The 57,671-nt window shown below is 60.0% G+C and carries 45 protein-coding genes, 1 tRNA gene and 1 pseudogene (1 of these 47 running past the window's edge); 20 read left to right on the plus strand and 27 right to left on the minus strand.

The genetic code is table 11. The features are described from left to right. Positions 1-87 precede the first annotated feature (87 nt). Entirely contained in the window at positions 88-570 is a 483-nt protein-coding gene (locus tag AB5767_RS03925; RefSeq protein WP_215692837.1) for an FHA domain-containing protein, read from the minus strand. Between the two features lie 516 nt (positions 571-1,086). Here AB5767_RS03925 and AB5767_RS03930 point away from each other — a divergent pair. The 3 genes from AB5767_RS03930 to AB5767_RS03940 all read left to right on the plus strand — a co-directional run bounded on the left by AB5767_RS03930 (position 1,087) and on the right by AB5767_RS03940 (position 3,028). Continuing rightward, positions 1,087-2,445 carry a radical SAM/SPASM domain-containing protein gene (locus tag AB5767_RS03930; protein WP_195622496.1) on the plus strand — a complete coding sequence of 453 codons (1,359 nt, stop codon included), beginning with the start codon at positions 1,087-1,089 and terminating at the stop codon, positions 2,443-2,445. 169 nt (positions 2,446-2,614) lie between these two features. Beyond that, positions 2,615-2,818 (plus strand): hypothetical protein, encoded by a 204-nt coding sequence (locus AB5767_RS03935; RefSeq protein WP_124785779.1) that lies wholly within the window; start codon positions 2,615-2,617, stop codon positions 2,816-2,818. Between the two features lie 30 nt (positions 2,819-2,848). Next, the gene (locus AB5767_RS03940) at positions 2,849-3,028 is read left to right on the plus strand and encodes a hypothetical protein (RefSeq protein WP_147324165.1); all 180 of its coding nucleotides are present in this window, start codon (positions 2,849-2,851) and stop codon (positions 3,026-3,028) included. Between the two features lie 389 nt (positions 3,029-3,417). Here AB5767_RS03940 and AB5767_RS03945 read toward each other — a convergent pair whose 3' ends face one another. From AB5767_RS03945 to AB5767_RS03985, 9 genes and pseudogenes are all read right to left on the minus strand, one after another. After that, positions 3,418-3,543, minus strand: a complete 126-nt coding sequence (locus AB5767_RS03945) for a hypothetical protein (RefSeq protein WP_346973816.1) — start codon at positions 3,541-3,543, stop codon at positions 3,418-3,420. Positions 3,544-3,914: 371 nt separating this feature from the next. Further along, positions 3,915-5,543, minus strand: a complete 1,629-nt coding sequence (locus AB5767_RS03950; protein ID WP_117564924.1) for an ATP-binding cassette domain-containing protein — start codon at positions 5,541-5,543, stop codon at positions 3,915-3,917. Positions 5,544-6,238: 695 nt separating this feature from the next. Next, positions 6,239-6,508, minus strand: a pseudogene (locus AB5767_RS03955) (methyltransferase); the annotation flags it as partial. Between the two features lie 324 nt (positions 6,509-6,832). Continuing rightward, positions 6,833-7,771 (minus strand): FHA domain-containing protein, encoded by a 939-nt coding sequence (locus AB5767_RS03960; protein WP_117648550.1) that lies wholly within the window; start codon positions 7,769-7,771, stop codon positions 6,833-6,835. Positions 7,772-7,774: 3 nt separating this feature from the next. Continuing rightward, positions 7,775-9,373, minus strand: coding sequence for a protein kinase domain-containing protein (locus AB5767_RS03965; protein WP_368132357.1), 1,599 nt, complete (start codon positions 9,371-9,373; stop codon positions 7,775-7,777). A gap of 6 nt (positions 9,374-9,379) precedes the next feature. Then, complete coding sequence (locus AB5767_RS03970) at positions 9,380-9,619, minus strand: hypothetical protein (protein ID WP_368132356.1); 240 nt, start codon at positions 9,617-9,619, stop codon at positions 9,380-9,382. Further along, a complete protein-coding gene (locus tag AB5767_RS03975) occupies positions 9,616-10,521 on the minus strand; it encodes a hypothetical protein (protein WP_368132355.1) in 906 nt (301 codons plus the stop codon). Before AB5767_RS03975 ends, AB5767_RS03970 begins: the two co-directional genes overlap by 4 nt. Positions 10,522-10,766: 245 nt before the next feature. Next, on the minus strand, positions 10,767-11,363 hold the full coding sequence (gene recR, locus AB5767_RS03980) for a recombination mediator RecR (RefSeq protein WP_006235173.1): 597 nt from the start codon (positions 11,361-11,363) through the stop codon (positions 10,767-10,769). Positions 11,364-11,376: 13 nt separating this feature from the next. After that, the gene (locus AB5767_RS03985) at positions 11,377-11,697 is read right to left on the minus strand and encodes a YbaB/EbfC family nucleoid-associated protein (protein WP_006235174.1); all 321 of its coding nucleotides are present in this window, start codon (positions 11,695-11,697) and stop codon (positions 11,377-11,379) included. A gap of 339 nt (positions 11,698-12,036) precedes the next feature. On the opposite strand from AB5767_RS03985, the gene AB5767_RS03990 reads away from it, so the two are divergent. Then, positions 12,037-12,510, plus strand: coding sequence for a hypothetical protein (locus AB5767_RS03990; protein ID WP_368132354.1), 474 nt, complete (start codon positions 12,037-12,039; stop codon positions 12,508-12,510). Between the two features lie 21 nt (positions 12,511-12,531). Here AB5767_RS03990 and dnaX read toward each other — a convergent pair whose 3' ends face one another. Then, positions 12,532-15,012 carry a DNA polymerase III subunit gamma/tau gene (gene dnaX / locus AB5767_RS03995; RefSeq protein ID WP_368132353.1) on the minus strand — a complete coding sequence of 827 codons (2,481 nt, stop codon included), beginning with the start codon at positions 15,010-15,012 and terminating at the stop codon, positions 12,532-12,534. A 115-nt stretch (positions 15,013-15,127) separates the two neighbouring features. On the opposite strand from dnaX, the gene AB5767_RS04000 reads away from it, so the two are divergent. The 8 genes from AB5767_RS04000 (at position 15,128) to AB5767_RS04035 (ending at position 27,866) form a co-directional block, all read left to right on the plus strand. Continuing rightward, positions 15,128-15,835 (plus strand): hypothetical protein, encoded by a 708-nt coding sequence (locus AB5767_RS04000; protein WP_195233879.1) that lies wholly within the window; start codon positions 15,128-15,130, stop codon positions 15,833-15,835. Between the two features lie 144 nt (positions 15,836-15,979). Then, complete coding sequence (locus tag AB5767_RS04005) at positions 15,980-17,833, plus strand: serine/threonine-protein kinase (protein ID WP_368132815.1); 1,854 nt, start codon at positions 15,980-15,982, stop codon at positions 17,831-17,833. Next, positions 17,830-18,843 carry an FhaA domain-containing protein gene (locus AB5767_RS04010; RefSeq protein ID WP_035136732.1) on the plus strand — a complete coding sequence of 338 codons (1,014 nt, stop codon included), beginning with the start codon at positions 17,830-17,832 and terminating at the stop codon, positions 18,841-18,843. The genes AB5767_RS04005 and AB5767_RS04010 overlap by 4 nt, the downstream gene beginning before the upstream one ends. A gap of 6 nt (positions 18,844-18,849) precedes the next feature. Next, positions 18,850-19,266: an FHA domain-containing protein gene (locus tag AB5767_RS04015; RefSeq protein WP_006235180.1), complete on the plus strand. Its 417-nt coding sequence runs from the start codon at positions 18,850-18,852 to the stop codon at positions 19,264-19,266. Then, positions 19,263-21,062 (plus strand): Stp1/IreP family PP2C-type Ser/Thr phosphatase, encoded by a 1,800-nt coding sequence (locus AB5767_RS04020; protein WP_368131633.1) that lies wholly within the window; start codon positions 19,263-19,265, stop codon positions 21,060-21,062. Before AB5767_RS04015 ends, AB5767_RS04020 begins: the two co-directional genes overlap by 4 nt. A gap of 16 nt (positions 21,063-21,078) precedes the next feature. Next, a complete protein-coding gene (locus tag AB5767_RS04025) occupies positions 21,079-23,949 on the plus strand; it encodes an FtsW/RodA/SpoVE family cell cycle protein (RefSeq protein WP_368131632.1) in 2,871 nt (956 codons plus the stop codon). Positions 23,950-24,081: 132 nt separating this feature from the next. Further along, entirely contained in the window at positions 24,082-26,043 is a 1,962-nt protein-coding gene (gene pknB / locus AB5767_RS04030) for a Stk1 family PASTA domain-containing Ser/Thr kinase (RefSeq protein ID WP_368131630.1), read from the plus strand. A gap of 539 nt (positions 26,044-26,582) precedes the next feature. Beyond that, positions 26,583-27,866 (plus strand): tyrosine-type recombinase/integrase, encoded by a 1,284-nt coding sequence (locus AB5767_RS04035; protein ID WP_368131628.1) that lies wholly within the window; start codon positions 26,583-26,585, stop codon positions 27,864-27,866. Between the two features lie 51 nt (positions 27,867-27,917). Here the strand turns inward: AB5767_RS04035 and AB5767_RS04040 are convergent, their stop codons facing one another. Then, positions 27,918-28,859, minus strand: coding sequence for a hypothetical protein (locus tag AB5767_RS04040; RefSeq protein WP_368131626.1), 942 nt, complete (start codon positions 28,857-28,859; stop codon positions 27,918-27,920). A gap of 62 nt (positions 28,860-28,921) precedes the next feature. On the opposite strand from AB5767_RS04040, the gene AB5767_RS04045 reads away from it, so the two are divergent. From AB5767_RS04045 to AB5767_RS04065, 5 genes are read left to right on the plus strand one after another with little or no spacing between them, the layout of a single operon-like run. Next, on the plus strand, positions 28,922-29,167 hold the full coding sequence (locus tag AB5767_RS04045) for a hypothetical protein (protein ID WP_195247073.1): 246 nt from the start codon (positions 28,922-28,924) through the stop codon (positions 29,165-29,167). Further along, the gene (locus tag AB5767_RS04050) at positions 29,155-30,039 is read left to right on the plus strand and encodes a DnaB-like helicase C-terminal domain-containing protein (protein WP_368131625.1); all 885 of its coding nucleotides are present in this window, start codon (positions 29,155-29,157) and stop codon (positions 30,037-30,039) included. The genes AB5767_RS04045 and AB5767_RS04050 overlap by 13 nt, the downstream gene beginning before the upstream one ends. Positions 30,040-30,042: 3 nt before the next feature. Further along, complete coding sequence (locus AB5767_RS04055) at positions 30,043-30,393, plus strand: plasmid mobilization protein (RefSeq protein ID WP_368131624.1); 351 nt, start codon at positions 30,043-30,045, stop codon at positions 30,391-30,393. Continuing rightward, complete coding sequence (locus tag AB5767_RS04060) at positions 30,390-32,306, plus strand: type IV secretory system conjugative DNA transfer family protein (RefSeq protein WP_368131623.1); 1,917 nt, start codon at positions 30,390-30,392, stop codon at positions 32,304-32,306. Before AB5767_RS04055 ends, AB5767_RS04060 begins: the two co-directional genes overlap by 4 nt. Positions 32,307-32,316: 10 nt before the next feature. After that, entirely contained in the window at positions 32,317-33,255 is a 939-nt protein-coding gene (locus tag AB5767_RS04065) for a relaxase/mobilization nuclease domain-containing protein (RefSeq protein WP_368131621.1), read from the plus strand. A gap of 533 nt (positions 33,256-33,788) precedes the next feature. Here AB5767_RS04065 and AB5767_RS04070 read toward each other — a convergent pair. From AB5767_RS04070 to AB5767_RS04115, 10 genes are all read right to left on the minus strand, one after another. Beyond that, a complete protein-coding gene (locus tag AB5767_RS04070; RefSeq protein ID WP_368131619.1) occupies positions 33,789-34,439 on the minus strand; it encodes a hypothetical protein in 651 nt (216 codons plus the stop codon). Positions 34,440-34,565: 126 nt separating this feature from the next. Beyond that, positions 34,566-35,558, minus strand: a complete 993-nt coding sequence (locus AB5767_RS04075; protein WP_368131618.1) for a DUF262 domain-containing protein — start codon at positions 35,556-35,558, stop codon at positions 34,566-34,568. Beyond that, complete coding sequence (locus AB5767_RS04080; RefSeq protein WP_368131616.1) at positions 35,558-38,386, minus strand: DNA methyltransferase; 2,829 nt, start codon at positions 38,384-38,386, stop codon at positions 35,558-35,560. Before AB5767_RS04080 ends, AB5767_RS04075 begins: the two co-directional genes overlap by 1 nt. 363 nt (positions 38,387-38,749) lie before the next feature. After that, a tRNA-Arg gene (locus tag AB5767_RS04085) sits at positions 38,750-38,825 on the minus strand. A 135-nt stretch (positions 38,826-38,960) separates the two neighbouring features. Next, on the minus strand, positions 38,961-39,359 hold the full coding sequence (locus AB5767_RS04090) for a DUF956 family protein (protein ID WP_006235193.1): 399 nt from the start codon (positions 39,357-39,359) through the stop codon (positions 38,961-38,963). A gap of 120 nt (positions 39,360-39,479) precedes the next feature. After that, positions 39,480-40,400: a PTS system mannose/fructose/sorbose family transporter subunit IID gene (locus AB5767_RS04095; RefSeq protein WP_055310058.1), complete on the minus strand. Its 921-nt coding sequence runs from the start codon at positions 40,398-40,400 to the stop codon at positions 39,480-39,482. 16 nt (positions 40,401-40,416) lie between these two features. After that, positions 40,417-41,235, minus strand: a complete 819-nt coding sequence (locus AB5767_RS04100; protein WP_006235195.1) for a PTS mannose/fructose/sorbose transporter subunit IIC — start codon at positions 41,233-41,235, stop codon at positions 40,417-40,419. A gap of 18 nt (positions 41,236-41,253) precedes the next feature. Next, the gene (locus AB5767_RS04105; RefSeq protein ID WP_006235196.1) at positions 41,254-42,243 is read right to left on the minus strand and encodes a PTS sugar transporter subunit IIB; all 990 of its coding nucleotides are present in this window, start codon (positions 42,241-42,243) and stop codon (positions 41,254-41,256) included. Between the two features lie 375 nt (positions 42,244-42,618). Beyond that, positions 42,619-43,047 (minus strand): hydrogenase maturation nickel metallochaperone HypA/HybF, encoded by a 429-nt coding sequence (locus AB5767_RS04110; protein WP_196022362.1) that lies wholly within the window; start codon positions 43,045-43,047, stop codon positions 42,619-42,621. Positions 43,048-43,241: 194 nt separating this feature from the next. After that, complete coding sequence (locus AB5767_RS04115) at positions 43,242-46,019, minus strand: FAD-dependent oxidoreductase (protein WP_368131614.1); 2,778 nt, start codon at positions 46,017-46,019, stop codon at positions 43,242-43,244. 189 nt (positions 46,020-46,208) lie between these two features. On the opposite strand from AB5767_RS04115, the gene AB5767_RS04120 reads away from it, so the two are divergent. From AB5767_RS04120 to AB5767_RS04130, 3 genes are all read left to right on the plus strand, one after another. Further along, positions 46,209-46,871 (plus strand): TetR/AcrR family transcriptional regulator, encoded by a 663-nt coding sequence (locus tag AB5767_RS04120; protein WP_195445876.1) that lies wholly within the window; start codon positions 46,209-46,211, stop codon positions 46,869-46,871. Between the two features lie 63 nt (positions 46,872-46,934). Then, positions 46,935-47,942, plus strand: coding sequence for a DUF5692 family protein (locus AB5767_RS04125; protein ID WP_368131613.1), 1,008 nt, complete (start codon positions 46,935-46,937; stop codon positions 47,940-47,942). 233 nt (positions 47,943-48,175) lie between these two features. Then, positions 48,176-49,672 (plus strand): hypothetical protein, encoded by a 1,497-nt coding sequence (locus tag AB5767_RS04130; protein WP_368131611.1) that lies wholly within the window; start codon positions 48,176-48,178, stop codon positions 49,670-49,672. Between the two features lie 73 nt (positions 49,673-49,745). Here AB5767_RS04130 and AB5767_RS04135 read toward each other — a convergent pair whose 3' ends face one another. The 5 genes from AB5767_RS04135 to AB5767_RS04155 all read right to left on the minus strand — a co-directional run. Further along, complete coding sequence (locus AB5767_RS04135; protein WP_368131610.1) at positions 49,746-51,098, minus strand: ATP-binding protein; 1,353 nt, start codon at positions 51,096-51,098, stop codon at positions 49,746-49,748. A 194-nt stretch (positions 51,099-51,292) separates the two neighbouring features. Further along, positions 51,293-51,475 carry a hypothetical protein gene (locus AB5767_RS04140; RefSeq protein ID WP_229065270.1) on the minus strand — a complete coding sequence of 61 codons (183 nt, stop codon included), beginning with the start codon at positions 51,473-51,475 and terminating at the stop codon, positions 51,293-51,295. Between the two features lie 135 nt (positions 51,476-51,610). Continuing rightward, positions 51,611-54,238 carry an ATP-dependent chaperone ClpB gene (gene clpB, locus AB5767_RS04145; RefSeq protein ID WP_368131608.1) on the minus strand — a complete coding sequence of 876 codons (2,628 nt, stop codon included), beginning with the start codon at positions 54,236-54,238 and terminating at the stop codon, positions 51,611-51,613. A gap of 442 nt (positions 54,239-54,680) precedes the next feature. Continuing rightward, a complete protein-coding gene (locus AB5767_RS04150; protein ID WP_368131607.1) occupies positions 54,681-55,370 on the minus strand; it encodes a hypothetical protein in 690 nt (229 codons plus the stop codon). A 249-nt stretch (positions 55,371-55,619) separates the two neighbouring features. Next, a protein-coding gene (locus AB5767_RS04155; protein WP_368131606.1) for a hydratase crosses the window boundary here: on the minus strand, positions 55,620-57,671 show its 3' portion. It continues 249 nt past the right edge of the window; 2,052 of the gene's 2,301 nt are visible here — the last part of the coding sequence; its start codon lies beyond the right edge, outside the window — the gene reads right to left on this strand; its stop codon occupies positions 55,620-55,622.

The following is a 57,671-nucleotide window of genomic DNA, read 5'->3' on the forward strand; positions in this document are numbered from 1 at the left end:
GCCTGACCCCATATCGTTGGGGCCAGGCCCGATTTTGCCTCTTGACAATGTCCTGCTCATATTAAAAGGAACGTCCCTAACTGCCGGCTAGAGGGCACCGAAGAGAATGGCGTAGGTAGTGGATTCGCCGAGCTTGAGCTCGTCGCCGGGATTGAGTTGGGCGGAACGGCCGGGCTCGACCTGAATGCAGACGCGCGTGGCCCCGTTTACCACCACGGTTCCGTTGGTGGACGACAAGTCCTCGACGTGCCAGATATTTTGAGCATCGCACCAGATATGGGCATGGCGGGCCGAGACATCGTCGCCGACGTCGGTAATATCGCCCTCACCAGTGGCCAGCGCGCCAATCTCAACACCCTGCTCACTCGGCTGAATCCAGCGCGGGACGCTCACCACGTAGCCGTTTTGCACGCACAGCAGTCCCAGCGGATGCGCCGGCGCGACCTCGTGCTCGCCCGCGACCGAAGATGTGCTCAGCGAGCGCGGCGTCGACGTGTCGCCGCCACGGGTCGCATGAGCGCGGCGGCTCGCCCGACTTGGAACTAAGGCGGGCGTGAGAGCAAACGGCATAGGGAACGAATCTTGCGGATGTACTCCTCGACGTCAGGCAGGTAAGCCCCACGAAGTCACCGGGGAGGCCCAAGCGGCCCGGCACCACTTCCAGATTCTGACCAGGGCGAGTCGTTCGCCGGTGGCTGAAGGCTCGCTCCCACCCAAAAGGGGAGATTCGCGTTGTTCCCCAATCGCTCTCGCATCTTTCATTTTGCTCGAGGTGGGCTATAAAAACTTTCCTGGTGAAAGGCGGCGATTGGTTTCCTTTCTTTCTAGAGGAGCGCGCCTGTAATCTGTTTTCATCCTAAATCAAGTTAAGATCGGACCTTCCAGAGGCAAGTCGACTCAAACTGCGAGGCTCCATGTTGGAATAAAGAGCGCTGTCGAAGTGCCAACAACACAAAGCTTGCCAGTCTCAAATAGAACCTTTTGGGAGTCCGATTGGGCCGCACACCGAATCCCCGCTGGTGGTTTTTTATAGCTGCGCAACAATAAACAAGGTTAGTGCCAGTCCAGCATGAAATTGAGGAACGTATGCATTTTTTCTCAGTAAGTGATCGTCGTTACTGCTTCGATGAGGTCACTCGCAATTGCTTTCAGGTTGACCAAGCATCAGAAGATGCGCTTCGCATATTTGAAGCATCGGGAAGAACGGTCAACTCGAAGTTGCTAACAAAGTCACTTGCTGCGAAAGGCTACGACCAAACGACCATAGCAGAACTTGAAGACGACATTGATGAGTATCAACGATTGTCTGAGCGGACTTTCTTAACAAAAGACACGCCTCGAAAACTTAGATCCATCGAACTCCACGTTTCACATGCATGCAACCTTGGTTGTAGTTACTGTTTTGCCGGTAAAGGAGATTATGGAACGTCTCCTCTGCTGATGACAGACGAGATAGCCTTCAAGGCGGTCGACTACCTCGTCGCAAGTTCATCGGAAAACGAAACGCTTGCGATCGTCTTTTTTGGTGGGGAACCCATGATTAACGAGCCGCTGATATGGAAAACGGTCGACTATTCAAAAAGAATATACCCCAATAGAAACTTTACCTATTCTATTACGACCAACGGAACGCTTTTGAGTGACACTGCTGTGAATTCTTTCAAGGAGCACGGGTTTTCTGTTCTGATTAGTCTCGATGGTACAGGATGCAAGCACGATGCATCGCGCCCGTACAAGACGGGAGGCGGCTCTTTCTCCGATATCGACAAAAACGTTCGTCGTTTTTCCGAGTCGTTCCCCTTCGGCGCAAGAGCGACCTTAACAAATAATAACTGTAACCTTGTTGAAGACTATCTTCAGTTTAAAGAGATGGGCTTCAGAAGGATTTACTTCTCGCCCGTGAGCTCATTCGATGAGAATATCAAACTCGACGAACACTCATTAAACAAAATCAGGGCGGGCCTAATAGATTTGGCGGATCAATATCTCAAACAGATTGATCAAGGGGAAAAGCCCTTGTTTAGAACATTGAAAACTGCAGTTGATTTGATTATGGGCAACAGGATCGCCTTTGTCGGATGCGGGGCTGGCAGGCGTTTTATTTCCGTGACTCCCGAAGGGGACGTATACCCCTGTCACAGGTTTGTCGGGATGATGCGATTCAAAATGGGCAACATCGTCACCGGAATTGACGAAACTAGGTATATTGAAAACTGGAGTCAGGGTGTCGAAAAAAGAATTGACTGTACGGACTGTTGGGCTCGGTCTTTCTGTGGTGGGGGCTGTAGCTGGGAGGCTGCAGACGAGCACGGCTACTTGCCCAAGAGTCTACACCCTGCATCATGTGAATATAGAAAAATGTGCTACGAGATGGCTTTTGACCTTATTTCCCGCCACTCATCTTCGCAGGAGAAAAATCAACGAGAAGCTACTGTATCGGAATAAGCGGTTCAGCGCATTGCTGTCACCATTGTGGAGGTGTTCGTTCTTCTGATTACCGTCTGCGAAGCTTATTGCTACGTTCGCCGAAACCATTCTAGAAATATGGTGAACTAGACATCTTGGTTTGTTATACACAATATTGAGGTTTTTCTGCACTCAAAGGGAGGTAGTCGTGAAGCATATTCATCCGATTAATCCAGGAAGTGGCGACGAGGCAGGCGTGAAGCCGATGTCTTTTGACTGCCTCTTGGGCATTACTGACATCTGTACTGTTTATGATAAAGCAGATGGCTGTGGTGCATACGATTACTGCGACTATGACATGGATGGCGGCAGCATCTGCGTTGTAGATCACTGTGGCATTGATCAAACGTAGTCTCTAATTGGATTAAGGTGAGGAGCTGTTATGAAGCATATCCATCCTGTTGGTTCAAATGAACATCCTCCCGTTGAGCCTTGTTGTCTTGGAGTTGATATATGCAATTTTTACGACATCGCCGAGTGCCCTGTTGCGGATTGGTGCTATGTCGATAAAGAATCAAGCTGTGTTTTGCCAGCAGATTGGTGCGATCCAGTTGACGAGTAGTTTTGTGGCTAGGAACTATTTGGTCCAATTCAGAATAAGATGGGAACAAATACCAAAATCTCGTGTCTGGGAGGAGTTATGCCATTATTGCAAGGTCTCGTTGGATTAGCCTTTATACTTGCGTTATATCTGGCACCTTTTTTAATTCTATTCTTCATTATCCGACTCTTTCTTCGGAGAAAATAGGAGTGTCACGCAAACATTAGCGTAGCTTTCTTCCAATATGAGCCGAGCATTGGCAAGTGGAATAAGAAGCCCGACCGTTCGCCACATGAAAGTGATCGGACGGGCTTCTCTATTTAACCCGGGCCGCCACCCATAGCGGCTTTCCAAGCGTATTCTCAGTGCAAAGCAATCGTCAGTTTAATCCTATGCGCTGATACCGCATTTCATTTGTTCGGCTCGAATTCTACGGCCTGGCAGCCCTCGCACTCTCCGGCAAATGGATTGAACGCGAAGGCAGAGATGATGTGTGCGTGGACATCGAGGCTGCTGTAGGCAACATACTGGGACATGGACCCCCGCTGCGCGTGGTATGCGGCCCGGCATATTCATTGCCGTCCAACCCCGTGTAGTTGCAGCAAAGGGTGGAACCTCAATGCTCAGCTCATGTTGTCCGTGGGACACGAGAATCGTAAGTACACTTTGGTGCGATTCTCACGCTGATACTGAGCCACCTGGAATAAGATACGTCGCGACAACACTTCGCTTCACCTCTGTCTCGACAAGATGACGTAGACTAAAGTTTCCTTTAGTAAGAGAACGAGAACTATATCTGAAAGCGTTGCGATGGCGTGAAGGCACCGAGTCCGAACCGCCTGAATGCTACGTGCATCTGCATCGCCTTTTTGTTATCTCTGCCAGTTGGGTAGCACTACACTTGTCATCATTTACCCTGGTACATGCTGCCTAAATCCACTACCCCTTCTACCGCGCCGACCATCTCGTCATCGTGAGAGACAACGATGATCAGCTGGCTTTGCTTGTTGCGCTTAACATAGGCCGCAAGCTCGGCGCGGCTTACAGCGTCTAACCCAGTCGTGGGCTCGTCGAGTACCAAAACTGACGACTTGCGTGAAATCGCCGACCATAAGTACACTCGGCGCAGCTCACCGCCCGAAAGCGCGGAGCAACGTTTCCCGAGCAACTCCTTCACGCTGTTTTCCAGCGAAAGTAGGCCATCTACACCCCGGTGATAGGAAGAAAAGGGCGTGTCGAAATACTCTAACAGCTCTTTCACCGTTTCGTCCGGCGCGAAGCACGACTGTGGGCAGCACGATATCTCTCTCGCACGTATGTAATCCAAGTCGCATTCTTCGATTGGCACGCCGTTGTATTTTACTTTGCCTTTCGATGAGTATAGCCCGAGCATCAAGTAAAGAAGTGACGTCTTGCCTCTTCCGTTTTCCCCAACTATGCAATATGTACCAGGACCGGAAAACTTGAAAGAAAACCCGCCGAGGACCTCTCGGACAGATCCGTCTGGAAGGGCAACCGAGAATTCCAAATCAGATACCGAAATGTCATTTATTTCATCGAGTTTAGCTAAATCGGTCCGATTCCACCCCGATCTCTCCTTTTCTCTCGTCGCGATAGCCGTCCTATCCCATGATGCTTTGGCATCTTGATAGGATTTGAACAATGACATCATACTTTTCAAAGTCTTAAAGAGAACCGCGAAGTATGTACCGATGATAGTGTACTCGCCTATTGACATAGTTCCGTTAATGATTCGTACTCCGGAAACAACAAGTATCACCGCTTGAAACAACGCTGCGAAAAGACCATCGAGCGATGTCAGAGAATATGATAGCTTTCCGGAGCGCAAAACTTTGGGAAAATAGCTCTTAAACCCAGCGTCGAGCGCTTGTTCGCTCTTGCCGTACGAAGATGTCAGTTGAATGTTGAGAATCTGATTAAGCTGCGATGCAATTGCGGCGTAAAAGGCGCTGTCCGCCTCTTTCTTCTCATACGTGACCCTATACAAAAGTTTCCTCAACCCAGTAATTACACAGAAATACACGATGAGGAGAATGATGGAAAACACCGCGAGAGTTGAATCAATTGACCATATGATAAGCAATACGATGGGAATGGCTACAATGGACAGCGGCGCACTGATAAAATTCGCCAAAACGAAGGATGAGACCACGCTGGAGTCGGAAATAATCCGTTGCGTTGTATAGGCTGGATCGATGGTCCGACTCACCAAGTAATCGTCTCTTTCAAAACGCAAGACGGCCTCCCTGAGAAGATCAAAGGAAAGTCTCGTGGTTATGCGAATGGAAAGTGTTCCTGCAAAATAAGTAAAGAGGGTGGAGAAAACTCCTATTGACGCAACCAGGAGCGCGAAGAGTACGGCGTCTCTTTCGCTGCGGTTACCGAGAAGAAAATCTAAGAATTTCCCGTTCACGTATGGCATGGCATAGGAGAGAGCGGTTCCAATCACCGTGATAGCAATGAAGACGAAAGCCCCTTTTGCTCTGATGAACCTCGAGAGAACGCATCGAATCAAGGAAGGCCCCAATCTACCCGCCACAAAACATCAATCACTGATACCTTACACCTCAACACAACAGGAGCGAAGATTTGCCAATGAGACTGCTTTAAGATTGCCTTGGGCCAATACGATCTCAAGCTCTTCCTACAAGAGAGTCGGAATCGGACATCTCCTCCGACGAACCTGGCAATCGGGCGGTTGAAATATCTTTTTCAACCGCCCGATTGTCACAATAGATTTGAGCATCCGCCCACAAACGTCCGCGTTTTATACCCATCAAATCCTTTGCCTTTTGTCGTCTAGACTAGAAAAATCGCTCGAAATAACGCAACCGGCCTGCTCGCTTGAAGAAACCTAAGCCCGTAACGTAGATGTGCAAACTTCCGAAACGCCTTGCGCGGCATAGTGCGTATAAACTTCGTCAACCGCCTCAGAAATATCTGAGTATCGCGCCGGGTCAAAAGCATACGATGTCGCAGCTATACCCTGCACCCATTCGGAACGCGGATTAATTGAATAGCCACACAGCATCATCATACATGCATCTAGACCTGATTTCCCAAGTATCCGACGTATTGATGAGAGCATCGCGGGTCGCCCCTGCACCATCGTCGTCACCCCTATTAGCAGTATTTACCGTTTTTCTCTAAATGCGTATCGCCACCCTTAAGAATACGAAGTGTTTTATCCAGACCCGATTGTCCTCCATCTCAAACGAAGGGATAAGGAATCTCATCCGGAATCGGCAGTAACGGAGGATTCACAACGACAAGCGAAAAACATGAGTCATCTCTCAGAGGGGAGTAAAGGCTCCCCTCAAGCACCCTAGTTTCGTCATCCAAAGAGTTGATGGCAGTGTTTTTCTTACAAAGGTCGACAACAAAAGGGTTGATTTCTACAGATGTTACATCCATGCCACAGTTGGTAAGTATCAGGCCCTGTATTCTGGGGCCAGAACACAAATCGAGAGCCTTCCGTGCGCTCTGCGGTGTAAGGCGCCAATCTCAGCAAATCTGTCCCACAATACTGCGCTGAAGAACAAGACGGAACCCCTGAGCCAAACTCCCCTATACCTTATTAAGGCTAAGACAGGCAAGTTCACGCACCCGGCATATTCCAGAATAACATCCTATTGTTTTAGATGCTCTACAAGCATGAACAGCCGCGAATCGGAAAGATCTTCTAGTTTCGCCCCGACTGACCGCCAAGGGCCAAAATGGCCTCTCCACCCCCAGGCGACCGGCTCTGGCGCGCCGAGGAGTGTCCCCAAGTGCCGGCAGAAAAGAAACGTCCCTATCTGCCGGCTAGAGGGCACCGAAGAGAATGGCGTAGGTAGTGGATTCGCCGAGCTTGAGCTCGTCGCCGGGATTGAGTTGGGCGGAACGGCCGGGCTCGACCTGAATGCAGACGCGCGTGGCCCCGTTTACCACCACGGTTCCGTTGGTGGACGACAAGTCCTCGACGTGCCAGATATTTTGAGCATCGCACCAGATATGGGCATGGCGGGCCGAGACATCGTCGCCGACGTCGGTAATATCGCCCTCACCAGTGGCCAGCGCGCCAATCTCAACACCCTGCTCACTCGGCTGAATCCAGCGCGGGGCGCTCACGACAAAACTGTTTTGTATGCGCAGCAAGCCCAAGGGGTGCGCCGGGGCGGGTTCGCGTTCGCCCGCGGTCATCGACATGCCAAGCGAACGAGGCGTGGATGTGCCTCCGCCACAGGTCGCGTGCGCGTAGTCGATGGCATAGTTCACCGAGGACCGCACATCCGCCGAACAACCGACGGCGACAAACAGCACCAGCACGGCCTCGGCGCGCTCGGCGGGCATGAGTTCTGCCGCCTGGGACAGGCGATCGAGCGCGTTGCGATAGAGATTCGTGTCCTGGTGACACTCTTCGAGCGCGCGTACCATCGGTTCACCTGCAGGACCGCACACCATATTGATCACAGCCGTGGAGTCCATGGGATTGCGCTGGCGCAGGGCCAGTTGCGACATAATACGCGCAGCCGAGGTACCGTATTCGGCAAAGTAGCGCTGCTGAAGCGTGCCGACCGGCGCGCGAACGATAAAGCGGGAAACCCAAGAGCGATCGGCGGCTCGGCTCTGCGGGCTGCGGCCGTCGGCGAGCGGACGGGACGAAAGCACCAAGCCGCACAGCTCGATATGGCTCAGATGCGCTGCGCGCTTAAAGATGTCAAACATGGCCCCGCATGGGGTGAGCTCAACTTGAGATGCCATGACCTAGGCCTCCTTGGTCGTAGAAATAGAATCGGACGATACTTCGACAGGTCCGCCAAAAGTACGGACAGCTGCGGCTCCACCGGCAAGCGGAGTCGCCATCTGGGCTTTTGTGCGTCGCGGTGCCGAAACGGGAAGTTCAAAGGCAAAGCCCATCGCAAGCAAAAACCACGTAAGCGTATAGGTTGCAACCAGAGCGGCAACAAGGCCGCCCATCACGGCGCGTTGGGAAAAAACGCTACATGCAGCCACAACCAGCACCGGAACCTCGCAGGCAGAAAGCGCAAGCACACCCTGCAGGAAGCCCGAGCGCCGATCGCGCGCAAGTGCCCCCGCGGCAACGCCGGCTATGCCTGGCAGCGCCAACGCCAGTGCGGCAATAATACCCGGTAGCGACCCAGACCACACGAGCGATCCCAAAGTCGCCGTCACGCGAGCGCCCGACGCCAGCAGCGCGGCCGAAACCACGACCACAGCCCAAACCACGCCACAGACGACCGTCGCGCCGACCATCAGCGCGCGACGAACCGCGCGGCCAGACGCATCCATGGGGCACGGCGTGAGCGGCTCGCCGCGAAGCGAACGACCGACATTTTGCGCATAGTGGTCACAAAACGCCGAGAGCGCCGCCTCGACCGCCGCCGGCTCGGGACGATCTTTTTGATGGCTGGACAGACAGGCCATCACCACGTCGAACAGCTGGGCATCGACAAACGCCAGCGCATCGCGTAGCTCTTCGGAATCCGGCTCAAGCCCTAGCTGCTGGGCCTGCTCGGCCGCGGCGAGCGCCACATCGGGCTCACGACGAAGCAACTGAGTCAAATCACAACCGGGCGCATGGGCACCAATGGGATAGTCGGGCCGCGTGTCCATCTTGAGACGGTAGGGGCTCGCGATGTCGCGCGTCTTTTTGCGCGAACCCGAGGCACCCGAAGTACTCGGCGCGGCTTCGTATGGCGCGACGCCGGCAATGAGCTCGTAAACCGTGCTTGCCGCGGCGTATACGTCAATCGCCGGCGACATACGCAAAGCGCGCAGGTCGGGAATATCGTCGGTGAGCATCTCGGGCGGGGCATAGGCAACCGTCGCGCGACGCAGCGTGGCATAGCGCTCCGTAAACGACGCCTTGCCGCCGGTACCGGCCACGGCCGACGCAGGCTCGAGCGCCAGCGACGAGCCAAAGTCGATCAGGCACAGGTCAAAGGTGCCCTCGGCAAGCTGCCGGTCAAGCGGTAGACGCGCCGTACGCACCATAATATTAGCGGGCGAGATATCGCGATGGACAAAGCCCTCGCCCACCAGGCTCATACGGCAGAGCAGATCGAACAGGTCGCGACCCAGACGCGCCGCCACAAGCGGCGACAGGCGTCCGGCATCGTCCACGGCGAGTCGCGAACGCAAGCGGGCAAGTGTCTCGCCCTCGACCCATTCCATGACAATTGCAGGCACACCGTCGACCTCGCCCCAGCCATAGAGGCGGGGAAAGCCCTTAAGGCCCGAAAGGGCGCGATGGCATTCGTATTCCTCGCGAAACGCCGCCTTGAACTTGGCGACCAGCGCCTCGTGAGCGGCATCGTCATCAAACTCATCGCGCGTCGGCAAGATGAGCTACTTGAGTGCCACTGCCTCGCCTTGGGCGTTGACGGCACGCGTCACGCGGCCGAAACCGCCACGGCGCATGGTGGCATCGTCGGCAAACAGCATCGTAAAACGACGCAGATAGGTAGGCAGTTCGTCCTGACCGAGCGCAATGGCCGGCTCAAACCCGTCGACACGCGCCAGGCGCAGGCCGACCATGGGATCGCGACCGAGCGATTGTGGTGTGGTGGATGCAAGATCGGTCATCATAGGGCAAGCGCCGCCACGCTATTGTTGAAGTTACCGAGCGCGACGTCATCATCGCCGTAATGGCCGACCCATTGACATAGGTTGGTGTAACAGCCCCACAGATTGGCATACTGCTGATACCACCTTGACCGGGGCGAGAATGTCTGACGACCGAACTCGGCTCGAATGACAAACATCTCCCCGACCAGGCTGTCGCACGGCCTGGGATCTCCCGTAGAGTTATAGGTCGAGACCACGTCATTGGCACGAGAAACATAGCCGTCGAGCATGTTGTACTTGGTCACAAGCCAACTGTGAATGCTCTCTTCCTCAGCAGCGGAAAGGCCGCCGGAGTTTGCATCGTTGTCAGTGTTGCCGCCCGTCGAGCCGCCGTTTCCAGGCCCTCCGGTAGAGGAACCCGACCCAGAGCCGCCGCCCGAACTCGATGAATCCGAGCCGGAGCCAGAAGTATCCGAGCTACCGGGCTTTCCGGACTGCTGGGCGTCCTGCTCCTTTTGCTGCTCGACCTTATTCACCGTTGCCGCCACGCTATTGTTGGACAATCGATCGATGATCTTGGTGTTGGTGAGCACGATGGTTTTGCCATTGGCAAGCGTGACTTCGTTGTCCGGGGCCTCGGCGCCGTCCGCATCGTCGGTGCCAAACACAATATGCCCGACCACACTTGCCCAAGCATATCCAGTCGTGGTGCCCAGATCGCTTTTGACCTCATGCCCCACGCGCGGTTCGCGTGCGGCATGCGCCTGCATCATGGACGGCACGGTCATGCCATAGGCAGAAACGCCAGCTATGACCAGCACCAGCGAGCACGATAGCAGTGCGTACGCCCGCGGCGCCAAGCCCAGTCGGCGTCGTATGCGCACCGCGGCGCCGCGCTTTGTCTGAGTGCCACCGGGCCGCATGCGTTCTCCTCCAACAAAAACACGCCGCTCGGGAGCGGCGCATTCATTCGAATCCATATTTGAGTGTATCAGCGAACCAAAAAGGCTGCGCAACGAATGGACAAATTAAGGATGCGAGCGGAAGCGTCCATGCGATAAGCGGATACGAAGCATCTTTGTTGCACAACAAACTCACAGTCGCACGGGGAAATTATGACTACCCCGTGCGTCGCGAGGAAAACATACGGCAGGAGCAGGCTCGCCACCTAAATCGCGCGGCGGGCCTCGATGGCGCGGCCAAGCGTAAGCTCGTCGGCATACTCCAAGTCGCCGCCCACGGGAAGGCCGCTTGCCAGACGCGACACCTCGACGCCCAACGGCTTGATGGTACGGGCCAGATAGCTCGCCGTGGTCTCGCCCTCAATATTGGGGTTGGTGGCGATGATGACCTCGTGGATGTCCTCGTGGCCCAAGCGTGCCAGCAGCTCTCGAATGTGCAGCTGCTCGGGGCCAATCTTGTCCATGGGACTGATCACGCCGCCCAATACGTGGTAGAGGCCGTGGTAGCTGCCCGTGCGCTCGATCGCCTGGACATCGCGCGGCTCGCCCACCACGCAAATGCGAGTGGTATCGCGCATCGGGTCCTGGCAGATGGAGCACTCGTCGGCCGTGGCGTAGTTAAAGCAGCGGCTGCAAAAGTGGACCTCCTGCTTGACCTCCAGGATGGCCTCGGCCAGGCGGCGCGCCTCCTCGGCGTCGGCCTCCAACAGGTAATAGGCGATGCGCTGGGCCGACTTGGGACCAATGCCCGGCAGACGGCCCAGCTCATCGAGCAGTTTTTGCAGACTGTGGTTGGCACTCATATATATGCGTGTCTTAGAACGGCATGCCCGGGATGTTGAGGCCGCCGGTGATGGCGCCCATCTGCTTGTTGGCGAGCTCGTTGACGCCGCGGACGGCCTCGTTGACGGCAGCCATGATCATATCCTGCAGCATATCGACGTCCTCGGGATCGAGCGCATCGGGATCGATGGTGAGGTTGACGAGCTCCATCTCGCCGTTAACGGTCACCTTGACCATGCCGCCGCCGGCAGAGGCGTCGACGGTCTGGGACTTGAGGTTCTCCTGCGCGGCGGCAAGCTGCTCCTGCATCTTGCGAGCCTGCTTCATCATCTGCTGCATGTTCATACCGGCCATGATGGCTCCTTTACGTGCGGCCGCACGCCGAGCTGCAAGGGCAGCCGGAGCACGGCGGGACTTTCAAACTCAAAAATCGTACCACGGCGCGCGGCGAGAGAGCGGGGCGGACGTGTTACCTCAGTCGATATACATGTCCTCCAATACAAACCGCACTCAAAGATTATGCAAGGTCGAATTATGCAAGGTTGCATAATATCGCACACTCAATCTAGTAGAGCCGAATCCGGCATTTCATGTGCGCCACTAAATAGCTAAATGCCGAACCGCTGCTCGAGGCGGCGCACATGGCGGCAGGGTATAATTTGATTGCCATAGATAGTAATTTGGAGGTGCCCCATGAATGCCCCCAACGCGCTCCAAAACATCCGCTCAAAACACCCCGTTGCATATGTGGTTCTCTATCTCTTTGTCGGCTGGGCATTGCTGGTTGTCATCACCCATGCCATAGCCTTTGGAGCAGAACTGCTGATAGCCAGTTCGGACCAGCCCATCGTCAAATGGGAAGCGACCGATGAGTGCACCGACGGAACTCGAACCATTTACTACAACAGCCCGTCCCTCTACCAAGAGTTCAAGGTCAAGATAAAGGACTCCAAGATTGTCGATGCCGAACTAGGCGCTTTCTTGACAATCGGAGCAACCCTCAACGCCGAGCAAGTCAAGTACACGGACAGCCATGCGACGTATCGTATCGACCTCAGCATCCTAGGGCGACCGTCACGCACCTGTCTGCTCGAATGCGATATACGCGGCACCACACTACACATGTCCGAAATACAGATGCGCCCGGACAAAGAGATCTCTTCTTGAGCAGTATACCCGCCCGTACAGCTACTCCACCGGCTTGAAGATGGTGGACTGGCCGAAGACGCTGCGGATGAGGGCTTTGGCCTCGTCCTCGGTCTGCGGGATGCTCGGGGCTGCACCCTGATGGCCGAAGGGGCTGCCCGCACCGGGGTTGGACTCCCAGGGAGCTGCAGGAGCGCCCTCCTCTTTGGGGGCAGTTGCAGCGGACTTGGGCGCGGACGCCGCACCCGGCACGTCGAACGGAGGCAGATCGTCCCCGCTCGCATCGCCGGCAAAGCCGCCGACCATGGCGTCGTCGTAGGGCACCTGCTCGGATTCCCACGGCGCGGACTGCGCGACAGACTGAGCCTTGGGGGCAGCCGAGCGCTCGGGCGCACGGGGTGCGGGCTCGGTCGGGAGCTTACCCGTGGCAGGAGCGCCGGCGGGGTTGTCGGAGCGTAGCCAGGGGGCTTTGCCTAGGTCAGACGACTTGGGCGCGGGCGAGGCGGGCTTGGACACGGGTATCGGAGCAGCCGGTTTGGGCGCCGCGGGCTTAGGCGCCGACGGGGTCGACGCCGCTACCGGTGTCGCTTGCCGCTGCGGCGCGCTGGCGCTCGAGGATGCAGGGGCCGCCGAGGACACGGGTTGCGGGTCCGCAGATGCCGCAGCCCGTGCAGATGGAGAATGCTCCTCATGTTGAGGAGCCGGCGTGCCACCCCCATCCAAGACATAGTCGACGGTACGACGACCGAAGACTGCGCAGACCGTCGGCAGGACCACCGATTGCGTATCGGCGCGACCGAGCATCTTGATGGCAAAGGTCGAGCCCGCGGGGAACGAGACGGTGAGCTTGGAGCCGTCGTCGGCCGTGGCGCGGGCGTTGAGCAAAAGCCCTGCGTAGGAAGCCTGACGCGCCTTGACACGCTCGACGACCTCGGCCCATTTGCGCTGCAGCTCTCCGGCATCCTCGACCGCGGGCGTCTCGGCAGCACCGGCGGCGGCAACCTGGGCGGCATTGTTGGACTGGGGCTTAGGTGCCGGAGCGGTGGCAGGCGCGGGGGCAGCAACGGGCTGAGGCGTCGAAGTCGGCGCAGGCTGAGGTGCAGGCGCTGCAGACTTGGAAGCTGACACGGACGCAGAACGGGGAGCAGGCTGGGCAGCCGGAACAGCAGCGCCGCGGTCCCAAGGCATGCCACCCTGATGCGCGGACGTAGCAGCGGGGGCAGCGGATGCCGCCGGAGCGGCAGCACGGGCGCCCGAAATGAGCGTCGGCTGTTGGGCAGCAGCGGGTACGGATGCTGCAGGCGCGGCGGCCTGAGCAGCGGCCACGCTCGCCGGCACGGCGCCGTTGGCAACCATGGCCTCCAGACGTGCCACGCGCTCGGCCAATGCCTCAATCGTTAAATCGGCCTCGGGACGTGCCAGGCGCGTGCAGGCGATCTCGAGCACCAGGCGCACGTCGCTCGCGCCCCTCATCTCCAGTGCGGCATCGTCGAGCACCGTCAGCACACGGGCCAGGCGGTCGGCAGGATGCTCGCCAAAGGCAGCGGCCTCGGCAGCAAGCGCCTCGGCCTGCTCGGCACCGCCCTCAAACAGCTCGGCACGGGCACCGGCAACGCAGGCAACGTACACGTCACGCACATGCGCCACCAGGTCGCGCGTCAGCTCCAGCAGGTCGTTTCCTTCCTCGACCTGCGCACGGATCAGTCCATAGAGCTCGGCAACATCGCGATCGGCAATGGCGCGGGCAAACTCGCCCAGGATCTGGTCCGAAACCTCGCCCAAAAGCGAGCGGGCATCGTCCGCATGCACGGCGCCGTTGCCAAAAACGCTCAGCTGCTCCAGCGTGGACAACGCGTCGCGCATGCCGCCCTTGGCATGGCGTGCCACGATAGCCAGCGCCTCGTCGTCGTAATCGAAGCCCTCCTGCTCGCACACGTATGCCAGGCGATGCTCAATATCCTCGTTGCCGATACGATGGAAATCGAAGCGCTGGCAGCGCGAGAGGATGGTCTCCAGAATCTTTTGCGGGTCGGTGGTGCACAGCACAAAGATCACGTGTGCCGGCGGCTCCTCAAGCGTCTTGAGCAGCGCGTTGAACGCCGCCGTCGTGAGCATGTGGACCTCGTCGATGATATAAATCTTGTACTTGCCGCGCACCGGGGCAAAGTTGACGGAGTTGATGATCTCCTCGCGCACGTTGTCCACGCCAGTACGGCTTGCGGCATCGAGCTCGTAGACATCCGGGTGGTTGCCCTCGGCGATGAGCTCGCACTCCTCGCAAGTACCGTCGGGCATGCAGCCGCTTGCACCCTCGGCGCGCGCCGCCTCGGCATTGCGGCACAGCAGCGCCTTGGCCAGAATGCGCGCCATGGTGGTCTTGCCCGTGCCGCGCGGTCCGCAGAATAGGTACGCGTGGGACAGGCGCCCCTCGGTGATGGCGTGCTCGAGCGTCGAGACGATATGCTGCTGGCCCACCACGGAGTCAAAGGTGAGCGGGCGATACTTTCGGTACAACGATTCCATGGGTGCTCCCCCGGGTATACTGAGTCTTGTTGCCGCGGCGGCCATGCGGTCGCACGGCATACTGCATTCCATAATACCCGTACGGCGAGCCCGCCGCGATAGGAGTCCAAAGAGCATGGCAGACGCAGAGAGCAACCTCGTCCCCTCCGAAGCAGCCGACCAGGTCGAGGTCGCGCTCGAGGAGCAGGCCGCAGCCGACGACGGCATCCTGTACCTCAACGAGTACCAGTACGAAAACGACCTGGTCACCGACTTCGCCCGCCTGGTCGCCTCGCCCAGGCGTCGCGGCTCGCTGTATGTCGCCGCGGCAATTGCCGCGCTCATCGGCATCGGCATGCTGGTGGCCGGCGGCAACTGGATCAAGTTTGGCGTCGTCCTGATCGTGTTCGGCGCCTTTTTGGCCTGGTGGAGCAAAAACCTGCACCACACCCTCGCCCGCGACTTTATCGACGCCGTTGAGGCCGACGAGTCCATGGGTGGCCGCTATCGCCGCGTCGCCGCCAACGAGGACGGCCTGATGGTTTGGGGCAAGAGCGGCAAGTCACAGTTCTTCCCGTTTGAAAAGCTCGACCACGTGCTCGACGGCGAGCGCATCTTTGTGGCCATGTTCGCCGACCAGGGCGTGACGATCCCTAAGGACACCTTTGTCCGCGGCGATGCCGAGCAGTTCGGTCCCTTCCTTAAGGCGCGCATCAACAAAAAACTCCGCATCGAGACCAAGAAGAAGAAAATGAAGGCCGAGAAGGCCGCCGCCGAGGCCAAGCAGGGCGACAAGCCCCAGGAGACCAAGCGCAAGCAGAAGAAGAACAAGAAGAAGCGCTAAGGCCAAGCCAGACAGGCAGCCTCGCATCCCGCTATCCTCCCCATGCACCCGAGCGTGCTACACTAGCAGCATCTATGCCACCGCGAACGGCTCGGCTCCGCGCCCGCCACTCGCAAACGAACTTTAAACGCACGAGGGTTGGCCATGCCGCTTTTCTCGCAACATACCGCCCGGTTCTCGCCGGACGTTCCCTTGGAGGGCACCAGCTCTCGCGAGCTGCTCAAGCGGTACCAGCCGCTCGAGACACTTGCGACCGGCGGTTTCGGCTCCATCGAGATCTGCCGCGACACGCACCTGCGCCGCCGCGTCGCCATTAAACGCATCCCCCTTATCAACGGTGCCGGCATGCCCGCCAGCGACATCATGGATGTCCTGCGCGAGGCGCACACTGCCGCCATGCTTCAACATCCCAATATCGTGCAGGTCATCGACTTTACGCACGACACAGCCTATGCCTACCTGGTTATGGAATATGTCGATGGCATGTCGCTGGCCGAGTTTTTGCACCGCGTGGACGGCCACTCACTTACCTTTGACGAGGCCGCGGCCATTGCCGATGCCCTGGGCCAGGCGCTCACCTTCGCCCATAGTAATGGCGTACTCCACCTGGACATTAAGCCCGCCAACGTGCTCATCGACCACTCGGGCAATGTAAAGCTCACCGACTTTGGCATGGCGCGACTGTCGTCCGCCGGTGGCTTTGGCGGCTCGCGCGGCGGCACCATCGGCTACATGCCGCCCGAGCAGCTCGATATCGAGACCGGCACGGTCGACGAGCGCGCCGATGTCTTCGCCCTCGCCTGTGTGATCTACGAGGGCCTGTGCGGCAGCGCTCCCTTTATGGCGGCCACGCCCGCCGACTCGCTCGACCGCATCATCGGCGGCGCCACCTATCCCAGCGAGCTGATACCACACTTTCCCCCGGGAGCCGAGAGCGCGCTCATGAGCGCGCTCTCCCCCATGCCGCAGAACCGCCCCAACAGCATCGAGGCATTTTGCGACCAGCTCCTTGCCGGTCTGGGCAGCGTGCGCGAGGGCCGTCGCAGCCTGGAGCAAATGGTTGGCGAGCTTTCGGATGACGAGCAGGAGCTCGACGGTATCGAGCCGTCGCACTACGAGGACGACGCCATCGAGGTCGACCCCGCACTCGGCTGGGCAGGCACGCGCTGGAGCCATGCGCGCGACTACACCATGCACATTATCTCGGCGCTAACGTGCGGCACCTTTAGCTTTTTGCTGATGCAAACGGCCGGGGTCGCGGCGCTTCCCGGCCTGGTCATTGCGGCTATCGCAATCGGAGCGGCGGCTGGCCTGGCCCCCCAGATTGGCTCGGCCATCTCGGCTGTGGGCTTTTTGGTGCTCATGGCCAACGCCACCATGCAGGCGCAGGGCATCCTGTCGATGTTGCCCGTCGCGGTGATCTTTGCCGCCGCCATGTCCGGTTGGTGGATCGCCTGGGGTCGCACCGAGGCTGCCGCGAGCGCCGCACTCACCTGTGCACTCGCGCTTGGCTGTCTGACCGGCAATACCTTCCTGGCAGCTGGGGTCGCCGCCGGCGTCGCGTCATTTTGGCTCGGCCCGGCAAGCGCCGCCGCGGCAACGGGCATGGGCGCGCTTTTTGCCCGTCTGGCCACGGTCGCGCTTTCAGCCGGAGGCGTACTGGGGCTCGGTAACGTTGCCGCAGCGCTGGGAGACCCGCTCCTTTGGGCTGCCTTTGTGCTGGTCGCGGCAACTGCCGCGGCGTCATCTGCGCTGCTCAATGCCCATGCCAAGCGTGCCAATCAGGGCTCAAACCTTGCCGCAATCGCCGCCATCGCTGTCACCGGCATCGGCTGCGCAGCGGCGTCCTGTCTTGCACACCATATGGAAATTGCCAGCCTTGCAGCCGCGGTCGTCGCCAAGGCGGCGGTTGCGGGAACCCTATCCTCTATAATCGTTGGGATATGCCTATATTTGCTCGGATACCAAAGAACCTATACGGAGAGTGATCTTTCGTGAACTTCCTGAACATCTTCGAGGACCACGTGGCCGGCATCTTCGGTGCCACCCGTGCCCCGTTCTCCTTTAAGAAGCTTGCCAAGCAGGCCGCTCGCGACATGGAGGATCAGACTCTGGTGATCAACGGCGTCAACACGGCGCCGGCACTCTATACCATCCTTATCGCCGCCGACGACGATCCCATGCTCGCCCCGTTCTACCCCGAGCTTTCGCGCGAGGTCCGCGAGTTTGTGAAGGCGCAGGCCGAAAAGCGCCGCTATGTCTTTGTCGGCGAGCCCCTCGTGCGCTTTATGATCGATCCGCAGCTGCGCGCCGGCAAGTTCTCGGTCTTTGCCGAGAACGTCGATGCCCCCACGCTCGGCCGCCTGTACGAAGAAGAGCGCGCCTATCAAAACGGCCTGGGCCAGAACAACTCCGCGGCAAGCCGTGCCGCCAGCGCCCCGCGCGCCGGCCAGCAGCAGTTTGCTGCCCCGCAGCAGCAGCGCCCCGCCGCCATGCCCCAGCAGCAGCCGACGCCTCGCGCCGCCGCTCCCGACCCGCTTGCCGTGGCAGACCCCTTCGCGCCTAGCGTCCCCGACCCCGCCGCAGCACCCATCCCGGTGCCGCAGACCGTCTCGCGCGACGCGCTTGCCGGCATGGGCGGAGCCGCCGCGACCGGTGCCGCCGTGGGCCTAGGCGCCGCAGCCGGCATCGCCTCCAACATGGCGAGCACTCGCGCCCCGCAGCGCCCGCTCGCCCAGCTCGTCGACGTCGTGAGCGGCGAGAGCCATAGCATCACCTCCGCACAGGTAACCATCGGTCGCGAGCGCTCAGTTTCCGACATTGCCCTGCGCGACCCCAACGTGTCGCGCCGCCACGCCCAGCTCACCTTTACGGGCTCGGATTGGTCGATCGAGGACCTCAATTCCACCAACGGCACGCTCGTCAACAACCGCCGCATTACGCGCTGCCCGCTGCGCAACGGCGATCTGCTGACGTTTGGCCTGAGCACCTTTGAATTTAGGGGATAGTCGCTTATGAACATCGATATCGTCCTTTTTGCAGGCCGCATCGTCCTGGTCGCCCTGCTCTATATCTTCCTGTTCGCCGTCATGAAGACCGGCGTGGGACTTGTGCGCGGGCAGCGCCGCGACTCGGCTATCTGGACGATTGATGTGGACAAGGGTCCGCGCGGTATCCGCGGCATCCACGTAGACATGCTCGGCCCCGTCATCGTCGGTCGCTCGCCATCTTCGGACATCTGCATCAACGAACCGTTCGTCTCGGCCTCGCATGCGCGCTTTTCGCTGCAGGGCCCGGCGCTCATCATCGAGGACCTCAACTCGCTTAACGGCACGCTCGTCAACGGCCGCCAGCTCGTGGAGCCCGCAACGCTGCGCGAGGGCGACGAAGTCCAGATTGGCGACGTGGTCATGAAGGTGAACCGTCGATGATCGACGAGGAGAACAAGTCCGCAACTATGACCGAGGCACCGGCTGCCGCCACAGCTGCGCCGGCCCACGCCGCTCCGGCGGGCTCCGCACCCGTGGAGCCCGAGGACACCGTGTTCTCCCTGCCTCTTTCGCATGTAACGCATGATATTTCGGATCTCGCCGATAACGAGGACGAAGAGGATGCCGCAGCGGCGCCCATCGGCGCACATGCTGCGGAACAGCCCACAGCGCCCGAAGCAACCCCGGCGCCGGCTCACTTTGCAGAGCCCGTCGCCGCGGCAATCAACGAGAGCGCTGCGGTGTTTGCGGCACCCGAGCCCGCCGCGCCGGCGTTTCCCATAGCCCCGGCATCCGAGGTTGCGCCCGCGTCTACGCCGGCGCCCGAGCCTATAGACGTCAGCCCGCAAGATGACGAGTCGACCGCCCGCGTTTCCGAGGAGCCCGACTCCCCGGACACCGGCGATTCCGAATCAAACGCCGAGACCGACACCGTCTCTCCCGGTGACACAGCAGAGATCGACGTTGCCGCCGTTGAGGCCAAGCTCAAAGACCCCGGCTCGACCATGAGCTTTGAGCCCCTGACCGAGGAGCGCATCGAGACCGACTCGACCTATGATGCCGGCACCACCACGCAACTCATGTGGGGCGCCCGCTCCGACGTTGGCTGCGTGCGCCCGCACAATGAGGATTCCTACCTGGTGCAGTCGCCGCTCTTTTGCGTATGCGACGGCATGGGTGGTCACGCTGCCGGCGAGGTAGCCTCTTCCATCGCCGTCGAGACTATTGCCAAGACGGCCCCACAGTCCGCCGACGCAGCACGCCTGGCCGCAGCCGTCGAGGCAGCCAACGCCGCCGTAATCGAGGCGGCCCTGAACGGCCTGGGCAAGCCCGGCATGGGCTGCACGGCCACTTGCGCCTATATCGAAAACGACACGCTCGCCATCGCCCACGTGGGCGACTCGCGCGCCTACCTGCTCCACGAGGGCACGCTCATCCGCGTGACCCGCGACCACTCCTACGTGGAGGAGCTCGTGGACGCCGGCGAGATCACGGCAGACGAGGCTCGCGTCCACCCCAACCGTTCGGTCATCACCCGCGCACTGGGCTCGGACCCCGCCATGTATGCCGACCACTTCACTCTGCATATCGAGGAAGGCGACCGCCTGATCCTGTGCTCCGACGGCCTCTCGAGCATGATTCCCGATAGCGATATCGAGAACATCGCCACGCAGTCCTCAACCGCGCAAATCTGCGTCGACAACCTAGTGGACGCGGCGCTTGCCGCCGGCGGCCACGACAACGTGACCGTAGTAGTCGTTGACCTGGTTGACGATGGCGTTATGCGCGAGGCGCAACGCGTGCGTCGCCGCAACGTTACTATCGCCGCCATCCTGGCCCTCGTCTTTGTGCTGGCAGCTGGCATCTGGGCCTACACGGGTGTCACCGGCTCGTACTACCTGGGTACCTACCAGGGCAATGTCGCCGTCTGGCGCGGCCTGCCCGGCAAGCCACTCGGACTCAAGCTCCACTGGCTCGAAAGCGAAACCAGCATCAAGCTGTCCGACCTGCCCGAAGACACGCAAAACCGCCTCAAGGCGGGCATTCCGCAAACAAGTGTCGACGATGCGCAGGACACGATATCCAAGTACCGCCACCAGATCGACGAGGAGCAGACCCGCCAGGTGATCGACGCGCAAACGATTCGCGACAACACCAATCAGGGATCGACCTCCGAATCAGATTCCGAGAAAACCGCCGAACAGTCCGCCGAGGCCGAAGCCTCCGATAAGAATTAGAAAGGGAGTGCCGCTTATGAGTCGCCGCAACACCGAGCTGCTCTTGCTCATCGCCTCGGCGTTCCCCGTCATCCTGCTGTATGCGATGTACGTCCTCACCGCGGGCGCTGCCATCTCCTTTGAGACGCTCGCCGTACCGATCGGCCTCTTTGCCGCCTTTGCCGCGGCCCACATTGCCGTGCGCATCTTGGCGCCCGGTGCCGACCCCGCCATCCTGCCCATCGTATTTATACTTTCGGGCATCGGCATCACGTTCGTGACGCGTCTCGCCCCCGCTCTCGCCATCTCACAGCTCATCATCCTGTTTGTCTCGGTGGCGCTCATGGTGGGAACGCTTGCACTAGTCAAAAACCTCGGCGTGGTCATGCGCTACAAGTACACCTTTGGCATCATCGGCATCATTCTGCTGATGCTGCCTATCTTTATCGGCACCACGATCTCGGGCTCCAAGCTGTGGATTCGCATCGCGGGCTTTACCATCCAGCCCGGCGAGTTCGCCAAGGTCTTTATCGTCCTGTTCCTGGCCGGCTACCTGGCCGAGAACCGCGAGCTGCTCTCCATCTCCAACCGCAAGATTCTGGGCTTTAAGATCCCTCGCCTGCGACTGCTGCTGCCGCTGTTTGCCGTGTGGGGTGTGTGCCTGCTCGTCGTCGTCTTCGAACGCGACCTAGGTTCGGCCGTGCTGTTCTACACCATCTTCTTGCTGATGCTCTACGTTGCCACGGGGCGCTTTTCGTATGTCGTTATCGGCCTTGCGCTCTTAGCCGTTGGAGCCGTGGGCGCCTACAAGTTCCTGTCGCACGTTCAGGTGCGTTTCCAGGTTTGGGTCGATCCGTTTAAGGACGCCCAGGGCCAGGGCTACCAGATCGTCCAGTCGCTCTTCTCGCTTGCCGATGGCGGTCTGGTCGGTGTTGGCATCGGCAACGGCATGGCCAACAACATCCCTGTCGTCGAGTCCGACTTTATCTTCTCGGCTATCGGCGAGGAGATGGGCCTTTTGGGCGGCGGCGCCGTGCTCATCCTGTTTATGCTCTTTGCCGTGCGTGGCCTCACCACGGCTGCCCGCGCTAAATCCGACCTCGCCGCCTTTAGCGCCACGGGCCTTACGGCCGCCATCAGCTTCCAGGCCTTCTTGATCGTGGGCGGCGTCACCCGCCTGATCCCGCTGACCGGCGTCACCCTGCCCTTTATGAGCCAGGGCGGCTCCTCTCTGCTGGCGAGCTTTATCATCGTCGCGCTCCTGCTGCGCGCCGGTGACGAGGCGACCGGACGCGAGGCCGAGCTTACCGGCACCGGCACCATGGCCGCCATCACCGATGATCAGGTCGCATCTGCCGCCGCCCCGACGGGCACGCGCTTTGCCACCTCGTCTTCCTACGGCAGCGGCAGCCATTCCATCGGCTCGCGTATGCGCCGTCGCCTGCTCGACACGCCTGAATCCGGTGTGCTCGGCCGCGTTGCGCTCGCCAACCGTCTAACCCGTGCGGTGCTCGCCTTTACGGCGCTGTTCGCCATCCTTATCGGCAACCTCACCTATGTCCAGGTCATCAAGGCCAAGGACTATCAGGACATGCCGACCAACAACCACACCATCGCCCGCTCCAAGTACATCCAGCGCGGTTCCATCATCACGTCCGACGGCGTGACGCTGGCCGAGTCGCTGCAGCAGGAGGACGGCACCTACGTACGCTCCTACCCCAACGGTAACCTGGCAGCGCACGTGGTTGGCTACGTGAGCCAGCAGTATGGCACCACCGCCATCGAGAGCGTCATGAACGACACGCTCACCGGCTCTAAGGATTACTCCAGCTGGAACAACGCCATCGCGTCGCTCGCGGGCCAGACCCAGCCGGGCAACACCGCCAAGCTCACCATCGACTCGCGCATCCAGACGGCTGCTGAGCAGGCGCTCAAGGGCTTTAAGGGCGCTGTAGTGGTCATCGACCCGCGTACCGGCGCGGTGCTCGCATGTGCCAGCTCGCCCACCTACGACAACACCAACATCGATGCCCTGCTGCAGACGGGCGGCGGCGAGGACGGCTCCATGTACAATCGCGCCATGGACGCGCTGTACACGCCGGGCTCAACGTTTAAGGTCGTTACGCTTTCCGCGGCACTCGAGACCGGTACCGCCAGCCTTACCAGCACCTACCAGGCGCCCGGCTCCATGGACATCGGCAACGCACCGGTCACCAACGATGCCAACGAGAGCTACGGCACCATCAGCCTGCAGCAGGCCTTTGCCGTGTCCTCCAACGTCGTCTTTGGCCAGGTGGCAAACGAAGTTGGCGCAAACACGCTCGTGCAGTTTGCCAACGCCTTTGGCTACGGCCAAAAGCTCGGCCAGGACCTGACCTCCGCGGCCTCCATCATGGCCGACCCGTCGCTCATGACCGAGTGGGAGACCGCCTGGGCCGGCGCCGGCCAGCCTGTCGGCATGGACCACACGCCCGGCCCGCAGACCACCGTCATGCAAAACGCCGTGATTGCCGCCGCCATCGCCAACAGTGGCGTGGTCATGGACCCGTACTTTGTAGCCCAGGTACTCGCCCCGGACGGAACCGTGGTCAAGACCACGCAGTCCCGCTCGCTTGGTCAGGCCGTCAGCTCCGCCACGGCCGACCAGGTCAAGCAGGCCATGCTTGCCGTCGTCCAGTCCGGCACCGGCACCGATGCCCAAATCCCCGGCGTCAAGGTCGCCGGCAAGACCGGCTCGGCCGAGACTGGCGGCACCAACGTCAACTCGATGTTCGTTGGCTTTGCACCTTACGATTCACCCACGGTCGCCATCTCGGTGGCCTTGGAGGATTTCGACAAGCATGACGTCAAGGCCGCCAAGATCGCCGGTATCGTCCTGACCGCGGCGCTTGCCGCACAGGGAGCGTGATGCCCATGATCGAATCGGACACCCGAGGCGCGCCGCGGCCTAAGGGTTAGCGGCAACGCGTCACACGGCCCCAGCGGCCACATCGTAGGTACTACACACATCGTTGAGCGAATAGTTATGTTAGGAGCAGGAATGGAACAGAGGGTCCTCGGGGGAAGATACCTCCTCAAGGATAAGGTGGGAACAGGCGGCATGGCGACCGTCTACCGTGCACAGGACCAGGTTCTCGACCGCACGGTAGCCGTCAAGATCATGCTGCCGCAGTATGCTGGCGACGCGACCTTCGCCGCACGCTTTAAGCAGGAGGCCCAGGCAGCAGCCGGTCTCTCCTCACCCTATATCGTGGGCGTCTACGATTGGGGCAAGGACGGCGACACCTATTACATCGTCATGGAGTACCTGCGCGGCACCGACCTTAAGAGCGGCATCAAGAGCCACGGCGCCCTCGACCCCAAGAAGGTCGCCCAGATCGGCTCGCAGATCAGCTCCGCGCTTTCGGTCGCCCACAAGCACGAGATCATCCACCGCGACATTAAGCCGCAGAACATCATGGTGCTGCCCGACGGCAACATCAAGGTGATGGACTTTGGCATCGCGCGCGCCAAGAACAGCCACCTCACGCAAGACAACAACGTGCTGGGAACCGCCCACTACGTCAGCCCCGAGCAGACCCGTGGTCAGGACCTCGGCCCCACCTCGGATATCTACTCGCTGGGCGTCGTGATGTACGAGTGCGCCACCGGCCGCGTCCCCTTTGACGGTGACGACGCTATCTCGGTCGCACTCAAGCAGGTCAACGAGCTGCCTATTCCGCCGAGCCAGATCAACTCCGGTGTCGACGCCGACCTTGAGCGCATCATCCTCAAGTGCATGGAGAAGGACCCCGCAAACCGCTTCCAGACCGCCGACGAGCTGCGTCAGGTGCTCAACAGCTACCTGTCGGGCCGTGCCGTCAACGTCTCGGAGCCCACGCGCATCATCGGTGCCCCCGGTGAGCTGGGCGCCACCAAGACTCGCGAGCTTTCCGATCAGACGCGCGCCATGGTGCGTCCCGTCTCGGGCGTGAGCGGCCAAAATACCGCCCGCAGCTCGGTTTCGGGCTCCACCGGCGCCTACGAGGTCGAAAAGCCCAAATCCAACAAGAACAAGATCATCGCCGCCGTGGTGGCAGCCGTTGCCGTCATCGGCATCGTGGTGGCCTTTGCCACAGGACTCTTTGGCGGCGAGCAGGTCACCGTGCCCGATGTGCTGGGCAAGGACCAGCAGACTGCCGTCGAGCTGATCAAGGAAGCCGGCCTCGAGGTCGGCACCATCGACCAAAGCTACAACGACGATGTCGACGAGGGCAAGGTCGCCGAGCAGACGCCCAACGGCAACACCAAGAAGACCAAGGGCACCAAGGTGAACCTGGTAATCTCCAAGGGCCCCAAGCCCTCCGAAAAGGTTGAGGTTCCCAAACTTGTCGGCCTGACCAAGGACCAAGCAGAAGCCGCACTGGCAAGCGTTGGCCTGAAGGGCAACGCCTCCGAGGAGGCCAACGAGGCTGATGAGGGCCAGGTCTTTGAGCAGGGCACCGAAGCCGGTAAGGAAGTCGCGAAGGGCACGACCATCTCGTACAAGGTCTCGAGCGGCCCGGATACCACGTCCGTCCCCGACCTGACCGACATGACCGAGGCCCAGGCGCGCAACGCCCTCGATATGGCAGGCTTTGGTGTCGACGTGAGCTACCAGGAGAACGACTCGGTTACCGAGGGCACCGTGATCAGCTGGAACCCCAGCGGCAAGCAGAAGCCCGGCGCCACGATTACCGTCGTCATCGCCAAGAAGTCCGGCAAGGCCACCGTCCCGGGCAACCTGTACGGCAAGAGCATTTCCGCCGCCGTTACCGCGCTCAACAACGCCGGTTTCTATAACATTGGCTTCTGTGACCAGAACGGCAATCCCGTAAGCGGTAACGAGGATGCCACCGTTACGGGCGTCTCCCCCACTGGAAAGCAGTCCACCGACAGCACGATTACGCTGACGGTCGCACTTTCTGGTTCGGGCTCGGGCTCGGGCACGAGCACGGGCGACGATTCCGGTACGACCAACTAGTCGCCACCCCACCGCTCATCGCGGCTTTCGCCGCAAACATATTCGCTCACAGGCGCCCGCTTGCTCCCCCCAGCAAGCGGGCGCTTCGTTTTTGACATGACATGAACCAGAAGAGCCCGGCACCATAGCGGTACCGGGCTCGATATTCCTCTGGTGCCCCCGGGTGGATTCGAAAACTCCCCCCGCGGGGAAATGAGTGACGCGGGTGCCGACGGTCCGAATCCCGCCCTTAGACCAGAAGAGCCCGGCACCACAGCGGTACCGGGCTCGATATTCCTCTGGTGCCCCCGGGCGGATTCGAACCGTCGACACCCGCTTTAGGAGGTCTTGTATTTCTATTTGAGCTGGTGTTTTATAATTTTATACAACTTCATATAACCGCATGTAAGACGGCATGTTTCATGAATCGCGAGATATAGGCTTCAAAAACTTTCTACCCTAATTCTACCCAGATACTCTTGCCTGGGTAGAATTTTGGGATTAGGCTAGGGGCAAGCCTTTAAGGGCTTGCCCCTAGCCTAATCCCAAGGAATCCCACCATGAGCACCAGACCACGAGTCGTCGGAAACGGCAGCGTATATCAAGTTAAAGAAGGGGTATTCCAATACCGCTTCAACCTCGGCAAGGACCCCAAGACGGGCAAATACGCCTACTCATCCAAGAGAACGCTACACTGCGAAGGTCTGAGCAGACGCACGCAACAGGCAATGCTCCGCAAAGCCATGGAAGAATACAAGGAGGAGTTGAACTCCGGTATCGTTCATGACAGCGGAAACCTCACCGTCGCAAAGTACGCCGAGAACTTCCACAGCCTAAGGGAAGAGGGCGGCTTCAAGTCACCGCTCGCCTATGCCCGTGAGGGCAACTATATTAGCCACATTCAAGAGATGTTCGGCCATATTCGACTTACTGACCTCCACCCTGACGATATACGGCACATCTACGCAAACGCCCGCAAAAAGGGAATGTCCGAAGCCGAGCTACACGGGACACATGTCAAACTGCGACAGATTCTCCAAGACGCCGTAGACAACGAGCTCATCCTTCGTAACCCATGCACGCCAATCAAGCTTCCCAAACCAACTTACAGGGAAAGAACTCCGCTTACGGCAGACGAGGCTTCACGATTTCTGTCTTGCCTCATGGATGAACCACTGTCGGCCAAGGCAACGGGCACCATGCTCTTGCTCCAATGTGGTCTCCGACGCGGCGAAATGCTCGGCTTGACTTGGGGCGACATCGATCTTGGGCAGCGCACGTTGAGCGTGTCGAAGCAGTTCACCAATGACAAGACTCTCCGACCGCCAAAATCGAAGATGAGCCGACGCACCATAGCAATCAACGACTCCCTGGCCTGCTATCTCAGCAAATGGGAGCTGGAACAGCGGGCGCAGCTCAACCGATACACTCTCGATCAGGACGACAAGACGCCTATCGTTAACGGCATAGAGGTCGTTACGACCGAGGATGGCATATACGCCACAGTCGTCAACGTAGACGGACACAACTTCGACCGATGGTTCCGCGACTTCTGCGTCGATAACGGCTTTGGGAGCTACAACAATATCACCAGAAGATTCCAGCGAAACGGCAAAGAGCACGTGAGGGGTACGGGATACAGTGGGCTCGTCCCCCACGCCCTGCGGCACACGCAAGCGACGCTCCTAATCGGAGAAGGCGCAGACGTGAAGACTGTCCAGGCAAGACTTGGACACGCATCTCCAAGTACGACGCTCTCCATCTACTCCCACGCCATCGAGGCAAACGATCGTAAGGCAGCAGATGCCTTCGGCGAGCTCATTTCCCAAGAGAGCAATTCATAAGGGAAGGGCCGAGATATACCCGGCCCTTCCCTTGCTTTGAACATAGATGGACTAATGGCGATAGACCATCGCTCCATATGGAGCTTTATCCTCCCAGGAAAACGATGAGGCGTCGCGAATGGGGAAGACGCCGATTATGGGTGCCTTCGTCCATTCGTCGGTATTCAGAATCGCGCCGTCCTTGTCATAGATTGGCTCAACCTGAGAAGTCTGGACATCACGAATTCCCGGCCATATATCAGCTATCGCATCAAGCACCTCATCCGTAGGGCAGACTTCCTTTGAGGAAAGATAAACATAGTGCGGAATTGCATCGCTTGCATTCCGCACTTCAAGAACGAAAGCATAGTCGCATGACGCAGCATTCGACTCATTGACCACCGGCCAATCGTCGGGGACAACGAGATACGAGCCACCTCGCAGGTCCACGCGTTTCATTGACGGCCCCTTATCAACAAGGCTGTCTTGCGGAACAAATCGCAGCATATGGTTACGAAGAGCCTTGTAATAAGAGAGCTTGTCGTTTAAATCGTCGGCAGCGAGCGACAGGGACTCAGCATCGCCATATCCACTAAGCTCATCCTGAATAGACTTGACCCGTTGCGCACAAAAAGCGCTCAGCTCTGCAGCCGCACCCTTGTTGACGCGGAGACATAGACTCGCGAGAAGGTCGACCACTTCCCCCGGAGTCTTAAACTCTTGCGGATGTTGTTCCTTGAACATGCTGATGTTGTCATCGGTCTGTTCAAGGACGGTCGTCCCAAACTTTCGTTTTTTCGGTTTCCTGGAGCGTTCCATTTCATCCTCCAATCGATTTTCATTGTAAGTATAACCCTGTTTTTCGAGGTAAAAGTGCTTATCCGAAACTTTTCGGAACTTTTTCTGAATCTTCAGCGCCTCGATTGCCAGAAGCAGTATCATCAAATTGCACAGATAAGCGAATGCCGGAATGGGGGTGCCCAAAGAAGGCCATAGAAACAAAAAGCCGCCCACCCCTCCCCTCTAGTCGCCAAACTGAGGTGGGGAGGAGTGAGCAGACCAAAGGAGATTCTACCATGGTAGATTCCGTTGTTCCCAAAGCGGGTATCGTACCCGCTCCTCCTCGCGTCGTTCTGGGACGCGAGCGTCTGCTCGGCGTCACCGAGATTCGTGAGCTGACCGGGCTTGGGGAGGTTGCCGCCGCATCGCTCATGAAAGAGAGCGGTCGCTGCCTCAAGCTTCATAGCCGCCTCTTCGTCATCGAGTCCAGCTTTTTTGAGTACCTTCACGAGTTGGAGGTGTCGGATCCGTGCAGCCTGTAGCCAATAGCTCATTCAACGTCGAAGCCGATCAGCTCAAGACCTATATCGAGGAAATGAACGGGCGTAAGCCCATGGCTCATATACGCAGCCTCCCCTCTCTCGACAAGCTCATCGGAGGCGTCGTACCCGGAATCCTGACCATAGTCGGAGCGGCACCCGCTGCCGGCAAAACGACGCTCCTCAAGGTTATCTCCGACGACCTTGCCTCCCAAGGCGTGCCCACCGTCTTCTACTCCGCGGAACTCCCCGCGTATCGCATTGCTCAGAAGGGCATCACGCGCCTCGGCAACGGAGACTTCAGCCTTTCCGAAGCGACCGGGGCTATCCCCGAGAAGAGGGAGGCATTTGAGCACGCCTGCGCCATCTACGCCGAGACCGTAGCACCTAACTCGTGCATCATGGACAGCCAAACGTCCATGGAAGATCTCGGGCGTTGCATCGGTGATTGCATTCACGAACGTGGGCAGCGCCCTGCCGTTTTTGTGGATTACCTTCAACTCATTGCAGCAACCAATTTCAATGTTCGCGCGGAAGAACGCGTTGTCATCACCGCTTGCGTCCAAGCCCTGGGCAACATCGCCCGGACGTATGACGTCCCCGTTTTCCTGATAAGCAGCGTCGCGCGCGATAAGTACAACGATGCGAACACCGAGCTCAACGTCTTCGCTGGCTCGCAGGGTATCGACTACGGCTCCGACAACGCTCTCTTCCTGCAGGTCGACGGCAGGGACAAGAAGGAGCGGAAGTACAACTCAGAGCTAGATGTTCGTCCCCTGCTCGTTCGCGTCCTTAAGGCACGCTATGGCACGCTTGGGAGCGCCAAGCTCACCTTCGACGCGCCCCATGCCACCTTCTATGACCAGGAGGGCTAGGCCATGCGCGGCAACAGCAAGACCGCGCATATCAACGTCCGCATGACCGAGGAGGAGCGTGCCGCCATCATGGCGCGCTCTTCCTCTTTTGACATGGCCCCATCGACGTTCATGCGCGAAGCTGCCCTCCGCATCGGGCAGAAGCCCGTCAAGGTCGCCGACGAGGCGACCTTGCGGCAAATCCTCCACCAGATGAAGAAGCAGGGCGGAAACCTCAACCAGGCCGTCCATGCCGCAAACGCCTATGGCGTGGATGCGCAGACGGCCCGACAGCTCACGGAGGCCGTCCGACTGGTGTCGAGCACGGCCTCGCAGCTTTCAAACCTCATCTCCAAGAATCGAGAACTATCATGAAAACCAAGATGCTCACAGCGCTCCTATCATCCCTTTTCCTAGCGATCCTCGCATGCCCCGTACTCGCCGCCCCCATCGACATGCTCGTCGCCGGGTACGGACTCGACGCATCGGCAATTCCCACAACGTTCGACGCGAAGACCGTCCTCGGCTGGTGGCTCTCGGACGGGTTCGTCACCCATCCCCTCGGGGCCTTGTTCGTCTTCCTCCTTGCACTCTGCACCTGCGCCCTCATCGCCTACTCAAGCGCCCTCAAATCACGAGCCGAGGACGGCGGCGTGCTCGGCGACGCCCACGTCAAGACAGGTCGCGAGGTCGTGAAGGGGTCCGTGACCTGGGACGGCTCGACGATCCCATCGTCGCGCGGGTTCGTCTACGGTTTCACCAAATATCGCGGTAAGCCCTGTTATCTCTACGAGCCGAAGAAAATGATTTTCGTATCAGGGGCCACTGGGTCAGGTAAGTCACGCTTCCTCTACCTCCCCTCAATCGACCTGCTCAGCTACGGCGACGCCTCCAACGGCTCCGAGCCCGCGACCCTCGTCGTCTCCGACGTGAAGAACGAGCTCATAGAGCTCACGGGCGATGAGCTTGCCCGTCGTGGCTACCGCGTCCTCCTGCTCGACACGCAGCACCCCTATCGCGGCCATAGGTTCAACCCGCTCAAGCAGGTTCTCGACCTCCATGCCGAGGAGCGCGACCAGGAGGCTGAGCAGGCAGCGGACGCCATCGCGGAGCTCGTGGTCCAGGACGACGAGAGGGGCAAGGGTTCGCACTGGACGGCATCGGCCAGGGGCCTGCTCTCGGCCCTGGTCCTGCTGGTCTCAATGTCCGACGAGTGCCCGGAGGGATCAAAGCACCTCGCGACCGTCTGCGAAGTCCTGGACCGCGGTACCGAGGCAGAGGGCGACGACCCATCCGAGCCCCTGAAGGCCGTCTTCCGCTCCCTGCCGAGCGGCCACCCCGCCAAGGGAAGGGCGTCGCAGTTCATCTCCTCGGGCGGCAACGAGCTCAGGAGCATCCTCTCGACGCTCAAGGTGGCACTCCGCCCGTTCTCGTCCGCCCCGGTCGCCTGGATGACCTCCGGCTCCGACATCGACCCGCGCACGGTACTCACGGAGAAGAGCGCCGTCTTCCTCCACGTGCTCGACGAGGGCTCACCCTACAACTGCATCGCGGCGATATTTCTCTCGCAGCTCTGGGCTTCGGTCCAGGCGGTCGCGGACGTGAACGGCGGCAGGCTCCCCCGCCCCGTGCAGATACTCGGCGACGAGTGGGGCAACCTGCCCCGCGTCGAGTGCCTGCCCGCCCTCCTCAGTCTCGGGCGCAGTTACGGGACGTTCTGGGTCGGAGCGACGCAGGACGCATCCCAGCTCAATAAGTATGGCGAGAGAGACGGCCGCAGGAAGATCCTCGCGAACTGCGGTGTGAAGGTCGCCATGAAGCTCGCAGAGGAGGAGGATCGCCGGTACTTCACCGAGCTCATCGGCAAGACCACGCGCCACACGCAGGGCACGAGCAACGGCAGGGCCGCGTCAGGCACGTCCTCCTCGACGTCCTACAGCGAGAGCGCCGACGACGTGATACACCCCTGGGAGTGGCGCGACATGGCCCCGGACCGGGACGGGATCATCGTCGTGAAGCACGCGGACAACGGTATGCCCGCATGTCGAGCCGGCGTCTTCCGCTCCCCCGTCACCGACTGCACCAACACGCCCACAAGGGAGCACTTCGACCTCGGGACCCCCGAGCACGAGGCGGAGAACCGTCGCGCCTACCAGCGCCGCCTCGACGAGTCAGCTGCTGGGAAGATGCGCGAGGAGGCCTCGACCTGGTGCCCAAAGTGGCCCGAGCCGGAGAAGAAGAACGGGAGCAAGCCGGGCGGCAAATTCAGCGGGCTCTCGCTCGACTAGGGAGGCGACCATGACGGCGATAAAGCAGACGAGCGTCTGCAGCGAGAAGCACCTCGCGAGACTCAGGGATTACCTCTCCTGGGACCGCGACAAGGCGCTCGCCCACGGCACGCAGAACATCATCGACGATGACCGCTGGTTTCAGGAGATGGCAGACACGAGGGCGGCCATGGGTCACGACAGGCCCGGCAAGGCCGGTGCCAAGTGTACCTACATGCAGCACCAGATACTCGGGTTCCTCCCAGACGAGTGCGACCTCAACGGCGGGAAGATGACGCCGGAGCTGTGCATGCGCTATGCGAGGGAGTACGTGGCCGAGCGCTACCCCAACCAGGAAGTCGTGATGGTGCTGCACCGCGAGCGCTGCCGCGCGGACGCCACCGACCGCTACGCCGTGCACCTCGGCATCAACCGCAGTGATCTGGAAACCGGCCGAAGGCTCGACGAGGGCCCCGCCCGAAAGGCGGCGGCATCACGCGTGAAGACCGTCCGTACCCTGGACGAAAGGTACGGCCTCAGGCAGCTTGAGCGCGGCAAGGCCAACTCGCGCGTCCACGCGAGGCAACCCGGCACGGAAGAGCGCGACATGGCCCGAAAGGGGCAGGCCGCGCGCTCGGAGAACGCCCGCATCCGCGTCGCGGTCGCTCGCCGAATCGAGGAGGTCGGGCGCATGCGCGACTGCCCCGACCGGATGGGCGAGCTTGAGCGGCGGCTCAAGCGGGACGGCATCGAGCTCGCCAGGTCGAAGGGCGGGAGCCTCCAGTACCGCTTCCCCTCGAAGTCTCTCGGGGGCATGAGGAAGGTCAACGGCGGAAGGCTCGGCTTTGCCGTCGACCGCTCGACTGGCATCGCCGTCCGCTTCACGCTGCGCGGGATAGCGACGGCGATGCGGGCGTTCTGGGAGCTTGAGCGCAGGGCGCTGGAGAACCAGAACGGCCGAGACGACTGAGCATTTGGGCCGGGACGCAACAGGCGTTCCGGCCCCTTCTTTTGCCCTTCGGTGAGAGCGACCTCGGAGCGGTTCGCCGTCCCGCCGCAGGCGGGCAAGATGATTCCGTGCAACGGAATCCATATCTTGCCTGCACGGAGCGAGCCGGTTGCCCAAGGCAACGCGAGCCCGGGCAGGTGAGCGCCGGTTGAACCGGCGCCGAGGAGACGCGACCCTGGGGAGCGTCGCACGACGGCGCTCGGCGACCCGGCGCGAGAGGCCCAGCCCGGCGACCACGGCGGAGCGATGGCGACTTCTGGAAGCCATCGAGCGCAGCCGTTCGGCGGGCTGGGCCGGCGTGAGCGGAGGCGGACGAAACGCGACCCTGGGGAGCGTTGCCAGGGAGCCGCAGCGAGAGCGATGCCGTGCGTCGCGGGGGTCCCGCCCATAAGCGGGACCCATCGGCCGCAAGGCCGATTGCCACGCCTCGGCCCTCTCGACCTGCGCGTCGGGGAGGAGTCGGCAGTAACCTCTCCCCGATCCACAATGGAGACCTAAAGCCGCTCGTAGGCCCTCTTCACCAGCTCGCCCATAAGCTGCCTTCGCTTGCCTAGGAACTCCTCATAATCGAGGTCCTCAAACCCAACAGGCAGGGCATGCTCCTCGCAGTTGCGGCGATACTCGTCCTCCCCCAGCGAGTCGCGGTACTTCCTGACGTACTCGCTCGGGGCGTCGTCCGAGATGTAGATGTTGTTCTGGTAGTCTACGAGGGTGAAGTTGCCCCTGTTGCTGCGCTGCGAGAGGTAGCCCCTGGACTTCAGGTAGTTGTCCGGGAACAGGTGGTGTTTGTCCAGTGCCTTCTTCGAGCCCGACGAGCCCATGAGCAGGAGCTGGGACAGCGGGGCCGTGCTGAACAGCACCTTGGCACCGAGCACGACCTGAGCCGCGACGAAGCCCCACCAGGTCGGGCCCGCCGCCTCGTTTGCGTCGAGGGAGCTGGGCAGCGTGATGGAGAAGTAATCGTCCGTCATGATGGCGGCGAGCCTACGGTCGAAGTACGCCCGGAACTCATCGGCGGTCTCAAGGCGCGAGACGTCGTTAAGCTGCTGCTCGAACTCGGATTCGAAGGACCCCACATAGAGCCCCGTTATGGCTGCGGCGAAATACCAGCGCCGCACGAGCCTGCGCACAGCCAACGGCTCCATACCGAACTCGTAGCGCCCGATAAGGTAAAACGCATAACAGAACATGAGCGCATTGCCCGACCCCACCTGGTCGGAACAGACATAGCCCGCCTCCGCCAGCGTGTTGATGAAGGCATGCCAGTTGTTCTAGTCGAGCACGAGATCGAGGGCGCGACCGAACGTGGCAAAGTTCTCGGCCCGCGTCTCGGGCGTCGTTTCCTTTGTCTTGAGATCTCGCCCGCGAAGAATCTGGTAGGCATAACGCAGGCGACCCCTCTTGAACCCCACGCCCACCGTGGCGCGAATGATATGCGTCGGCGAGACGGTCATGAGCGGGTTGTACGAGGTGCCCTTTGCGGGCGCATGACTCATGGCGCAGAACTCCTCTATGCGCTCCCTCATGGCAGGTTCGTAGACCGAAAGCAGGGTCATGATGAAGTCATCCTGCTTAAGCGCCTGCCCTTGCGAGTTCACACGCACGAAGATGTCCGATACGGTCTCCTCGTCAGCCGATTCGGAAATCTCCAGCGTCGGCAGAAGATAGCGCTCAAGCCCGAGTAATGCGTTGAGCCCGCTCTCGACGGCGTCCTCGCCGCCGTCGTCGAGTTCGGGTTCTCCCTTTTTGGCATTCGCCTCGTTAAGGCGCTTGATGAACGCCCTGCGATAGGCGCTCAGCTTGTTGTCGTGGTTCGCCGCGAAGGCCTCGGATACGTCGGGCACATAGCGCGAATCCTTCTCGGTCGAGGCATCGGCATTCTTGAATGAGCGTGCGATGGGGTCGTAGGCGATCTTCACCGTTCGCTCCCTGAAGTTCTTGTCTCGCACGGGTACGCCGTACAGAGAGCTCAAGAGGGCAGTGAGCCTCTGCTGTCCGTCGATGACAAGGGACTTGGGGACGGCATACACCTTTTGGTTCGAGCCTATGGCAGACTTCTTGCCCGCATCATCGCTCGGAGAGTCCCACAGCATCACATAGCCGATAGGGTATCCGCGAAGCATGGAATCAAGCAGATCGCGAACCTTTTCATTGCCCCACACGAAAGGCCGTTGCAGATCAGGCAGGCCAATCTTGCCCGTCTGAACATCCTTCAGGATGTTACCGACCTCCAGCGATATGGGATTGTAGATAGAGTTGGGCACTATAGTTCACCGACCTTCTTGGCGTACAGGTTGAAAAGATGGGCGACTATCTTCTCCTCGTCCCCGCCGAAGTCGACGCCATAGGCGGCTTCGACGGCGGCGTCGAGCGCCTTGTGCGCTGTCATCAGCTCGGGGAAGAACGGCTCGTTCTTGGGATCGTACATGTCCGCGAGCGTCGCACCTTCCTGGGCATCCCGGGCGTCGAGCACGGCTTGGGCGCAACGCTCGACTTCCTCGCGTTGGGATTCCGTGGGCTCGGGCCAGACGAAGTTGTTGTAATCAATAATGGCCGAATACTGGTAATCGTCCTTCAATCTTCCGGTTACGATCCCAACCCATGCATTATGGAATTGAGATTGCAGAATGCCATAGTGATAGAGAGAAGCATTGGGTATCAATCTAACCTTGTTGCTGCAAAATATCTCTGGACCAACAAAGCCCATTGGAACACGTTTCCGTCTGCTTGAAGACACCTCTGGGATGATGATGGAACTTCCCTCGGGCATGTTCTCAACGTGAAATCTCGTTGGCTTATCTGCTATTTTTCGGGTTCCAGCGCTTTTACTTGCAAGCCTGTATTCACGAACCTGTTCTACTCTCTTTCTGCACTCAGGAAGCTGCTTTAAATCCGAGAAGGTTGCCTCCCCAAGCCACAGGCACCAGCGATGATAGCCATGAATGAACTCTTTTGATCCAAGCCATGGATGGAAGAAGCCTTCGGCCTTTGGCTCTTTCTTCAGGAAATCGTCTTTCTCCTCATCGGTAAACAGGTAGAATCCCCCATCAATAGGTTTATTTCCGATGCCCATTTCCGGAACATCACAAATAGGCTTGCTGCGGCTGTAGATGAATACATCAGGGGCGTCTTTCAGATACGCATTGATTCGAGCCGTGGGAATCTGTTCTTCGTCGCTGTCCGGGGTCGCGTGGTAGAAGAGCGTCTTGGTCCCCGACTCGCGGGAGAACCCGACGATGACACAGAACACGTGCGCCTTGTCCGCAGCCTCGTTGTCCCACCTGAACGTGTTGTGCGCGAAGTCGATGTGGATACCCAGGTCGTGCAGGGGTTTCCAGAGGTTGGCGACCTGCTCGCCCTGACATATCGAGTTGGTCGAGACCAGGGCGCAGCGCGTGCGCTTCCCTTGCGTGAACCTCGCGGCCTTCATGTACCAGGCCCCGCAGTAGTCGATGTTGCCCGCGTTCTTCGCGCCGTCGAAGACCTCAAGGAGTTCGGCCTTCTGCTCCTTGGACTGGTTGCGGGCCCCAAGGAAAGGCGGATTGCCCACGAGGTACGTGAGGTCATCGGGGAACACCTCGGACCAATCGGTCTTGAGGGCGTTGCCCTCATGGAGGTTGCTGAGGCTCCTGAGCGGCAGGAAGTCGAAGTCATAACCGACGTATATCTCCTGCGTCTTTCGGAGCATCTGCTCCTCGGTGATCCAAAGGGCGGTCTTAGCGACCGAGACGGCGAAGTCGTTTATCTCGATGCCGTACAGCTGGTCCAGAGACACGCGGACAGGGCTGTCCTGCGCAACGACGAGGGATGTCTGCCCCGCGTTGCCGGTCTCCTCGCTGAGCTCGTCCTCGATGATTCGATTCTCGATGGTGCGCAGCTGCCGGTACGCCTCGGTAAGGAAGTTGCCCGAGCCGCACGCGGGGTCACCGATGGTGATGGAGGCCACCTTGTCGTGTAGCCTCGCCAGGGCCTGCTTGCGCTTGGCAGCTGTCTTCTCGCCCTCGGCCTCGTGCAGTTCATCCCACAGCTCGTCGAGGAAGAGTGGCCTGAGGCAGCGCTCGATATTCTCGACGCTCGTGTAGTGCATGCCCCCGGCGTGGCGCGTCTCGGGGTTCAGCGTGCCCTCGAACACGCCGCCGAAGATGACGCCCGAGATCTCGCGCCAGTCAAAGTCCTGGGACGCGTCAGCGATGGCCTCGAGGATCTCCGAGGTCATCTGCGGGACGATGATGGAGGAGTCGGCGAACAGACCGCCGTTCACGCAGGGGAAGGCCGCGAGGTCCTCGTCCATGTACTCATCCCTCTGCTCTAGGGGCGTGTCGATCGTCTCAAACAAATCGACCAGTTTTCGGCGGAGCTTCGCGGGGTCTCCCTCGCAGTACCTGCCGAACGCCTGGTGCGATTGCAGGAGGTCGGCGTCCTCGGCGTAGAGCAGGAAGATGATTCGGGTGATGAGCACGTTGAGGGAGCGCTGCTCCTCTTGCGCCCGCTCGTCCTTCTCCTCAATGTGGTGGTACTGCTTGGCGAGGGCATCGTAGAGCCTGGAGACGTAGGCCCCAGCCTCGATGGAAAGCTGCTGCTCCTTGTGCAGGCGGCTCGTCTCGTTGGAGGTCAGGAAGGACAGAAGATACAGGCTGTCCGGGAGCTCTTCGAGGGAGAACTCCTGCACGGTATCCTCGGGCCGCTCGTTGTCGAGGTCGTAAAGGCGAAAGGTCCCGAAGTTGCACGTCATCACCCAGCGGGGGCGCTCGGAGTATGGCAGGTGCCGCGCGTACCACATGGCCTGCTGGAGCGGCGTCTCCATGCCGCCGTTTCTGGGCTCGGGCTTGTCGAGGTCGATACCCCACGACTTCTGCTCGCACAGGAAGTTGTGGTCGGAGACGAACACGTCGATGCGGCGGCCTCTCACCTTCCGCTCGAAGTCGACGAAGCTGTCTATGGTGTTGGACGGGATGCCCAGGACGTTGATGAGCAGATCTACCCAGAACTTTTGCGTGTCCTGCTGCTCGTTGTTGGAGCCCGCGGGGATGGCGGCAAGGCGCTTCTGCCACCGCTTGACGAACTCTTTTGCCTCTTTCTTGCTGGCAGGCATACCGGACCTCCTGCGTCGTTGTCACTTTCGGACAATTTTAAGGGGTAAAAGCCCTCTTCCAAGCGGAAGGGCGAGTTTTCAACGGTCCACGGTGCCGCAGGGTCCCAGGCGAAACCCGAAGATGCCGGGGGCTGTTGGAAACTCGCCCATCTCACAGCAGCGTCACCCTAGGTTTTCAACGCTTTCCATGGCCGAAGGGCTTCTTATAAGCCCGTAGGCTGTGGGAAGGGTTGGAAACCGGACTTTGGGCATAGCCCTTCACAAAAAAACTTTCTACCCAAATTCTACCCAACTGACGTTAACGATGCCCTTATATAAGAAAGCAGGTCAGACGATTTATACCGTCTGACCTGCATTTACTTCTGGTGCCCCCGGGCGGATTCGAACCGTCGACACCCGCTTTAGGAGAGCGGTGCTCTATCCCCTGAGCTACGGAGGCATGTTGCACTAGTGTAGCAGATTTACTGCATCGCCATACACCCCATGACCAGACTTCAAAGTTGCGGTGGAATAGTTCCTGCCTAAAGCATCTAAAGCCGCATTTAGGAACTATTCCACCGCAACTTATGAGGGGCTAGTTGCCTTTGTGGAAGAGGTTTTTGATAACGGAGGGGATGCTCTTGGCGCCCTTGGCCGTCACATCGATAAAATCGGGCGAACGCACAAGCTTATCCTCGTCCACGTACTTGCGCACAGCGCGCAGCGTCTCTTTGTCGTCGCGCGTCGAAAACGTAAAGTGACCGTTGTCCTTGGTGAAGATGGCAAAACGCGTAATCTTCTTGGTGCCGCGCAAGACCTCGGCGGCAATATAGTCGACCTCGTCCCACGGGATTTGAATATAATCCTCGGGATTGCGCTCGTTATAGTACTCAAACGCCTTATTGCCCACCATCACGTTACCGTGGCTGGTAAGCCCCATCAGGCAGGTTGCCGGCGTTGCCAGATCGACCGTGCTGTTCTGAGATTGCGCCATACGCGCCTCGCCCTCCAATAAAAACAATCGGACCGCATCCAGTGTACCCACCGGGTGCGGTCCGTTTCAATGGCTCAAAAGCCCTTGCCTAGCAATTCTCGGTCTTAAGCCGAAGCGTGCTTACATGAAGCCGCAGAAGCGACCGATGATGCCGACGGCGAAGAGAGCCAGGATGATGACGATCGGGCTGACCTTCTTCTTGAGGAGCTTGCAGACCAGCAGGGTCAGGCACACGGCGGCAAGGCCGGGGATGAGCTGATCGAGGTTGGCCTGAAGCGTGGTGACCTTCATCTGATCAAGGGCGGTAGCACCGACGGAGTTGTACATCGTCAGCGCTTCCTTGATACCCTCGGAACCGGAGGGCAGGCTAGCCCAGTCGATAAAGGCGCCAGCAGACTGCTTGACCGTGGAGACGATCGGGGTGAAGGAAATGGACACCCAGCGCTCGACCAGGGCGCCGATGATGAACATACCCAGGATGGAAGCGCCCTCGGTGACCTTGCCCATCAGACCACCGGAGAGGTCCTTGGCGATGGAGGAGCCGACCTTGTAGCCAAACTCCTGCGTGTACCACAGGAAAGCGTAACGGATGATGTTCCACGCGAAGAAGAACAGCAGCGGACCGACGATGCTGCCGGACATGGCCAGGGAAGCGCCCAGAGCGCCCAGAATCGGGCGAAGGGTGAACCAGAAGACGGGGTCACCGACGCCGGCGAGCGGGCCCATCATACCGACCTTGACGCCCTGAATGGCGACGTCGTCAATCGGGGCACCGTTGGCGCGCTCCTCCTCGAGGGCGAGGGTAACGCCAATGACGGGGGCGGAAACATAGGGGTGGGTGTTATAGAACTCCAGGTGGCGCTTAAGAGCGGCAATCTGGTCATCCTTGCTGGTGTAGAGCTTCTTGATCGCAGGGATCATTGCGAAGCACCAGCCGCCGTTCTGCATACGCTCGTAGTTCCACGAGCCCTGAAGGAACTGATGACGGAAGCAAACCTTCTTGCGGTCAGCCTTGGTGAGCTGAATCTTGTTCTCTGCCATATGTATCACTCCCCTCCTACTCGTAATCGTTCAGAATGTCGCCGAGCGGGTCGCCGGAGCCACCGCCCATGCCGCCACCCTGCTTGGCCAGATCCTTAAGGCCAAGGTAGATGAGGGCAAGGGAGATGCCGATGAGACCAAGGGCGATCAGCGTGAGCTGAGGGATGGCAGCAAGGACAAAGCCGAGGACGAAGAACGGCCAGGTCTCCTTGGTGGCCATCATGTTGATGACCATGGCGTAACCGACGGAAGCGACCATGCCGCCGCCGACAGCCATGCCGCCGGACAGCCAGTCGGGCATAGCGTTAAGCGCGTTGGTAACGGCCTCGGCCGGGATGACGCACAGAAGCACTGCCGGGATGGCGATACGAAGGCCCTGCATGAGGATGGCAGCATACTGCCAGCGCTCGATGCCGGAGAAGTCGCCCTTCTCGGCGCAACCGTCCATGGCGTGAGCGATAGCGGTAGCAATGGTACGGCAGATCATGGTCAGGAACAGACCAGCGACCGACAGCGGAACGGCGACGGCGATAGCGGTGGTAACGGCCTTGGCCGAATCGGTGGCGCCACCGTTGAGGGCGAGCACCATGATGATCGAAGAAGCGACCGAGGCCAGAGCGGCGTCAGGCGCGACAGCGGCGCCGACGTTAGCCCAGCCAAGGGCCATCATCTGGAGCGAACCGCCCAGGAGGATGCCCTCCTGAAGGTGACCGGTTACGAGACCGATAAGCGTGCATGCCACGAGCGGCTGATGGAACTGGAACTCATCCAGAATGCCTTCCATACCGGCAAGCAACGCGACAATCGCAACAAGCAGAATAGTGATTGCAGACATGTATCGGACCCTCCTTTACTATGCTTGAGCGGCCAGTTCGGCCTTAGCTTTCTTCAACATGGCGTCGAGATCCTCGGAGGAATCCGAAGGAACCTTGCGGACCTCGAACTTGACGCCCTTGGCCTTGAGGGCCTCGAGAGTCTTGACGTCGTCATCGCCCATAGCGACGGCGTTGGTGACGACGACCTTGCCCTTGGAGTGAGCCATGGAACCGATGTTGACTTCCTTGATGTCGACGCCGGCCTCGATGGCCTTGAGCAGATCCTGCGGGTTCTCAAAGAGCAGCATGGCCTTGGTGTCACCAAAGCGCGTGTCCTTGACGACCTCGGCCATCTTCTTGATGGGCACGACGTTGGCATGGACTCCCGGAGGGGCAGCCTGCTCGATCATGGTCTTGCGGAGCTCGTCGTGAGCAACGCCGTCGGAAACCACGATGATGCGGTTGGGGTTGATCTGCTTGGTCCACGTGGTGGCCACCTGACCATGCAGCAGACGGGTGTCGATACGGACGTGGGCAATCTTGATGTGCCCGTCGCCGATGACCGTTCCCGGAGGGATGGCGCCTGCAGGAGCAGCGGCGGCCGCAGCCGGCTTCTTCTCCTCGGGCTCCAGAGACTCGGGCTTGACGCGCACGCCAGCCTTAGCCTCAGTCACGAGATGTTTTGCGATCGCATGTGCAGTGTTCTTTGCGTCAAAGCGCTGCGAATATGCCTCGATGAGCATAGGCAGGTTGACGCCGGTGACGATAGCCCAGGAATCGTGGCCCTCGATGAGCCCGCTGATCTGGTTGAACGGCGTGCCGCCCCACAGATCAACGAGGAAGAGCACCTGCTCCTGGTCCTCGAAGGAAGCGATTGCTTCCTCGACCTTGGCACGGAAGTCGTCGGGGCCCATGCTCGGCTCGAGCGAGACCACGGCAACAGACGGCTGATCGCCAAAGACCATCGAGCCCGTCTGCTTGATTCCAGCTGCCAAGTCCCCGTGGCTAGCAAGAACAATACTTACCATCACATAACCTCCTTTTTGTCTACGTATTCCCTACACGACATTAAGGAAGTATACCTGTTTAGTTTGTGGAATTATCGCTAAATTTGCAAAAGGTTGCATTATTTGTTTAAACGTCTAGGTTTGTTACAAGTTGATTACGTTGCTGGTTTTTCACTCATTACCCGCCAATGCGCCGCTCATCAAGCCGCGCATTTTACAGATACAAGCAGGCTGTTCATTAATATCGATTTTAGGCAAGCGCGAATGCGCTTGTACTGCCGCTATTTTGTTTAAACAGACATAACTTGACTATTAGCGTGACTTATGCTCTGCGCAAGTAGTCATTGGGGACGTTCTTGATTGACTAGTCGTTTAAGAACGTCCCCAACGACCAAGTTAGGCGATGTGGAGGGGGTTGGCGGCGTCGACGGCATCGGGGGCTTCAGAAGGGCCATCGGGGGCAGCGCCTGCCGGGTCCTCGTCGGGGGTCTCGATCTGCTTGATCATGACCTCCTGGCCCTGCAGCAGGTATGTCTCGCCGCTGCCGCAATGGGGGCAGGTCTTGCCGTGCTCGACCGTCGCGTAGTCGCAGCCGCACGCCTCGCAATGCGTCACGGCCTCGACAGGCTCCACAATAAGCTCCGCACCCTCGGTGATGGACTTTTTATCTGCCGCCCAGCGCCAAGCGTCGAGCAGCAAGTCGGGAACGACGCCCGAGACCTCACCCAGCAGCAGCGTAACGCTCGAGACGCGACGCACGCCATTGGCACGCGCCACGTTCTCAACATCGCGGATAATGTGGTAAACGATTCCGAGCTCGTGCACTTTTAATTCCTTCCGCCGTTCTACCGAACGGCGGTCGGCTTGACGCTGCGCGAGCCCCAGACGGGCGATCTGCCTTTCAATCGTCGGGCATGGGCAAAAGCCCTATGCCCTCCTCTTTCAAGGCACCTCGCCACGCCTGGGACTCGCTCGCTGTCCAACCGCTCTCTGCGCCGTTCTCCTGCTTGTTGCGTTTCTTACTTCTTCCCGAATTTGATCTTGATGGCGCGCTTGAGCGCGTACTTGCCCAGGCTTGGAAGCTTTTGCTCGTATTTGACCATCGTGGAGCACTCGGGGCGGTCGCGATCCAGATGGATGGCGTCGAACGCGCACTTGGTGGTGCACAGGCCGCAGCCGATGCACTTGTTGGGGTCGACGATCGAGGCACCGCAACCCAGGCAACGGGCGGTCTCGGCGCGCACCTGCTCCTCGGTAAAGGTCTCAACATACTCGCTAAACGGCGCAGCCTTCTCGCGTTCGCGGTCCACATGCGCAACCTCGCGGCTCGCGTTGTCATAGCTCTCGAGCACAACGTCATCGCGGTCAAGCGCGGTGTAGCGGCGCTGGTTGCGGCCGATGGTGAGCGTGGAGCCCGGCTGCACAAAGCGATGGATGGACACCGCAGCCTCGTGGCCGGCGGCGATAGCGTCGATGGCAAAGCTGGGGCCGGTGTAGACGTCGCCGCCCACAAAGATGTCTGGCTCGGCGGTCTGGTAGGTCTGGGGATCGGCAAGGGCACCCTGGCCGCGGCCGAGCTCCACCTTGGAGCCAGCCAGCAGGTCGCCCCACACAATGGACTGGCCAATCGACATGACGACACGGTCGGCATCGACACGGCGCAGATCGTTCTCGTCGTACTCGGGCGCAAAACGGCCCTCGTCGTCAAAGACACGCGTGCAGCGCTTGAAGGTGATACCGCACACACGACCGGCCTCGTCCAGGTGAATCTCCTTGGGGCCCCAGCCGCAGCTGATGTGAGCGCCGTCCTCAACGGCCTCGCGACGTTCCTCCTCGCTCGCGGGCATCTGGGCCTCGCTCTCCAGGCAGAACATCTCAACGTGCTCGGAGCCCAGGCGGCAGGCGTTGCGGGCCACGTCGATGGCCACGTTGCCGCCGCCCACCACGATGGTGCGGCCGGGCAACGCGTCGATCTTGCCACTGTTGACCTCGCGCAAGAAGTCGACGGCTACGGTCACGTCCTCGGCATCCTCGCCCGGAATACCGGCAAGGCGGCCACCCTGGCAGCCAATAGCCACATAAAAGGCCTTAAAGCCCTGCTCGCGTAGCTCGTCGAGCGTCACATCGCGACCGACCTCCACGCCATAGCGGAACACGGCACCCATCAGGCGAATAATCTCGACCTCGGCCTCGATAACATCCTTCTGCAGCTTAAAGCTGGGAATACCGTAGGTGAGCATGCCGCCCGGGCGCTCGTTCTTCTCGAACACGACGGGCTTGTAGCCCTTCTCGGCCAGATAAAAAGCGCAGGACAGACCGGCCGGTCCGGCACCGATAATGGCGATCTTCTGGTCGAAGCCGCCGGCACGCGTCGGGGTCACCACAGGTGGGACATAGCGGGTCGCGGCGTCCAGATCGCGCTGGGCGATAAACTTCTTGACCTCGTCGATGGCCACGGCGGCGTCCACGCGGCCGCGGGTGCAGGCGTCCTCGCAGCGGCGGTTGCACACACGGCCGCAGATAGCGGGCAGCGGGTTCTCGCGCTTGATGAGCGCCAGCGCCTCGTCATAGCGACCCTGCGCCGCGAGCTTCAGATAGCCCTGAACGGCAACGTGAGCGGGGCAAGCCGTCTTGCAAGGCGCGGTGCCGGACTCGTGCGTCTCGATACGGTTATCGTTGCGGTAGTTGGGCGACCACTTGGTGTGGTCCCACTTGGTGGCATCGGGCAGCTCCTGGCGCGGATACTCGGGCACCTGTCCGCCCGCCTTTTTGCTGCAGAGCTTCTGGCCGAGCTTGGCGGCACCGGCCGGACACACCTCAACGCAGCGACCACAGGCCACGCACTTATCCTTCTCGACCTTGGCGACATAGGCCGAGCGCGACAGGTTGGGCGTGTTGAACAGCTGCGAGGTGCGCAGGGCGTAGCACACGTTGACGTTGCAGTTGCAGATAGCGAAGATCTTGTTCTCGCCGTCGATGTTGGTGATCTGGTGCACAAAGCCGTTGTCCTCGGCCTGGCGCAGGATGTCGTAGACCTCGTCGCGCGTCACGTAATGGCCGCGGTCGGTCTCGACCACGTAGTCGGCCATATCGCCCACGGCGATGCACCAATCGGCCGGGTCGTCGGCGCAGCCCTCACCCATCACGCGACGGCTCGCGCGGCAGCTGCAGGTGCTAGCGGCATATTTGCCATCGTATTTGTCGAGCCAATGCTCGATATGCTCAATCGGTACCGAGGTGCTCGCGGCGTCGATAGCCTTCTCGACCGGAATGACATGCATGCCGATACCGGCGCCTCCGGGCGGCACCATCGGCGTGGCCTTCGACAGCGGTCCCTTGGACGCCTGCTCAAAGAACTTGGCATAGACCGGGTGCTCCTCGAGCTGGCTCACGCGCATGTTGAGGAACTCGGCGGAACCCGGCACCAGCATGGGCAGCACCCACTGCTTGGCGCGCTCGGGGTTTTCCCAGTTGTACTCGAGCAGACCCGTGTAGCTCATGTCGTCGAGCATCTTCTCGATATCGGCTTCGGGCATGCCGGTGAGCTTGACCATCTCGGGCAGCGTATAGGGACGGCGCATCTTCATCTTGCAGAGCACTTCGGCCTGCTCGTCGGTTGCGGCCTCGGCAAACGACCAGTACTCGTAGCCCAGCAGCTCATCGCGATGCAGCAGACGGTTGGTGCAGTGCTCGCACAGCTTGACGATGGCCTCGCGCGGATGCTCCGGCAGCGGCGGCACGAACTCCGAACCGATGTCGGGCTCGGTGTAGCTAATCCCCGGTCCGTTGAGAATCATGGTTGTCCCTTCTCTTGCCACAGCCCGGCGAGACCGCGGCACCCCTCTTTTTTGCAGGCCGGGCATGCCCCCATGCCGTTCACCCGCCATTAGTTGACATTGTGTCAAAAATAGTATTGACGAACCGTCAACAATATTCAAGACTGTTAGGCGAACGGTCAGGCAAAAGAGGATGAAAGGCGGCAAAACATGAGCAACAACACAGCAGATACCTCTGTGGTCGATGCCGTCCCCGCATCCGATAGCGCGGCAAAGCGCTTGACGGGCGACGAACGCCGTCGCGAGATCCTCGCCGCCGTGCGCACCGTGAGCTCTGAGCTAGGCGTGTCGCATCTATCCGTCTCGGCCGTGACCAAGCGAGCCGGCTGCACGCGCTCATTGTTCTACCACTACTTTGCCGACATGGACGCCGCTGTCACCGCCGTCATGGACGAGGCGATCGACGGTTTTATCTCCGAGCTCGAGCAGTGGAATGCCAACCGCACCGTCGGTGATATCGAGGGCGCACTCGACACCGTCGCCCCGCTCTTTAAGCGCCTGGTCGTCAGCGGCCACGAGCTGCCGAGTACGCTCACCTCAAGCAGCGGCGCGCTCTACGGCGGCTTTTTGCACAACGTGGTCCAGCGTGTGGCGCAGTATATCTGCGACACCACCGTGGTGGATTTTGCCGCCCATCATGAGCTACGCATCGACCATGTCTACGAGACGTTCTACACCCTCATCATGGGGTTGTTGATGTATATCCGCACGCACCCCGATGTGCCCGACGAGACGGTCAAGGAAATCATCGCCTCGACACTCCACATCGAGGGCTATACCGCCAAGTATCCGGAGCGCAAGCCCCAGAACTGACGACATTTGGCCAAACTGCCCGCGATCAGAAGAGGGGCCGCGGGCGTGTGAAAGGAGAGCAGCATGCTGTTCGATGTTTGGGGTAGCGATACCCTTATCCACTGGGCCGGCTGGGCCATGGTCTTTATTGGCCTGATCGTGCTCAACGAGGTCGGCCGCCGCACCAAGCTGGGCGCGGCAATCATCTTTGGCGTGGCTCCGCTGGCCATGACCATCTACTGCGTCGCCATCGCCGTGGGCGTTTCGCAGGGTGCTGAGTGGGCGCTCACCAACCCCACCCATGTGTACCAGAACAGCTGGTTCCACTACGCCAAGGTATACGCGGCGCTCGCCGGTTGCTGGGGCTTCATTGCCATTAAGTACCAGTGGGGAAAGATCGGCAAGGCGCATTGGTTCCGCGCATGGCCGTTTGTGATCGTCGCCATCAACATCATGATTGCCGTCGTGTCCGACTTTGAGAGCGCCTATCACTTCTTTGTCCTGGGCGAGTCCACCTGGGTCACCTCCGAAGGTGCTACGCAGCTGGCCGGCTGGAACAACGTGTTCAACGGCATCGCCGGTATCATCAACATCTTCTGCATGACCGGTTGGTGGAGCGTCTACGCCTCCGAGGACAAGACCGACATGCTGTGGCCCGATATGACCTGGGTCTACATCATCGCCTACGATATCTGGAACTTCTGCTACACCTACAACTGCCTGCCCACCCACTCCTGGTTCTGCGGCTTTGCACTGCTGCTGGCGCCCACCGTCGCCGCCTTTATCTGGAACAAGGGCGGCTGGATCCAGAACCGCGCCTTTACGCTGGCCATTTGGTGTATGTTTGCCCAGGTGTTCCCGTACTTCCAGGAGGAGTCCATCTTTGTGACCCACTCCACGCTCGACCCCGGCGCCGCTACCGCGGTCTCGATCGCCGCTCTGGTCGCCAACGTCGCCGCGATCATCTACATCGCCTACCGCGCCAAGAAGCTCGGCCGCAATCCCTACAAGCAGGATGTCTTTGAGGGCACCAGCGATTGGGAGAAGGCTACTGCTCGCCGCGGCAAGGTTGATTACGCGCACGCCGAGTAACGCGCCTGACGCAAACATCGCTTGAGCACGAAGCAGCATAGCCGGCTCCGCGTAACTCAACGCATTGCAGAGCCCCCGGAATGTGATTCGTTCGCGTTCCGGGGGCCTTTTGCTGCCGCGAGGATGCGGCCGAACGATGCGCTCGAGTTAAATCGGATCTTATATTTCGCACGCGCTTTATATGGCTCCATTTTTGGGTACAGTGTTGTCCCGATATTGAGCTTGGGGGATATATGAAAGATGAGACGATGGGCCAAGAGGATGCGGCCCAAGATGCAGAAGCTTGCGCTGAGGCCTTGGAGAGCTTAGACCGGATTTCACTCGATGAGATTGCGTTTGACGATTCGGGCGTTGATGTGCAGGATGAGCCGGAAACCGAGGCGCAATCCGATGATCAGGATGCAGGCGACGTTGAGCCTGCCGAGGATGAGGCAGATCACGAAGGCACCAAAAGCGAGGCCGACGACCAGCCCGAATCCGACACGAGCGAGGAAACCATCTTGCTCGACAGCTTGCCGGCCGAAGATTCCCTGACCCGCGAGCTTCCCGGCCTGGGCTCTGCGCCTGCCGTGGACGAGACCATCGCCATGGGCGATATCCCCCTACCGTCCGTTCCCTCAGCACGCGAGGCCGAGGTTCGCCATCGCAAGATGTCGCCCAAGCGCCGCAATCTGATGGTCGCCGGTGTCGTGGCCGTCGCGCTCGTCGCCGGCGGTGCAGGCTATGCTGCCTGGAACGGATATCAGCAAGAGCAGGCTGCCGCTGTCGCCGCCAATGCCCACACGATGATGTCGGTGCAGATTGGCGTGCATGCCGCGGGCCTCGACTGCTCAACTGGCTCCAAGATTCCCGTGCAGGTGAGCGGGCAGGATTCTGACGGCTCTTCTGTGAGCGAGACGCTCTACGTTGACGAGCATGGTCGCGGTATTAAGCTGCTGCCTGGCGATTACACGCTCTCCATCGCCGCCTCCCCCATCGCGGCCGACGGCACCGTCTACACCGTCCCGACCACCAAGGCGCAGGTCACCATTAAGAGCGATGGACAGGATTTAAGTGCCCAGGCCACCTTTAAGATCAAGGTGCCTTCGGCCGACACGGTGACTGACGACCAGATCGATGCCGCCGCCAAGTATGCCGAGGAGGGCGGTGCGAGCTCCGCCGCGGCTGCCAAAGTGCTCCAGCAGGCAGCAACCGCGCGGCGCGACGCCGCCGTCAATGCCGTGAGCGCGCAAAAGGCACAGGCGTCCCGTGATGCTGACGCTCGCCACAAGGCAACCGACCTCTACCAGCTCGATATTCCCGTCGAGTGGTACGGCAAGGTCGCAACTTGGCAAAACGGAAGCACGCTATGCATCTATCTGGGCGACGACGCCAATACGCCGCTCGTGACGCTCGTCGCGGTGCGCGAGGGCGAGAGCTTTACGCCCGATGAAGGCGATACGGTTTTGGGTGCGGCCAATCTAGGCAACGGTTATACCGTCTACGCCAGCGGCCCCGTCTATCCGTACGTGGTGCCCCAGACCATCAACGGACGGACACAGAACCCCGTGTCAACCTACCCCATGGACACGGCCATTGAGCTTGTCGAGCTTACGACCGGCAACCGCTACACCTATAGCCAGATCAAGAACGTACTGGTCGGTAAAGACGGCAAAGCCGACGCCGCGACCAAACTCGAGACCGACTACCTCGCCCAGATTCTCCTGCCGAGTATCAAAGCCCAGGACTAGCCTGGCGCAGCAAGGTGCTCCCCAACCGTGATGAAGGAGCCAGGAGGTCTTGACCCCACAGGTCCATAGATGATTAGGCAAGGAGCCACTTCCATGCGGGCATAACGTGTACCACACCGTGCTCGCATGGAATATCGGTCTGTTCATCCATGGTAACGATTGCCGACTCGCCAAGATCGAACTGGGCCATCGAGGCATCAAGCGCGGCAATTTCGCGCTCGCGCGTTTTCTCACTTGCCATATCCACACTCACCTGAATCAGGCTATAAGCCCGCATGAGAAGCGCGTCCCCAGCCACAAAGTCCACCTCATGGCTTTTGCTCTTCTCTTTGATCAGCAGGCGGCAGACCGAGCCGACCCTCACCGCGGGAGTCCTTCTTCTTAGCGCGTTGAACACTGCGGTCTCGAGCCTCTGACCCTGATCCAATGCCGATGCGGGAGAGAATGCTCCAAACATCGCAGGATCGACAGCGTAGACCTTAGACGCAGACCGCATGTTATTTGCCAGTGAACGCGTGAACTCCGGCACGGAGAACAGCAGATAGGCATCCTCGTAATACTCAAGTAAGTCGCTGAGCGAATTACGACTGACGGGTATCTGCCTGCTCTTGAACTCGTTGTACACTTTGTTCACTGACAGCTCTCGTCCCGAAGATGCCATACACCGCGTTAGGAACAGCGATGCCAGGCGAGGGTTCTTGACGTCGTAACGCTCAATGACGTCCATAGCGACCGTTCGCGAAGCATATTCCTGTAGCAGCTGAATCGCGTCTGCGGGCGTCTGCTCAAGCGTCGCGATGAATCCCCCTCGTTCAAGATATCCGATCAGATGATGTCGAAGCAGCGCTGCATCGCTTGGGGAAAGGGTCGCATCTGGCTCGGGAACGCTCCCCGTCTTATATCGAACGTATTCCGAAAAACTCAACGGAAAAAGCTCTCGCACAAGAGAACGACCCCTGAACTCGCTCTTAAGTTCTGAGGACAGCATCTTAGAAGAAGATCCCGTCACATAGACGGTCGCTTTCTCCGTATCGACTACACGCCGCAGAAACGCACCCCATTCGGGAATTTCCTGGATCTCGTCAAAGAAAATGTAAGCGCCCTCGATTCGAGCAGCAGGATACAGCGCATAGAACGTGTCGAGCACGTCCGCCAGCAACGATGGCTCATACGGGCGCAAGCGCTCATCCTCAAAATTGAAGTAAAGCATCCGGTCAAGCTCGACGCCCCGGCTCTGAAGCCGCCGCATCTCCTGATACAGGCGATACGTCTTTCCACAACGGCGGGCCCCCACAATCACATTTACGATGTTGTCGCGCTTTGGCTCCTGTGGGTTTCCTAGATCAAGGTCTCGCTCAAAGACCTGCGGAACCCCCTGCTGTTCAAAGTCCTTTATTTTCTGGGCGATCAAGTCGTTGAATGCCATGATTCTCCAATCTTGCTCTCTAGCTAATCAAGATTATACTGTTTCTTGATTAGCTAGAGAGCAAGATTTCACTTGATTAATGCTTAAGCAAGTTTTCTATCATTGTCCCGAAGGATGCCGAACAGTTGAGGGGACCTAACACGAACGCCTCGAGCCGACAGAAACGCGCGGTTCCGTCAGCTAGAGGACATTTCCTAGTTCCACGGATCGGCTTCGAACAGGGGCTCGCGCTCGGGGCGGCGATCGCTGTAGGGATCGTAGCCGTCGTCGTCCTCGTTCTCGGCACGAATGAAGGGGTCGCGCGGTTTGGGCGCCGGCTTAGGCACGGCGGGTGCAGGCTTGGGGGCCGGCGCGTTCGTCTTGTTCTCGTCTTTCATCTGCATATCTCCTTGCCATGTACTCACGTTCAACATCATCGATTGTCGCACGAAAAAGGGCGACGGACCCAATTGGATCCGTCGCCCTTGGCGTTTAGAGACGAGCTGGTAGATTTTAAGGCATGTCCCAAAAATCTACTCGGCGTCGGGGACCTCGTAGGTGGCCGACGGCGTGTTGTCGCACACGACGGTAAAGCCGCCGTCCTTGTCGACATCGACCGTCACCTGATCGCCCTCGCGCACCGTACCATCGATGATGGCGGCGGCGATGGCGTCCACGACCTCGCGCTGCACCAGGCGCTTGAGCGGACGGGCGCCAAAGACCGGGTCCAGGCCGCCCACGGCGAGCATCTGCTTGGCCGCTGGGGTGATGGCAAGCGTCATGCGCTCCTTGGCCAGGCGTGCGCGGACGTCGGCAAGCTGGATGTCGACGATCTTCTCGATCTGCGCCATGCCGAGCGGATGGAACACCACGATGTCGTCGATACGGTTGAGGAACTCGGGGCGGAAGGTCTGAGCCATGGCCGCGTCGACCTGATGGCGCATCTCCTCCTCGTCCTTACCGGACAGGTCGGCGATGGCCTTGGAGCCCACGTTGGACGTCATGATGATGATCGTGTTCTTGAAGGACACCTGACGACCCTGACCATCGGTCAGACGACCGTCATCAAGCACCTGCAGCAGCACGTTGAAGACGTCCGGATGAGCCTTCTCCATCTCGTCGAGCAAGATCACGGAGTACGGACGACGGCGCACGGCCTCGGTGAGCTGGCCGCCCTCGTCGTAGCCCACGTATCCCGGAGGCGCACCGATCAGACGCTGGACGCTGAATTTCTCCATGTACTCGGACATGTCGATACGTACGAGCGCGCGCTCGTCGTCGAACAGGCACTCGGCCAGCGCCTTGGCGAGCTCGGTCTTGCCCACGCCAGTGGGACCGAGAAAGAAGAAGCTGCCGATGGGCTTGTCCGGATCGGAGAGACCCGCGCGGCTGCGGCGCACGGCCGCGGCGACGGCGGAGACGGCCTCGTCCTGGCCGATGACACGCTTATGCAGCTCGCCTTCCAGGCCCTTGAGCTTGTCGAGCTCGCCCTGCATCATCTTGGAAACGGGCACGCCGGTCCAGGCGCTCACGACCTCGGCGATCTCATCGGAGGTCACCTGCTCGTTCAGGCCTTCGCCGTTTTGCTCCTTCTGCGCCTCGAGCGCGGCCTCGGACTCCTGAATCTGCTGCTGTAGGCCCGGAATCACAGCGTAGCGCAGCTCGGACGCACGGCCCAGATCGCCGTTACGCGTCGCCCGCTCCTCCTCGCTCTTGGCCTCGTCGAGCTGGCCCTTGAGCTCCTGCACGCGGTCGATGGCGTTCTTTTGGTTGAGCCAGCCGGCCTTTTGCACGTTGAGCTTTTCCTGGATCTCGGCAATCTCCTGGCGCAGGGCCCCCAGACGCTCCTTGGAGGCGTCGTCGGTCTCCTTCATGAGCGCCTGCTCCTCGATCTGTAGCTGGGTGAGCTGACGCGTGGTGGCGTCGATCTCGACCGGCATGCTGTCGAGCTCCATGCGCAGGCGGCTTGCGGCCTCATCGACCAGGTCGATAGCCTTGTCGGGCAGGAAGCGGTCGGCGATGTAGCGATCGGAGAGGTCTGCGGCCGCCACGAGCGCGCCGTCGGTGATGTGCACGCCGTGGAAGATCTCGTACTTCTCCTTGAGGCCACGCAGGATCGAGATGGTGTCCTCGACGGTGGGCTCGCTCACCAGAACGGTCTGGAAACGGCGTGCGAGCGCCGCGTCCTTCTCGATGTACTTGCGATACTCGTCGAGCGTGGTCGCGCCGATCGCGTGCAGGTCGCCACGGGCGAGCGCCGGCTTGAGGATGTTGCCGGCGTCCATAGAACCCTCGGTGGCACCCGCGCCCACGATGGTGTGGAGTTCGTCGATAAACAGGATGACCTTGCCTTCGGACTTCTGGACTTCCTTGAGCACGGCCTTCAAACGGTCCTCGAACTCGCCGCGGTACTTGGCGCCGGCGACCAGCGCGCTCATATCGAGCTCGATGAGGTCGCGGTCGCGCAGGGTACTCGGCACGTCGCCGGCCACGATACGCTGGGCGATACCCTCGACGATGGCCGTCTTGCCGACGCCCGGCTCGCCGATGAGCACGGGATTGTTCTTGGTGCGGCGGGACAGGACCTGGATGGTGCGGCGGATCTCGTCGGTACGGCCGATGACCGGGTCGAGTTTGCCGGCGCGGGCGAGGTCGCAGATATTGCGGCCGTACTGCTCCAGCGCCTCAAACTGGGTCTTGTCCTCGGCAGACGTCACGCGGTCATCACCGCGCAGCTCCTCGTAGACCTGCTCGATGCGCTCCTTGGTAACGCCAGCGTCGCGCAGCACGCGGCCAGCCTCGCCCTTGTCCTCGGCAAGCGCCATGAGCAGATGCTCGGTCACCACAAAGCTGTCGCCCATCTTGGTGGCCTTCTTCTCAGCCTTCTCGATGACGCGAACGAGCTCGTTGGAAAGACCCATCTGCTGGCCCTCGCCCGAAACCTTGGGCGCGTGGTCGATGGCATCCTGCGTGGAACGCGCGAGCTGAGCGGGATCGGCGCCGATGCGCTCGATGATCACGGAGATGTTACGCTCGCCGGCGCCGAGCAGGGCAGACAGCAGGTGGATCGGCTCCACCGCGCCGGCCTGCGCGTCGGCAGCCGTGCTCATGGCGGTCTGCAGCGCCTCGCGCGACGTCATTGCTAGCTTATCGATTCTCATGGAATCACCTCTCTTGGGGCGGCCGCCCTACGGGGCGGCTTCACGTTGTTCGAGAAGTATTGTTGCCAGCTTTGCGCGTTCTTATACACAAATCTAAGTCTCTATATATAAGATTTTCTGAGTGATTGAAGGATAGGGTACTGAGACGCCGACCCACTGCATCCCCGACGACCAACCGTCTCGATCTGTAACATCTAGCAGCCGTTTTTGGGTCCAGATGTTACAGATCGAGATGAAATGATCGGCAGCGCCCGTTTGTCTAAATCTGTAACAACTACTCGGCAAATAAGGGTCCACCTGTTACAGATCGAGATAAACAGAAGACACCCGAATCGATAATCTAAATCTGCAACACCAAGCCCACTTTTAACGGCCCAGATGTTACAGATCGAGACAGACTGAAAACCACCGCAAAGGGGCACCTTTGTGGTGGTCGCGTTCTCTACTCTTTTGACGAGCCCGTGCTTCCCGATTCGGCGGTCCAGGGCATCTCATCCTCGAATAGCCATGTACGAGCAGATCCACCATCGCGTGCAGTCTGCGGGTCGGGCAGGCAGGTCTGGTCGTACGCGTCCATCACGCAACGATCCAAAAAATCGATCACCTGCTGCTGGTCGCCTTCAAGAATGTAGGTCACGCCGCCATCTTGGATATAGACGCCGTCCCCACCTCCGGCTTTTGCGTATTCCGGATTGTAGTTAACGGTGCGCATCAGTTTGCCATCAGATGAATACAACTTCAGCGTTGTATAGTAGCCACCGTTCACAGAACCACGTCGGCGCTCATAGGCATCCCAACCGTCCCAGCGTTTGAACGAACGCCCGTTTAGCAAGTCCAGCGCCTGTCGGGACAACTTCTCGTCCTTGGTATAGCGAGACGAGCCAAGTTCAATCATGGGGTAGTTGCTTATGCTTAGAATGCCCGGCGTTTCCTCGATATCGAGCGTTATCTCATCGGGCTTTGTAACGTCCGAAATCATTTGCCCGGGCATCGATGCAACAAGGGACGCCATCTCAACCGTCTGCTCAACCCCACTCGGCCCATAGAAGATAAGCGAGCCAAATAGGACCACGCCCGCAGCAGCGACGACGCAAGCCACCAACAGCAACAAAACAGAAGTGCAACGCTTCATCTTCAACTCCACAAACGAGAGTGTTTTGAGCTCACTTTAAAGCGCCAACTTCATACTGTCAATTCTAGATAGCATATGAACAAAGGCGCACTCCCCCATAGAGGAGAGTTGCAACCTCGATTTTAGCGCCCTCAAGACCCAACGAGCAGCACTTAACAAGTAGCCCCGGTTATACCTTTCTCTGACGCGACCCTCGCGAAGCGCGTGAGCGGCAGGGAAAGGTATAACCGGGGCGGACAAGTATGTGCGTTACTCGGCAGCGGCCTTGAACTTGTTGTAGTTGATCAGGCAGCCGGCCTTGACGATGGCACGCTCCTCTGCCGTCATATCGGCAATATAGAGCTCAATCTGCTCGACCGTGCCGTCGGCGCGCACCACGTAGGCGGCGATGTTCTTCAGGTCACCATCGAGCGCAGCGCGGATACCCGGCACAAAGACATAGTCGCCCACCTCAAAGTTGGGCTCAGCCTCCATCTGGAAGGGCACCATGCCCCAGTTCATCACGTTGGAGCGATAGCGCTTGGTGGCGTACTCGTGAACGATATTGGCCAAGCCGCCAATCACGCGCTGGCAGCTCGCGGCCTGCTCGCGGGCAGAACCGTCACCAGGCTTCTTGGCATAGAGCATGGAGCCACACTCGGTCGCCTTGGCATCGGCCGCGACACCCGCGCCGGCCAGTGCCTCAAACACACCGGCAAGCTCGGCATCGAGCGCCGCCAGGTCGCCCGCGGCCTCACCGGCCACACGGCGCTTTTCCACCGCGTCGACCTCCTTGGAGCGGCCCACGTAGGCCGGGTCGCGGCGGCTGAGCGTAAACTCGGCCAGGCCCAGCGGGTTGGAGCGGAAGGAGCTCGTCTCGCCCGAGGGGATGAGCTCGTCGGTCGTGGTGACCGGGTCCATGATCTTGGAGCACACCTTGAGCAGGATATCGTCGCCGAGGGGCTCCATCGCGGGCCACGGCTTGATGTTGGGGCCTTCGACCAGCTCGTCGGCAGGCTCCGCCTTGCCAAAGCCCCAGTACACGCGCTTTTTGTACGGTGCGTCGTCAAAGGTGTACTCGCAGGCCTCGTCCCAAGTCTCCTCGGGCAGGTCGGTCGCCGGCGTCAGGACGCCGCCGTTGGCAGCCGTCGCCGCAATGGAGCGGGCGTCCATCAGGGCCACGGCGCTCAGCTGGCCATTACCCGGCTTGGAGCCCTCGCGGTTGGGGAAATTGCGCGTGGTGTGGCGGATGGACAGGCCGTTGTTGGCAGGCGTGTCGCCGGCGCCAAAGCACGGACCGCAGAACGCCGTGCGAACGATCGCGCCGGCCTCCATAAGGTCGTAGATGTAGCCGCGGCGTGTAAGCTCGAGTGTCACGGGCTGGCTCGTGGGATAGACCGACAGCGAGAACTCGCCGCAGCCGGTGTTGGCGCCCTTGAGCACGCGGGCAGCCTGGACCACGGAGTCGTAGTTGCCGCCCGAGCAGCCGGCGATAACGCCCTGCTGCACGTACAGCTTGCCGTCGACGATCTTGTCGAGCAGGCTAAAGTGCGTCTTGCCCTCGCCGATCTTGGCAGCCTCGAGCTCCACCTCGTGCAGGATGTCCTCGAGGCTCTCGTTGAGCTCGTCGATCTCAAAGCCGTTAGAAGGATGGAACGGCAGCGCGATCATGGGCTTGATGCTCGACAGATCGACTTCGACGCAGCCGTCGTAGTAGGCAACATCGGCGGGCTTGAGCTCGCGGTAGTCCTCGCCGCGGCCGTGCATGGTCAAAAACGCGTGCGTGTCCTCGTCGGTGGCCCAGATGCTCGACAGGCAGGTGGTCTCGGTGGTCATGACGTCAACGCCGTTGCGGTAATCGGTCGTCATGCTCGCGATGCCCGGGCCCACAAACTCCATGACCCTGTTCTTAACGTAGCCCTTGGCAAAGACGGCGCGGATGATGGCGAGCGCCACGTCGTGCGGGCCGACGCCGGGGCGCGGGGCGCCCGTGAGGTAGATGGCAACGACACCGGGATAGGCGACGTCGTAGGTGTCGCGCAGCAGCTGTTTGGCCAACTCGCCGCCGCCCTCACCCACGGCCATGGTGCCCAGGGCGCCATAGCGGGTGTGCGAGTCGGAACCCAGAATCATCTTGCCGCAACCGGCGAAGTTCTCACGCATAAAGGAGTGGATGACGGCGATATGCGGCGGGACGAAAATGCCGCCGTACTTCTTGGCAGCCGAGAGGCCAAAGACGTGGTCGTCCTCGTTGATGGTGCCGCCCACGGCGCACAGCGAGTTATGGCAGTTGGTGAGCACGTAGGGCAGCGGGAACTGCTC

The organism is Collinsella aerofaciens (assembly GCF_040926265.1).
In the GTDB taxonomy this organism is placed as follows: Bacteria; Actinomycetota; Coriobacteriia; order Coriobacteriales; family Coriobacteriaceae; genus Collinsella; species Collinsella aerofaciens_BB.

Excerpts from the sequence above, each read along its gene's own strand:
- AB5767_RS03925 (WP_215692837.1), bottom strand. The coding sequence starts at position 570 with ATGCCGTTTGCTCTCACGCCCGCCTTAGTTCCAAGTCGGGCGAGCCGC.
- AB5767_RS03930 (WP_195622496.1), top strand. The coding sequence starts at position 1,087 with ATGCATTTTTTCTCAGTAAGTGATCGTCGTTACTGCTTCGATGAGGTC.
- AB5767_RS03940 (WP_147324165.1), top strand. The coding sequence starts at position 2,849 with ATGAAGCATATCCATCCTGTTGGTTCAAATGAACATCCTCCCGTTGAG.
- AB5767_RS03945 (WP_346973816.1), bottom strand. The coding sequence starts at position 3,543 with ATGTCCCAGTATGTTGCCTACAGCAGCCTCGATGTCCACGCACACATC.
- AB5767_RS03960 (WP_117648550.1), bottom strand. The coding sequence starts at position 7,771 with ATGGCATCTCAAGTTGAGCTCACCCCATGCGGGGCCATGTTTGACATC.
- AB5767_RS03970 (WP_368132356.1), bottom strand. The coding sequence starts at position 9,619 with ATGATGACCGATCTTGCATCCACCACACCACAATCGCTCGGTCGCGAT.
- AB5767_RS03975 (WP_368132355.1), bottom strand. The coding sequence starts at position 10,521 with ATGCGGCCCGGTGGCACTCAGACAAAGCGCGGCGCCGCGGTGCGCATA.
- recR (WP_006235173.1), bottom strand. The coding sequence starts at position 11,363 with ATGAGTGCCAACCACAGTCTGCAAAAACTGCTCGATGAGCTGGGCCGT.
- AB5767_RS03985 (WP_006235174.1), bottom strand. The coding sequence starts at position 11,697 with ATGGCCGGTATGAACATGCAGCAGATGATGAAGCAGGCTCGCAAGATG.
- AB5767_RS03990 (WP_368132354.1), top strand. The coding sequence starts at position 12,037 with ATGAATGCCCCCAACGCGCTCCAAAACATCCGCTCAAAACACCCCGTT.
- dnaX (WP_368132353.1), bottom strand. The coding sequence starts at position 15,012 with ATGGAATCGTTGTACCGAAAGTATCGCCCGCTCACCTTTGACTCCGTG.
- AB5767_RS04000 (WP_195233879.1), top strand. The coding sequence starts at position 15,128 with ATGGCAGACGCAGAGAGCAACCTCGTCCCCTCCGAAGCAGCCGACCAG.
- AB5767_RS04005 (WP_368132815.1), top strand. The coding sequence starts at position 15,980 with ATGCCGCTTTTCTCGCAACATACCGCCCGGTTCTCGCCGGACGTTCCC.
- AB5767_RS04015 (WP_006235180.1), top strand. The coding sequence starts at position 18,850 with ATGAACATCGATATCGTCCTTTTTGCAGGCCGCATCGTCCTGGTCGCC.
- AB5767_RS04020 (WP_368131633.1), top strand. The coding sequence starts at position 19,263 with ATGATCGACGAGGAGAACAAGTCCGCAACTATGACCGAGGCACCGGCT.
- AB5767_RS04025 (WP_368131632.1), top strand. The coding sequence starts at position 21,079 with ATGAGTCGCCGCAACACCGAGCTGCTCTTGCTCATCGCCTCGGCGTTC.
- pknB (WP_368131630.1), top strand. The coding sequence starts at position 24,082 with ATGGAACAGAGGGTCCTCGGGGGAAGATACCTCCTCAAGGATAAGGTG.
- AB5767_RS04035 (WP_368131628.1), top strand. The coding sequence starts at position 26,583 with ATGAGCACCAGACCACGAGTCGTCGGAAACGGCAGCGTATATCAAGTT.
- AB5767_RS04045 (WP_195247073.1), top strand. The coding sequence starts at position 28,922 with ATGGTAGATTCCGTTGTTCCCAAAGCGGGTATCGTACCCGCTCCTCCT.
- AB5767_RS04055 (WP_368131624.1), top strand. The coding sequence starts at position 30,043 with ATGCGCGGCAACAGCAAGACCGCGCATATCAACGTCCGCATGACCGAG.
- AB5767_RS04060 (WP_368131623.1), top strand. The coding sequence starts at position 30,390 with ATGAAAACCAAGATGCTCACAGCGCTCCTATCATCCCTTTTCCTAGCG.
- AB5767_RS04065 (WP_368131621.1), top strand. The coding sequence starts at position 32,317 with ATGACGGCGATAAAGCAGACGAGCGTCTGCAGCGAGAAGCACCTCGCG.
- AB5767_RS04070 (WP_368131619.1), bottom strand. The coding sequence starts at position 34,439 with ATGGAGCCGTTGGCTGTGCGCAGGCTCGTGCGGCGCTGGTATTTCGCC.
- AB5767_RS04080 (WP_368131616.1), bottom strand. The coding sequence starts at position 38,386 with ATGCCTGCCAGCAAGAAAGAGGCAAAAGAGTTCGTCAAGCGGTGGCAG.
- AB5767_RS04090 (WP_006235193.1), bottom strand. The coding sequence starts at position 39,359 with ATGGCGCAATCTCAGAACAGCACGGTCGATCTGGCAACGCCGGCAACC.
- AB5767_RS04095 (WP_055310058.1), bottom strand. The coding sequence starts at position 40,400 with ATGGCAGAGAACAAGATTCAGCTCACCAAGGCTGACCGCAAGAAGGTT.
- AB5767_RS04100 (WP_006235195.1), bottom strand. The coding sequence starts at position 41,235 with ATGTCTGCAATCACTATTCTGCTTGTTGCGATTGTCGCGTTGCTTGCC.
- AB5767_RS04105 (WP_006235196.1), bottom strand. The coding sequence starts at position 42,243 with ATGGTAAGTATTGTTCTTGCTAGCCACGGGGACTTGGCAGCTGGAATC.
- AB5767_RS04115 (WP_368131614.1), bottom strand. The coding sequence starts at position 46,019 with ATGATTCTCAACGGACCGGGGATTAGCTACACCGAGCCCGACATCGGT.
- AB5767_RS04120 (WP_195445876.1), top strand. The coding sequence starts at position 46,209 with ATGAGCAACAACACAGCAGATACCTCTGTGGTCGATGCCGTCCCCGCA.
- AB5767_RS04125 (WP_368131613.1), top strand. The coding sequence starts at position 46,935 with ATGCTGTTCGATGTTTGGGGTAGCGATACCCTTATCCACTGGGCCGGC.
- AB5767_RS04130 (WP_368131611.1), top strand. The coding sequence starts at position 48,176 with ATGAAAGATGAGACGATGGGCCAAGAGGATGCGGCCCAAGATGCAGAA.
- AB5767_RS04135 (WP_368131610.1), bottom strand. The coding sequence starts at position 51,098 with ATGGCATTCAACGACTTGATCGCCCAGAAAATAAAGGACTTTGAACAG.
- AB5767_RS04140 (WP_229065270.1), bottom strand. The coding sequence starts at position 51,475 with ATGAAAGACGAGAACAAGACGAACGCGCCGGCCCCCAAGCCTGCACCC.
- clpB (WP_368131608.1), bottom strand. The coding sequence starts at position 54,238 with ATGAGAATCGATAAGCTAGCAATGACGTCGCGCGAGGCGCTGCAGACC.
- AB5767_RS04150 (WP_368131607.1), bottom strand. The coding sequence starts at position 55,370 with ATGAAGCGTTGCACTTCTGTTTTGTTGCTGTTGGTGGCTTGCGTCGTC.